Source organism: Brevibacillus borstelensis (genome assembly GCF_003710865.1).
Taxonomy (GTDB): domain Bacteria; phylum Bacillota; class Bacilli; order Brevibacillales; family Brevibacillaceae; genus Brevibacillus; species Brevibacillus borstelensis.
Genome location: NZ_RHHO01000032.1, coordinates 1 through 56,060, shown reverse-complemented (window position 1 = coordinate 56,060; position 56,060 = coordinate 1). Strand labels below are relative to the sequence as shown.

Here is a 56,060-nt window from a genome sequence, read left to right as displayed (position 1 = left end):
AGTTGTCGTCGGGATGATCTTGAAACACGCGAGTCCGAGTGCCTTGCTGAATCCGGCAGCCTTCATGATTATTATCGTCGGTACGGTTGCGGCTCTGATGAACGCGTTTCCCCTTTCGGAAATCAAACGGATTCCTGCACTCTTCAAAATTTTGTTCACCGAACAGAAGCTGCCGTCCAAGCGGGAGCTGATCGACCAGTTTATGAACTGGGCTTCCATCGCTCGCCGCGAAGGCCTGCTGGCGCTGGAAAACACCTCGGACGAGATCGAGGACCCGTTTCTGAAAAACGGCATGAAAATGATCATCGACGGCGGAGAGCCGGAGTTTGTCCGGGACGTCTTGAATGAAGAGATTTACGCCATCGAAGAGCGGCACCAGTCCGGCGCACTGATCTTCAGCCAGGCGGGAAGCTACGCGCCGACGCTCGGGGTATTGGGTGCGGTAGTCGGCTTGATCGCCGCCCTGGGGAACCTGAGCGATATCGATGCTCTCGGCGTGTCGATTGCGGCGGCATTCGTGGCGACGCTGCTGGGGATTTTCACCGGGTACGTTTTGTGGCACCCGTTCGCGACCAAGCTGAAGCGCAAATCCAAGCGCGAGATCGAGATCAAAAAAATTATGGTGGAAGGACTCCTTTCCATTCAAGCGGGTGTTTCCCCTGCGGCTATCGAGCAGAAGCTCCTTGTCTACATTCCTTTGCAGGAACGTGCAGCAGTGAAGGAGGAGAAGAAGGAGGAGGAGGCCGCAGTAAATGGCTAAGCATTCCAAACGTCACGGCAATCATGAAGAGCACACGGATGAATCCTGGCTGATTCCTTACGCGGACCTGCTGACCTTGCTGCTGGCCCTGTTTATCGTATTGTTTGCCTCCAGCAAGATGGACGCGAAAAAATTCGACCAAATGGTTCGTTCCTTTGATGTGGCGCTGAATGGCGGGATCGGCGTGTTTAACCAGCCGAGCCCCGTGCCGCTCGACCCGTCGCTGCCCCAGCAGACCTTGCATATGGGCAAGGAGACGGACGACAAGGAAAAGACCGAGGAAGAAAAGAAGATGGAAGAGGCCATCCGCAAAGAGACGGAGGATCTGAAGAAGCTTCAGCAGCGCATGGAAGACTACATCAAGGCAAACAATCTGGGAGACAAGCTGCAGACTCAGCTGACGGACGAAGGCCTGCTGATTACGATTTTGGACAATGCCCTGTTCGATTCCGGAAAAGCAGACCTCAAGCCGGAGGCCCGCAAATTGGCCGCAGAGATGGCTTCCATGCTGGTGCCGCATCCGAAAAAGGTGACGGTTACCGGCCATACGGACAACGTTCCGATCCATCGTGCCGAATTTCCGTCCAACTGGGATCTCAGCGTGAAGCGCTCCGTCAACTTTTTGAAGGTCCTGCTCGAAAACAGCAATTTGGACCCGTCCAAGTTCAGCGCGACGGGAATGGGCGAGTACCATCCGGTGGCATCCAATGCGACACCGGAGGGAAGAGCGAAAAACAGGCGTGTTGAGGTGGCGATCCTGCGTGATCTGGCATCGCCGCCAAAGAGCAGCCCTCCGCCGGCGACCGAGTAGATGAAAACAAAAGACCAACTGGCTAAAGGACAGCGGTTTTTCGCCGCTGTTCTTTTTTCTTGAAGGGCTTGGCTGACCAGGCAGGAAGCCTTGACAATCAAAGAGGAAAAAGGAATAATACAGATGTATAACAAAGTAAATTAATCGGAATACTTTTAATAAAGAGGGGGAGTTCAGGTGAGATATGTAGAACGGTCGGTTCGGATTCCTTTTGACCAATATGAGCTGGCTGCCACTATTCATGAGCCTGAGCTGGTACGGAAAGTCGACAGCCTTGCTGATACAACATTGTTGATATGTCACGGATTTGTGGGCAACCGGATTGGGGTGGACCGGCTCTTCGTCAAAGCGGCCCGCGATCTGGCAGTGTCTGGTCTGACAGTGGTCCGATTTGACTACGGCGGATGCGGGGAAAGCGAAGGAGATTACGGTGCCGGAGGACTGGAGCTTTTGGTCAGACAGACTCGTGAGGTGCTTGCTTATGTACGCTGCCGTGAGCAGGGCCGTGCTGCCCGCAGAGTTATTCTGCTGGGACACAGTTTGGGCGGAGCCGTTTCTGTCATCACAGCATCATTGGAACAGAGCGTAGATGGATTGATCCTCTGGGCCCCTGTCCCGCGTCCGTTTGAGGATATTGTGCGGATTGTGGGCGAGCAAGGGTACGAGGAGGCTGTGCAATACGGCCGGACAGATCACCGGGGGTACTCCTTGCAGGAGACATTCTTCCAGTCGCTCCATGCCTACGACCCGTTGCAGCAAGCGGGTCAATTTGACGGTGATGTCCTGCTGCTTCACGGAAACAGGGACGAAGTCATCCCGCTGGACTCTCTCTTTCACTATGAACGCGAATTTCGTCTCCGCAAGAGCGGACACTGCGAGACGGAGATTATCGTACGGGGGGATCATACTTTTTCGGCGCAAGACGCCTACCAGCGGCTGGTCGGGAGAACGAGCAGCTGGCTGAGCGTATTTGCCGGAAGCGAAACCGTGGCGATATAAGCAAAGAGCCAGGGGTTTGGCTGAAGAGATTCTGCCTTGGCACAAAAGATTTTGGTACAAAAGAGGTTGACACAAAAGAGAAAGAGACAAAGATCGCAGGGAACGGTCTTTGTCTCTTTGTTTATAATCCTCTTTGTCTTCAGTACCAATCTGGAAAGAGCTTCTCTCTCGAGTGAGGTTACTCTTGTTTTTGTTCGAGCAGACCAAGCGCTCCCTGAGCCATCTCCATGTGTTCTTCTTTGCCCGTGTGCAAGGCGAACATGCCGATCAGTACCGGATAGGCGGCCCATTGCTCGGCGATATGCTCGCGCATGCGGGGCCACACTCGGCCGCCAAAAGCCTGGTACTGGTTCAACAAGACATCAAGTCCGCTTTCTCCAAACAGCGCGTAATAAATGGTGAAATCCGTTCCGGGGTTCGTCACTTCTGCTTCTGTCCAATCCAGAAGTCCCGTCACCTGATTACCCTCGTTTATCAGAATGTGCGGCGGGTGCAGGTCGCCATGAACCAGCGCGGAATGCTGAGGCCAGTAGCTATCGTCAGCTATCCATCTTTGCCACCTGTCCCACAGCGTATCAGACACTCCGATCTTGCGCTTGATGTCATCCATATTTTTAGCGAAGGTCTCTCGTGCTTCGGCTGGACTCTTCACGCGGATACCGGCAGAAGCCGCCAGATCATGGTCAACCCCATGCAGGGTGGCGAGTGCCTGGGCCAGAGAGCTGACAAAAGCGGCGGGCAGCGGGTCGTGCTCCATTTTCCAAGCGTATCCATTGGACACCGGATCTACCGTGGCAGCGGGAGTTCCCTCCAGCAACGGATAGGCGATCAGCTCAGACGTGTATACACGCCAGTTCGGAACGGCAACAGCCAGATGACGTTGGAGTAGCTGCAGAACCTTGTATTCATTATCCGCTCTGTCCATTACGTCGGGCCGTCTTGGCTTGCGTAAAACCCAAGGCTTGCCGTCTTCATCGGTTACGAATGCGACTTGAAAGTCCATGCCGGACTCATTGATCTCTACGCGACTCGGATCAATCCGAAGACCGTTGTTTTTGGCGATACGCAGCATATCAGCGACAACTGTTTCATGATTTGTTGGTTGAATGGGGTTCATAAGGGCGAGTCCTCCTTTTATTTTGCTCTTGTCTGGCAGTAAAACTTGCTCTCTTGGCTGCCCGAGAACTGCGCCAAAACGAAAAAACACAGGCTGCTGCTGCCTGTGTTTGGGATAATCGGAAGGGATGGGACAGCTGCAGGAGGAGTCGCTTGTTTACGGAAAGCGAAAAACACTCCTGACGGCTGACTGATTGGCCGAGATCAAATGAAATGAACAGTAACCACCGACAAGTGCGGTATGTTGACAGGCACGATTCCTCTGACGTCCACACCATCCCTACTGCGATGCGAGGTGCAAAAAAGCGATGAGGACACAAAGCGGCCTTCAAGACCAAAACCTGGAATTGTTCAATTATTCGATCATGCGTGTAGAAACAATGAGTACAAAGAGGAGGCTGCAAGGCCATCTCATTTTGCAACTTAGTTAGATTAGGTTACGAAAAATAGGCAGACCAATCCCGATTACCCTGCACACAGGCAGAGCCTTTGAGCACTATGATTTTTTAGTGGCGCAAAGTTCGCAAGCGGGAAAAATGGTCTAACACACGTAACCCTCCGTTCCTGTAAGATTGTTTAATTCTAACAGATTTTCGTTCCAGTTGCAATACTTGGAAAATGACGTCCATTATGTTCGTGCATAGGGAAAATATCATACAATTTTACTTGTGCATTGAGGAAGGCGGTGAGGTCATGTATGACAGGCTGACAGCTTGATCTCCTCGATGGAAGAGATGGAAAAGATCAAAAAAGGCCAGAAGCCCGTATTGGATCAATATATGCACTGCCGGTCCTGATATGATCGGGAGAAAGAAGCAGTACGCATTCCTTTTACTGACACAGGGTACAGATTTAATCCGTTACATGGAGGCATTTCGCAATCTGAAGCCGCTCGTAAATGTGATGTCTGGAGCTCAAGACCTGGACGTTGTTTTAGATGGTGTTTCAGAGGAAGAAATGACGGGGTTAGCCGCTGAAGTAGCCTTCCTTCTCCAGCCGTTCAGCCAATGGATAGATATGCTTGCGGAAAATGTATCCGTAAGCGGCCAAGATGATGCCGTAGGTCAGCCAGCTTCCGAGGGATAGCGCCGATAGGTACACGCCGTAGCCCTCGATGCCGAACCGGCTGATGAGCAGCGCCCGGATCCCGGCTTTGACAAAGACCGGTAGTCCCATAAGGAAGGTAAGCAACAAAAACCAGCGATATGCCTCCGGGTGTCGAAATAACCGCAGGCTGCTCTGAACGGGATAGCCTATGGAAGCAGCGACATCAACAGAAAAGAGCATAGCGGCGGGTTCTTTTTACTGCAATCGACAGAAAAAAGAACAGGCCGAGTGCTGCATCGGTGTATATATTGTTCCGCAGCAGCCATTCAGGGGAATCGGAAAGTAGGTCGAGGAAACGGGGGATAAGCAGTGTCGCGAGCAAAAAGACACCCGTAAACGTGAAGCGCCGGTCTTTGAACAGCACGTAAAGGCCATAGCAAAAGCCTGGCAGCCCTGACAAGAGAATCGCGCTGTAGTCCCCGAGGACAGGCCTGCCGTAAGACCACACGAGGAGAGGCAGCGCCAGAAAAAAAGCAGCTTCCAAAAAGACTCTTTTCATCTGTAACACTCCACTCCCGAAAAACAGCCTTGAAGCTACAGGATTTACCACATGATTATAGACAAGAAGCGATACCTATGCCAAGTGAAATCTCTCACTTAGCCGGGGTTTCGCTCTTTTTGATTTCCTCCAATAACCCCCGGCATCCAGCTTCCACTAGCTGATATACATACTCAAACCGTCCGGTATAATACGGGTCCTCGACGTCTCTCTCCGGCAAATGTGCGGCAAAGTCCATCAAGCGGTGGACATGCACTCCTGGAGGGGCCATCCGCTTTAGAGCGGCCAGATTTTCTTCATCCATGCAGACGATGTAGTCAAAGGTGGAAAAGTCGTCTTGGGTGATCTGACGAGCTTTCAGGCTTTCGTGGGCGATTCCTTTCCCGGACAGAACCTTGCGCGTACCGCTGTGGGGTGGCTCGCCTGCGTGCCAGCCCCCGATACCCGCCGAGTCGATGGAGATCTGGCCGCTCATCCCTTCCGACGCGACCATATGGCGAAAAACGGCTTCGGCCATCGGAGAGCGGCAGATGTTGCCCAGGCAAACAAATAGGACATGTGTCATGGCTGTTGCTCCTTTCCTTGCAAAACGTTCTCGAAACTTCTGTATGATAGAATACCATAGAGAGGGACAAAAAGAGAGGGACGGGAAGGTTATTGTGAAGTCATATGTGTACCGCATCCGCTTTATCGTGTCCGTCATCGCCGTTACCGTTCTGCCCATCATCGTGACAGGAGTTGTGCTGTTGAAAGCGGCGGAGCAGGCGCTCTTGCAGGAGAAGGAGAAAAAGCTGCTGGCGATCACAGAGCAGCTTGATTTTGCCCTGTCGCAAGATTTTGAAAACGTATTGCGTGAAGAGGGGCTGCAGAACGCCTCGCGCGAGCAGCAGATCGCAGCGCTGAACCGGAAGCTTGAGCAGCTAACCGATCAGATCGCAACCGCTCATCCGGGCATCGGTGTCGGCTATTATGCGAGGCGGCTGGACGCGATCATTACATACGGCCCCAGCCGGGAAATGGGCCAGCATGTGGGCATGCCCATCGCGCCGGATCATCCGGGAAGACAGGTGATGAGCCGGCGGTCAGCCGATGTTGTCATCGGTCCGCAGGTGCGCGGCGAAATTATGAATGCGATGTATCCGATCGAACGGAACGGAGAGGTGATCGGCTACGCATGGGCAAATGAACTGATGCAAAGCATTGATATACAGCTCGCCGGAATGCGCCAAGGCATCTACTCCATCGTAGGGATTGGCTGTGTGATTGCAGCCGTAGCCAGCGGACTGATGATACACAGAGGCGAGATTATTTTGCAGGAAATCAAAGAAGGCTTGCGGCGGCTCAGTCTCGACCTTTCCTTTCGGATGAAACCGGCGAAGGGCGAACCGGGCGAGATATTCGAGGCGATCAACAAAATGGCAGGCGACCTGCAGGCGAGCCGCAGCCATACGGAAACGATCATTCACAGCATGGAGAGCGGTGTCATCGCACTGGACCACCGCGGCCGCGTCACGGCATGGAATGAAGCGGCGACCCGCATTACAGGGGTCAGTCTGGAACAGGCGATGGGCCGGGACTACGAGGATGTGTTTCGCGGAGAAGAGGAGATTTTGAAAGCGCTGTCCGATGCGCTTGGCGAGGGAAAAACGACACGGGATGCGGAATGGAGCCCTCGGGGCGCGGGCAGAGCCAGACTGTTCGTAAAAATCGGCACGTTTATCTGGAAGAGTCCGATGGAGCAGGTGCTTGGCGCGATCATTGTGATGGATGACCGAACCGAATGGAAACGGATGGAGTCGAGTCTGGCTCAGGCCAAAAGGCTGGCGGTGATCGGGGAGCTGGCGGCCAGCATTGCTCATGAAGTCCGCAACCCGCTCACCTCGATCAAGGCTTTTGCGCAAATCATCGAGGAGGAGCTGCCTGCTGGGCATGACAGTCGGGAATACACGGGGATCATCGTCGACGAGGTGGAACGGCTGAATCGGTTTGCCGATGAGCTGCTGCTCTTTTCCCGGCCCAATGAAGAGCATCATGTGCCCTCGCGTGTCGGAGAGGTGCTCGATCAGACGCTGCTGCTCATCGAGCGCCGCGCCGTCAGCCAAGGAGTCTTCTTGCAAAAGGTGTATCGGGATGCGCCTGCAACTGTTCTGGCTTCACCCGAGCTGCTCAAGCAGGTATTTCTCAATATTTTGATCAATGCCCTGCAAGCATTGAGGGACGGGGGACTGCTGCTGGTGGAGACAGAGGCAGTGGATGGACATGTTTGCATTCAGATCACCAACGAAGGACCGCCTATCGCGGAAGAGCATCTGTTGACCGTGTTTGAGCCGTTTTTTACGACCAAAAAGTCGGGAACCGGGCTCGGCCTTGCCATATCGCAACGGATCGTGCAGGCGTACGGCGGGCAAATTTTCGCCCGCAATGTGGACATGGGCGTGCAGTTCACTGTGGTGCTGCCCGCCAATAAGGAGGAGGCATTGCGATGAAAAAACGAGTGCTGCTGGTCGATGACGAAATCAATGTCCGAAAAGCGCTGACCACGGCGCTTCGGAAGGTGGGATATGAGACGAAAGAAGCATCCAGCGGAAGAGAAGCGCTGGAGCTTTTGAAAGACTTCCGCCCTGAAGTCATGCTGCTCGATTTGCGCATGCCGGAGCAGGACGGAATGGAGACATTGCGGCGGCTCAGAGACATGCAGCAGATGGAAGACGCTTGTCCCAGCGTAGTGATGATGACGGCCTACGGCACGGCCAAGGACGTGATGGAAGCGATCAAGCTGGGCGCATTCGACTACGTGCAAAAGCCGTTCGATCTTGGACGGGTCAAACAAGTAGTGGCACAGGCGCTCCGCCAGCGGGAAAGCGACCAGGCCAACCGGCTGAGCGAGGCATCTCTCGACGAGCCGTGGGAGGGCCCCGGTCTGGTCGGTCTCAGCCCGGCCATGCAAGAGGTATACAAACTGGTCGGACGGGTGAGTATGACAAAGTCGACGGTCCTGATCCAGGGCGAGAGCGGCACAGGAAAAGAGCTGATTGCCCGAGCGATTCACAGCAACAGTCCGCGGGCAGGAAAGCCGCTGATCGCCGTCAATTGCGGCGCGATTCCGGAAAATTTGCTGGAGAGCGAGCTGTTTGGGTACGAGCGCGGCGCTTTTACAGGAGCGACGGGGCAGAAGCCGGGCATGGTCGAGCTGGCGGATGGCGGGACGCTGTTTTTGGATGAGGTCGGCGAGCTCAGTCCAAGCCTGCAGGTAAAACTGCTCAGAGTGCTCCAGGAGCGCACCTTCGTCAGGCTGGGCGGCATAGAGCCGGTATCCGTAGATGTGAGAATTATTGCTGCGACCAATCGCGATTTGCAGGAGCGTATCCGCCAGGGGCTGTTTCGTGAGGATTTGTACTACCGGCTGAATGTCGTTCCGATCCACATGCCTCCGCTGCGGGAGCGAAAAGAAGATATACCGCTGCTTGCTGAGCACTTTTTAGCCAAATACGGGCGGGAGATGGGCAAGGGGCCGTGCTATCTGTCAAAGGCTGCGATGGAGTCGCTGCTGTCCTATCATTGGCCGGGCAATGTCCGCCAATTGGAGAATACGATTGAGCGGGCATTGGTCATCGCGGGCGGCTCCGCTATTTTGCCTGAGCACGTCGAGGGTCCTTTGCAGGAAACAGAAACGGCAGAGACGGGCAGGATGGGGAGCATGCTCCGTTGGGAGGATCGGACGATGCGGGAAATTATCCAGGAGGTAGAGCGGGAGGCGATTGTCAGAGCGCTGCAAAAGGAGGGGGGAAACAAGCTGCAAACGGCGAAACGGCTGGGGATTTCCAGACGGGCGCTGTTGTACAAGCTGGAGATGTACGGATTGAACGGGACAGACGGTGTGCAAAATGGAGGCGAAGTGCGCAAAAAGTAGCCAGTTCGTTGTCAGATGCTTTATGAAAGCGCATACATGGCGTGGGGTTGGCTCTCTGAAAAGACTGGCACGCCAGTTGCATTCTCCTGACAAAGAAGTCATCAATCTTTTTTGGAGAGGAGAATGCCTTGTGTTTCAAGCGTTGACCAACGCCTCCGTCCGGATGGTGCAGCGTTATTTGCCTGACGCCTTTTTATTCGCGGTCATTCTTACTTTTCTCGTTTTTGTGGCAGGTATTGTCGTCAACGGGAAATCGCCTCTGGAAATGGTCAGCTTCTGGGGAGACGGCTTCTGGGGACTGCTCAGCTTCACCATGCAGATGGTGCTGATTCTGGTCACCGGACATACACTGGCCGAGACAGACATTTGCAAAAAGGGCCTGCGGGCAGTCGCTTCCATGGCCCAGACTCCGGGACGGGCGATTGTTCTCGTCACGCTGGTTTCCTGTATCGCCAACTGGATCAACTGGGGCTTCGGACTTGTCGTCAGCGCTCTGTTGGCCCGCGAGATCGCCAAGCGTGTGGAGAAAGTCGACTACCGCCTGCTGGTAGCCAGCGCATACGGCGGATTTGTCGTCTGGCATGGCGGCCTTGCCGGCTCGGTTCCGCTCACGGTAGCGACGGAAAAGCACAGCCTTCAGGATGTGATCGGCGTCATTCCTACGTCCGAAACGATGTTTTCCGCGATGAACCTGACCATTGTAATCGCGATCATGGTGATTTTGCCGCTGGTCAACCGACTGATGCTGCCAGCCGAGAAGGACAGAATCGTCTTCAAGGGCGCAGACCTGGGGCGTGAGGAAACGGCTGCCACTGCCGCTCCGGCAGCGGATGAAAACAGCCCGGCAGTAAAGATGGAGAACAGCCGCATCATTTCCTATCTGATTTCGGCCATCGGCTTTGTGTATCTGATCTCTTATTTTGTGGAAAAGGGCTTCAAGCTCAATCTCGACATCGTCAGCCTCGCCTTTTTGTTCCTGGGAATTTTCCTGCACGGGACGCCGCGCAAATTCCTCGATGCGATGGGAGAGGCGATCAAGACCACGACCGGGATTGTCGTGCAGTTTCCGTTTTACGCCGGCATTATCGGGATGATGACCGCTTCGGGACTGGCTGCAAGCATTTCCCAATGGTTCATCAGCATTTCGACTCCGACCACGTTCCCGCTCTTTACCTTCTGGAGCGCCGGTCTACTGAACGTGTTTATTCCTTCGGGCGGCGGCCAGTGGGCTGTACAAGGGCCGATCATGATGCCCGTAGCGACGGAGCTGGGCGTATCGCATGCCAAGGTAGCCATGGCCATCGCCTGGGGCGATGCATGGACCAACCTGATCCAGCCGTTCTGGGCGCTGCCCGTCCTCGCTCTGGCAGGACTCGGGGCAAGGGATATTATGGGTTATTGTCTGATGATGCTCTTCGTCACAGGAGCCATCATCAGCCTCGGATTTTTGCTATTCTAGTATCAACGTTTGAAAGAAAAATGCCGCAGGCGGCTGGAAGCTGAGCGATGCTCGTTTCCGCCGCCTGTTTTTTGAAGACAAGCCGTCTATTTGGTCAAAGTTCAATCGTCTTCGTCGCTATTGTTTTGCAAAATTCACTGTCGTGCTCCACAAACAGAATGGTAGGCGCGTATTCAAGCAGCAGCTCCTCGATTTGCATGCGGGAGATGACGTCGATAAAATTAAGCGGCTCATCCCAAATGTGCAAATGGACGTTCTCGGAAAGGCTTTTGGCGATCAGCACTTTCTTCTTTTGGCCGCCGCTGAAGGCTGCCATATCCTTTTCAAATTGATCCCGGGAAAAATCAAGCTTTCGCAGCAGGGATTTAAACAAGCTTTCGTCTATCCCGTTCATTCGGGCATAGTCCTTTAAATTGCCCTGCAAATGCGAGGTATCCTGGGAAACATAGGAGATTTTCAACTGGCTTCCCTTGTTGAACGTCCCCGTATAGTCGATGTTCTCGCCGCAAAGCAGTTTGAGAATGCTTGTTTTGCCGGAGCCGTTCTTGCCTGACAGGGCAATTCGCTCCCCTTGCTCAATCGTAAAGCTGACATCGCTGCACACCAGCTTTTTGCCATAGTATATCGAAACGTCTTTGAGCTCGGCAAGCTGGTTTTTATGATAGGGCAGCTGCGTTATTTTCAAGCTGTCTGCGGTCTCGATATTTTTCAGGAGCCTGCTCCTTTCCTCGATCGCAGCTTGCTGCCTCTGCTCAATTGCTTTTGAGCGTTTCATCATTTTGGCTGCCTTGTGGCCGATATACCCTTTATCCACCTTTGAACCGGAATTCCTAGTGCCGTTTTTCGTCTTTTCCACTTCATGGGACCAGATGCTCGTTCGTCTGGCGGCGTCGGACAAGCGCTTGATGTCTTTTTTCAGCTTTTCGTTTTCTGCAAGCTCAAAGTGATCCTGTCTCTTTTTATTTTCCCACCAATCGGAGAAGTTGCCTTTTTGAATATCGATGTTAGTCTTGTTGATGGAAAGGATGTGATCCACGCAGTTATCGAGAAATGCCCGGTCGTGGGACACCAGAATAAAACCGCTCTTTGTACCCAAATAGTCGCTGACCAGTTTTCTTGCAGCCATGTCCAGATGGTTGGTTGGTTCATCAATCAGCAAAAAGCTGTTTTCCTTGAGAAACAGAGCAGCCAATAGCACCTTCGTCTGTTCCCCGTTGGACAATGTGGCAAAGGGCCGGTACAATACATCCTCTGAAACCTGCAAAAGTGAAAGCTCGCGCATGAGCTGCCAGTTCTGATAGTCGGGAATCATCTCGTTGATGACATCGAGCGTATGATGTTCCTTGTTGTCGACGTGGAAAGGAAAGTATTCAAAGCTGACAGCGGCGGAAATGGTTCCGCTGTATTCATATTTTCCGAGCAGCAAGTTGAGAAAGGTCGTCTTGCCTCTGCCGTTTCTTCCCGTAAATCCCAATTTCCAATCGGTATCGATCTGGAAGCTTACGTTTTCAAATATGTGATCGAAGCTGCCGTCATGGGCAAACGTCAGGTTTGCCACTTTGATCAATGACATGGACATATCCCCCTGTATGGAAAATAGAAAAGCCGCAAGAAAGTTACCTTCTTGCAGCTCAAAAAACATACAGCAAATCCAACCCGCTTCGGAGTCGGATGAGGATATATGATTTGAGTGAAAAGATATCGTAACTTTCTTGCACATACGAAATAAAACATGCGAAACATGATTCGCTTTATTGTTTTCATTTCATAAGCAAGAAAAATTACATTCTTTTCAACTCCATATCAGTAAATTACATGTATCATATCATGCGTTTCTTTTCATTTCAACAAAAACGAAAGGGGTGATCGAGGCCGCCGTCCGGTACGCACAGCTCCCAACAGGAGTTATCCTCCAAATCAGCAAGTTGAAACGTCTGTTTTGTCTCCGCCAACAAAATATGCTCGGACCGGAAAATTTGTTGGATGAATCTGGATGGTCTGCTAATATACATAGAGAGACGGCAAACATAGGCGTACGGACATGGAATCAAATGATGGGGGTACAAAACCATGAGCCCTAGTGCAAAACCGCGGGTATTTGTCGGCTCCTCGGTCGAGGGGTTACCTCTGGCGCAAGCGATCCAGGCCAATCTCTCATACGTTGCACAGGTTACACTCTGGTCACAGGGCGTATTTGCCCTGAATCAAACGGCGCTTGCCAGTCTGCTGGAACATTTGGAATCAACCGATTTTGCCGTGTTTGTCTTTTCCCCCGACGATCAGGTTCGTCTGCGCGGAGAGGAGTGGACAACGGCTCGCGATAATGTATTGTTTGAGCTCGGGCTGTCCATGGGCAAGCTGGGACCGAACCGGGCCTTTTTTGTAAAGCCTCGCGGGATGACGATGTTCCGCATTCCCACCGATCTGTTCGGCATCCAGGCAGGAGACTACGAGGCCGACCGGGATGACGGGAATCTTTCTGCCGCGCTGGGCGTTTTCACGGGCGAGCTGGCCCGGATTATCAAAAAATGGGGACGCAGGCAAGAGATTCGTGATATTATTGAAAGAAAAGAGAGACTAGAGGCACAATTGCACTTTTTGTATTCACTGATTAAGTACAGCAAGCATACCGTGGAGACGAGAAATCATGTCAACCGGATTCTGGATAAAATGCTCGGCTCCTGTCACATCCCGGAGACGTTCAGTCCTTCGGCAGCCACGCTGTTTTCCCTGGTCGGCCGTGAGCTTGTTCAGATCGGTCACGCCCGGGACGTCGATGAAGACCACCGCTTTCGCCTGGATCACAATGAACTTTTCCCGCAGAACCAGAACTGGATGGTAGCCGCATTTTTGTCCAATGAGTCAGTGATGGGCTGCAAGGGACAGTTTGGTCTGCTTGGCGAATACGAGTACATCATCTCCATCCCCATTGCGAAAACATACGTGATCACGTTCCATCTCGTAACACACACGCAGATAGCCGAGTCCGAGTACGATCACTTTCTCGAACAGTTTACGACAGTGAATAAGCCACTTCTTGATACATTCAATGTATTTCTGGAGAGGGGGGTGGAATTGTATGCTAGCCAACAACCATCCACGCAAAAGAGGTAAAACCATGCGATTGACATTGACAGGACACCCGTTTGGTCCAGACGAGACGGATGTGACATGGAAGCGCAAGAAAACAGTAGAGATCGCCGAAGTCGCTCGCGAGCAGTACGCCCAGGAGGCGGAGACCCTGCTGGACGAAGTGTTTCCGGAGGGACCGAGCGTCTTGAAATCAGCGGAAGGCGTACGGATTGTAGCGACGCGGAGAATCAACTTTGACGAACCGACTTTCGGCTGAGGACGAGGGAGCTCCCCTCGTTTTTTGTTGGCTGAAAGGCATGAATCCATCGCGGGTGCACGGTCATTGCGTGGTCCCGGAAAAAGAGAGACAGAATATACGGAAAGACAGAGAAAAAGCCGACAGCCCCAGAGGAGGCGTCGGCTTTTTCAGCAATGTTGAATGATTGGCACTTATTTTATATGGTAACGCGATTGAACCATATCGTGGTCGCTGTTACACAGCGCTCATTTCCGGTTCTTCCTGTTTTTCGGCCTGCGGGCGGACCAGTTGTTTGATCGTGACCCGGGTGACGCGGTGGTTATCCATTTGAGCGACTGTGAACACGTGATCCTCAAGCTCGACGGACGCTCCGACGGCGATATCCTCTTCCAACTGGCTGTAGAGCCATCCTCCGACAGTATCGACGTCTTCGGAAACGAGCTCAAACGGCAAGTGGTCATTGAGTTCGCTCAGGAGCATTTTGCCTGCGACAGACAGGCCGTTTTCCAGCTTCTCAAGCTCAGGGCGTTCGTCGGTATCGAATTCGTCTTGAATGTCGCCGACGATTTCCTCCAAAATGTCCTCCATCGTCAACAGGCCGGCAGTGCCACCGTATTCATCGATGACGATCGCCATCTGCGAACGTTTTTTCTGCATCAGACGGAGCACATGGCTGATTTCCATCGATTCGGGAACAGTCAGCAAGGGACGAAGCATATCCTCCAGACGAGCGGTTTCATCCTGCAGGGCAGACAAGTAAAAGTCGGTCGCATGCACGAAACCGATCAGATTGTCCTTGTCCTCTGCGGCCACAGGGAAGCGGGTGTGACGCTCCGTGCTGATAATCTCCAGGTTTTCTTCAAACGTATTCGTCGTATATAGACACACCATATCGATCCGGGGGATCATGATCTCCCGTGCGAGGGTTTCCGAAAAATCAAATACGTGCTCCACGAGCGACAATTCTGTCTGATCGATATGGCCGCTTTGGTGGCTCTGGTTGACCAGCAAGCGAATCTCTTCTTCCGTATGGGCCGCTTCATGTTCGGATACCGGTTCCAGGCCTACCCATTTGAGCAGTCTGTTGGCGGTTCCGTTCAGCACCCAAATAGCCGGGTAAAGCAATTTATAGAAAAGCATCAATGGTGCAGCAACCCACAGCGAAGTTGTTTCTGCTTTTTGAATAGCGAGTGATTTCGGAGCGAGCTCACCGAGCACGATGTGCAGGAAGGTGATGATCGCAAACGCCACGCCGAAGGAAATCGTCGACACAAGGTAGGAAGGCAGCTGGTACGAACCGAGCAGCGGCTCCACGATCATGTGAGCGATCGCGGGTTCACCCACCCATCCGAGACCAAGCGATGCGAGCGTAATCCCTACCTGACAGGCAGACAAGTACGCGTCCAGCTTTTGTGTAACCTTCTGGGCAAAAGCGGCTCGCTTGTTCCCCTCGTTTACGAGCTGAGTCAAGCGTGTCTGCCGTACTTTGACGAGTGCGAATTCGGCGGCTACGAAAAAGCCATTCAACACAACCAGAAACAATACAAGCAGCAGGTTAAGCACTATCGGAATACTGTCCAAGCAAGAAGTCATCCTCTCTGGAATTATTTTGAATGTATACTACTATGGTACAGCCTTTTCCCTTTTTGCTCAAAGGCGATTTCCGTCCATTGTGAGCAATTCACCCCCATTCCGACCGAAAAACGGCAGTAGGGTGTCCGGCTCACACGTTTTTGAGCGCTGGGGTGGCCAGAGAGGTCAAAACAGAGTTCTTTAGCCTCATCGAATTTGAAGCAGCTGCTGCGCGTAAACGAAAAAGACCGACAGAACGGCTGCCAATCCGAGATAGGCGGCCAGTACCTTCCACTTGGTAGAAGCGGGCGCCTCGTAATAGGTCGTCAGACGGTGCAGGAGCTCATCGATCTGGGCAATCCGTTCCCGGGCCTGTTTTTCGGCCTCGGTCAGCAGGCGGGAGGGAACAGGCTGCGTCCGTTCGTAGTCGTAGAATTCCATCGGTTCCCGTTCCCATTTGCGGAACAGCTCCCAGGTTTGTTCCGCGAACAATTTGTCCAGGCGTACCCGATCCTTGGCAAACCGTTTTTCGTCCTGCAAAAAGGGAATGGCAAAGCCTTCCGGTGCTTTCTTTTTAGCAGCCTCCAGATGTTTGGCGTTCAGGCTTTCCCGCGTTTCCCATGTCGATTCAAGCTGCGGCCAGCCGGCCATCGTCTCCAGCAGGGTGTGGAGCTTCTCTTTTTCGTATGCCAGCACCTGTTTTTTATACCCTTCCCGGGCGCGGTTCCACCAGGTAACCAGGCCGAGGATAAAGATAAAGACCATGATCGGTCCCGGTCTTGCAAACAGCATGGCTCCCAGTCCGATCAGTCCGATCAGCCAGATTTTTGTCGACAAGACGGAGACGATGCGTCCGCCGTCCAGCGGGGAGACCGGAAGCAGGTTGAACAGGTTCAACAGCGCCCCCAAATAAATCACCAATGCCCAAAACGGATCCTGTGTCCACCAGTACAGCGGCAGAGCGGGAAGAAAGGCTAGCATGCCTGCCAACGGCCCGCCGTAGGCCAGATACGCTTCGGTGCTCGCGTCCCGCGGATGATCCTTCATCGCAATAAAGGCACCGGCAAACGGAATAAAGACGGCCGGTGAGGTAGCAATTCCTTTTTGTCTCGCGGCAATCACATGGCCCATCTCATGGACAAAGATGAGGTAGACCAGCGCAGCGGCAAACTTCCAGCCGTAAAACATCGCATAAGCGCCGAGGCTGAGAGCCATCGACAAAAGCGTGGTTCCAAATTTGGAGAATTTCAACAAACCCAATACCCACTTGAGGTTGGTCAAGAGAAAAGCGCCGATGGCCAGCAGCGCCGACCTGGTTTTATTCATGCCATTTCCTCCTGTACGGTTTTCAAAGCTGCCCTCCGGGAAAAACGTGCATGTGCAAAAAGGAGGATAAGCAAAGTGCCGATCATCCTTTTCATACGTACAGAGCAGCGGAAAGTTTCCTATTCGTCCAGCAGACGAGGGTTGACAAAGGAGAAGCCGTACTCCCCGTATCTTCTGTCGTAGCGCAGCTCGCCGCCGTCAAAATACCAAAAATCGTTCGGGCGAATGACGAACCGCATCCCTTCTACTTCGAAAACAGCGTCGCCTGGCTCGACCTCGTCCTTTTCAATCGCGAAAAACAGGCCTCCTGTTCCCGGGCCTCCGGTGCGTACGTACAGCCGAAGCGTGTCTCCGGGACGAAAGTCGGCGTATTGCTGATAGGCGAGGGCGAATGCCGGTTGAATTTGCAGGTGAATACTCATGACGCGACTCCTCTCAAACATCTGTCTATCCGTCTAGTTTACCATTAGAAAACGCGGTTCCGCCAATTTCCGCCTGGAAAAAGGGAAAAACGCCGCTGGTGGTGGCGGCGTTTTCTTTGGTCCACGTTTGGACAGCTTCAAACGAATTCCTAATCTTTTCCTTTGCTTACATCCAGTGTCGGGTGCATGAATCGGGCCCTATTGGGCGGAACGTCCTCAAGCAGCTCCCTGTTCTCCGTCGTGTTCCACCCGATGTCGTTGGTCGGATGGACCCAGCCGTCCCCAGCCATGACGGATGGGTCCGTGTCTGTGCTCCACTGGTTGAGCGGAGAATCCTCGGAGTTGTAGTAGCTGTCCCCGATGACCACACCGTGCTCGTTTACAAATGGCTTTTGCATGGTGCGGGAAGAGTCCTTGTAGTCGGGGGAGCTGATTTGATGGGGGAGCGTGCCGTCAAGGGACACGTCTTTTACCTCTTTGGAAGTATGATCAGCCATGCAGGTGCCCTCCTTGGTGGAGTTACCGGTTTTCTTTTAGTCTCTCTTGTGGTTCACTATTGATGGAGCCATCAGAACGAACGGCCTCCGACTGGGCTTTGGGACCGCGAATCTCGGCAGTTTTCCCGAAATCCTTAGCTTTGTTTCGTACCATTGTATGCCCTCCTCTATTGTCACATGGGCTTAGTATGGCCCAATCGGGCAGATTCGATCATAGCATTGTGAAAGGAGCACGTATGTATGGCAAAGAAACAGCGCAAGCAAGAACGCCAGGCGCCGAAATTCGCCAAGGCGGAAACCCCTGAAAAAAACGGTGTGAACGTAAAGGAAATGTTGAGTGACGACGCGCTTGGAAAATTGAAGCAGCTGGAGCGCCAGATGAAGGAAGAACTGGAAAAAGCGGAGCAGGCAGCCGCCGAACGGAAGCGGCGTGAGCAAGAGGAGCGGGAGCGAAACAAAAGCTTTGGCGAGCTCCTGGAAGAGTATGAGAAAAAAGGCGGAGGCAAGTACAGCTGATGACCGAGGAAAAAAATCAGCGTGAAGGCCGGCCCGACACGTCAAAAAACGGCATGCTGAAGCGCCGGGAGCTTCACGTCAAGGACGATGCCGTCAAGGAGCGGGGCAGAGCAATCCTCTCCCGTCTGGGGAAGAAGAAAACATAAACAGGGATTTTTACTCCTCTTTTCCCATATAGCTAGTAGAAGGGGAAAGGGGGAATGACCGTGGGGACCATCCTGCTCTTTGTCAGTGTCATCTGTGTGACGGTGGGTACCTGGCGGTTGCTTCGCATCTACAAAGCGGGCAGACCCGGTGGAAAAGTGTTGTGGTGGGCGGTAGCCAGCTTCGGCATTACGCTGTTCTTTGTCCTGAAGCTCGTGGCGGATACCCCGACCTTGTTATGAGAAAGCTTTGATGGCCGATCCAGTCTTTGTGCCGGTTGAACGATGATACAGGTTGGCAGACGTAAAAAAGCAGCTGCTCAATCGTGAGGTGATTGATCAGCTGCTTTTCATGTTTGCAAGTAAAGTTAAAGTTTACTCGTAGCGCAGCGCCTCGATCGGATCAAGCTTGGCCGCTTTGTTTGCGGGGTACAATCCGAAAAAGATCCCGATGGCGCTGGAAAAGCCAAATGCGATGAAGATGCTGTTCCAGGACAACAGCGGCGGGAGCTGGGCGAAGTAAGAAACCAGCGCTGCGGCTCCGAGCCCGAGCAGTACCCCGATCAGGCCGCCGATCAGACAGACGATCAGCGATTCGATCAAAAACTGCATCAGGATATCCCGGCGGCGGGCCCCCAGTGCTTTGCGAATGCCGATTTCCCGCGTTCGTTCTGTAACGGAGACGAGCATGATGTTCATGACGCCGACTCCCCCTACGACCAGGGAAATGCCGGCGATGACGCTGAAAATAATCGTCAGCGTTCCGGTCAGTTGATTGAACTGATTGACCTGCTCCTGCATGCTAAAGGAGCGGTAATGATTCTCCTTTTGATGCTTGCGGGACAAATATTGGGTAGCCTGCTTCATCGCGGCTTCGACCGACTCCTTGTCTTTTGCCTTTCCGATCAGCGTGCTGACAAAAGGCTCCTCTTGAAAACTCAGGTCGTAGCGGATCGGGATATAGGCGCCGTACGTTTGACTCATGTCAAAGCGGAACTTTTCTTCCTTGTAGGTGCCGATTACGACAAGCGAGTTGTCTCCCATCCGTACCCGCTGGCCGAGCGGGTTCATTTGTCCGAACAGCTTCTTTGCCAATTCATCCTCAAGCACGATGACGGCTCGCAGCTCCTTGTCGTCAGCTTCACTGAAGAAGCGTCCCTTGCTTATTTTTACCGTTGGTTGAATCTCCAGGTAGTGAGCGGTTGTCGAATAAACATTCACCCGCTCTTCCTTTTTCGGACCCTTCACGATCGAGTTGGATTGATTGTACGGGACGAGCCGCTCGATGTAGGGACTGATACGGCTCAAGGTTTCGGCGTCTTCCACCGTCAGGTCGTCATTGGAGTGCTCTTCCTTGCTCTCATAATCGGTATAGATATTAAAGCTGTTTTGCCCGAATTTCTCCATTTCGCTGGTGATGGCCCTCTGTCCGCCTTCGCCAAGCGTGTTGACGGCGATGACGGATGTGATCCCGATAATGATGCCGAGCATGGTCAGTCCGGAGCGCATTTTGTTGGCCCAGATGCCATCGATGGCGGTGCGCAGTGCTTCCCAAAAATTCATGTCAGAATCACCTCATCGGACGGGACGGCGGTCAGGCGCTCTTCCACGCGCTCGTCCTTCATAATGACACCGTCCTTGAAGGTGACGATGCGCTCTGCATGCTGGGCGATATCCAGCTCGTGCGTAACGAGAATGATCGTTACACCCTGCTCATGCAGCTCCTGAAACATGGCCATGATCTCCGTACCGGAGCGGCTGTCCAGATTTCCCGTAGGTTCGTCTGCAAGCAAAATGGCTGGCCGGTTTACGAGTGCACGGGCAATTGCCACCCGCTGCTTCTGTCCGCCGGAGAGCTGTGTCGGCCTGTGGTTCATCCGCTCGCCCAACCCGACTCGCTTCAATGCTTCCATCGCCCGCTTTCTTCGTTCGGAGCGGCTGATGCCCGCGTACATCATCGGCAGTTCGACATTATGCAAGGAAGTGGAGCGAGGCAGCAGATTGAACGATTGAAACACAAAGCCGATTTTCTGGTTGCGGACGAGAGCAAGCTGCTGGTCGTTCTGCTTGCTGACCTCGATGCCGTCCAGCACGTAGGTTCCTGAATCCGGCCGGTCGAGACATCCGAGCATGTTCATGAAGGTTGATTTTCCGGAGCCGGACGGTCCCATGATGGCGACAAATTCCCCTTTTTCCACGGAGAGGTTTACCCCTCGCAATATGGGCAGTTCCGAATCGCCCGTCCTATATGTTTTCGTCAGGCCTTCCACGTAAAGCATGGGCCGACCTCCTTTTTTGCAAAGTAGTTACATTCCTGCCATGGGGGACGGGGTGACCGGCGCATTCTCCTGGATCGCATCCAGAGGACTCAGGATGATTTGCTCATTGCCGGTTAGTCCCGACTTGATCTGGGAGGAAAGCTCATTTTCCATGCCGACCTCAACGTTTACCTTCTTGGCCGTGCCATTGTCGGCTACCCAAACAAATGTGCTGCCGTCCGCCTCCTGTTGAATCGCTTCGATCGGCACCTGCATGGCATTGTCGATTTTCTCCGTCAGGATATTGATGTCGACGTGAAACCCGGGCTTGAGAGCCGAGACGTCGCCATCAGGCTGGAGAGTGACTTTGACGCGTGTTTTTTCACCTTGCCCGGAGCTGTTTTGCGTGGTTACGGCAATCGGGGAGATTCGCACCACTTTGGCATTCAGCTTCTGCTTTCCAAGAGAGCTGCCCTCGATGACTGCCGATTGACCGAGCTTTATTTTGCTTACGTCGGACTCGCTGATATCGGCCTGGATGAGCAGGTTGTTCAGGTTCGCGAGTGTAAAGATCTCCGTTCCTTTGTTTACGTACTGGCCGTTGTCTGCAGCCAGGCTGATGACGGTGCCGTTTTCGGGAGCGACCAACACGCTTTGGGTGCGCTCCTTCTCCAGTTGCGCCTTCTCCACCTGAAGCTTGTTGATTTGCGCTTGCAGAGAAGCGAGCTCCTCTTTGCGCGGTCCCTTTTGCTTCAATGCCAGCTGCTGCTTGGAGACGTTCAGTGACGAGAGCGTAGAATCGAGCTGGCTTTTTGCCTTGTCCACCTCTTGCTGCGTAGTGGCCCCGGATGCGAACAGCTGCTGCAGCCGATCGTATTCCTTTTGAGCGGCATCGTGCTCGCGCTGGGCTTGGGCGACCCGTTCTTTTTCCTGTGCCAGCTCTTCCGGTTCATTTCCTGCTTGCGCTTTGGACAGATTCGCTCGTGCCAGTTCAATCTGTGCGTCCAGCTCCAGGAGTCGGCTCTCTACGTCAGAGGTGTCAATCTTCCCGATAACCTGCCCTTTTTTAACGAGATCGCCTTCTTTGACGGAGAATTCACGCAGCGTCCCGTTCACATTTGCGTACACCCTGTATTTATCCTCCACGACTACACTGCCGGAGGTCAGGATGCGGCTTTCCAGCGCAGATGTGGCTACTGTCCCGATCTGGACAGGCATGCCCATCGCCTGACCGGGACTCAAAAGATTTACGCTAACGGTTCCGATCACCAGTACGGCGGCGACGGACCCGATCATCCACCATCGTTTTTTCATGTCTTCTAATCCCCTTGCCAAATAATGTATACCTTCTTTACGAAACTGTTTTACGGGGGGCAAGTAAAAAAGTAACAAGGTAACCTTTTTGTTCATGGAATGTTCACAATTTCACAAAACCATGGGAGCAGGGAGAAGTGAAGGAAAAATGGGGCGCTGTCTTTGTCGAACCCTTGCCCGGCCGAAGCGATAAGATGTAGGGAGCATAGCAGGATTTCCAAGGGAGGGAGCTATGAACCAGACGCTTCGTTTTGACTACTCCCATGCGTGCAAATTTTTCGAGCAGACAGATTTAGACCAGCTAGCTCCTGAAGTATTGCGCTCGCACATACAGCTCCATCAGGGGACGGGAGCAGGGAGCGAGCTTCGCGGCTGGCTGGACTTGCCGATCAAATGCGAGAAAAGTGAACGGGAACGTATCGTCCAGGCAGCGACGAGAATCCAGGAGAATTCGGATGTGCTCTTGGTCATCGGCATTGGCGGGTCGTATCTTGGAGCCAAGGCAGCGCTGGAGATGCTCGGGCATCACTTCACCAATCTTCTGCCTGCGGGCAAACGACGGGTACCGGAGATTTATTTTGTCGGCAACAACATCAGTCCGGTCTACCTCGCTCATCTTCTGGAGCTGCTGGAGGGAAAAGAAGTCTCTTTGAATGTCATTTCCAAATCGGGAACGACAATGGAACCGGCTATCGCTTTTCGCCTGTTTCGGAGCTGGATGGAGAAAAAGTACGGACGACCAAAAGCCCGCAGCCGGATTTACGCTACGACAGACAGAGCGAAGGGAGCGCTCCGCCAGCTTGCCGAGAGCGAGGGGTATGAGACCTTTGTCATTCCCGAGGATGTGGGCGGACGCTTTTCGATTCTTACTCCCGTCGGTCTTTTGCCGATCGCTGTCGGCGGAATCGATATGGATGAGCTGATGCAAGGAGCGGCAGATGCCAGAGAGCGGTTTTTGTCGCCGGTGCTGGCAGACAATCCTTGCTACCAATATGCCGCTGTCCGCAATATTCTGTATCGAAGGGGCAAGCTGATTGAAGTGCTGGTCGGCTACGAACCCCGGTTCCGTTTTTTCGCGGAATGGTGGAAGCAGCTCTTTGCCGAGTCGGAAGGGAAGGACAACAAGGGGATTTTTCCTGTATCCGCAGAGTATTCAACCGATCTCCACTCCATCGGCCAATATCTGCAAAGCGGAACACGGCACTTGTTTGAAACCGTCTTGACCGTGCATAAATCTGACGTTGACGTCACCATCGGAGACGACCCGGCCAATCTGGACGGCTTGCAGTATCTCTCTGGAAAAGGGATGGATTTCGTCCGCCAAAAGGTGCTGCAGGGAGCGATGCTGGCCCACGTAGATGGGGGTGTTCCGAATCTCGTAGTGGAAATTCCCCGGCTGACAGCGTATCATTTTGGTGAGCTGGTGTATTTTTTTGAAAAAGCCTGTGCGATCAGCGGCTACCTCTTGGGGGTCAATCCGTTTGACCAGCCCGGGGTAGAGGCCTACAAAGCCAACATGTTTGCATTGCTCGGGCGGCCCGGCTTTGAAAAAATGAAAGAAGAATTGGAAGCGAGAATTCGTGGAGACGACTAAAACCTACCTGACTGTAGCCGAAACATCCGAGTATCTGGAATTGCCGGAGACGTTCATTCTGGAAAAAATCCGCGAAGGGCGAATCCGTGCCGTTCACAACGGGGAAGAGTATCTGATCAACAAGGAGCAGTTTCAGCATCATCTGGAACAGATCCGAAAGCTCCGGGAGTTTGAGGATGAACAGAAGCATGAGCCGATCCCGGAGAGCTACGACGTGAAGGACGAAGATTAAGTTCAGCCCTTGTCAGATTTGCGGCCAGAGGACTATACTGAAGAAGACAACTGATAGAATGAAAAGTAACTGGGGGAGTCCATCTTGCTGGGCTGAGAGGACGGAAGCGATGACCGTCGACCCTTTGCACCTGATCCAGATCATGCTGGCGCAGGGAAGTGGTTACAGGCGGATATTTTTTCGCCCGTTGATGCGTTGGATGCGTGTTGTGCCCACCTTTTCCTGCCGGAGAGGGTGGGCTTTTCCATTTGATAAGGAGAGGAAGCAGCATGACCGACTGTTTACTTGTTGGCGGAGGCATCATCGGACTCAGTCTCGCCTATGAATTGTCCTGTAGAGGAATGGCCGTGACTGTAGTGGAGCAAGGAGAATGGGGAGGCCAGGCTTCATCGGCAGCAGCGGGAATGCTGGCGCCGCTGAAGGAATTTTCGCAGCCAGGGCCGATGCTGGAGCTGGGCATGAAGTCGCTGGAGCTCTATCCGAAATGGGCAGAGGAGCTGGAAGCGAGGACAGGCATTGACGTGCAGGCGTGCAAATCCGGACTGCTGACAGTAGCTCTTACCGAGCCGGAGTCGGGCGCGTTGCTGGAAAAATACAAGTGGCAAAAGGCATCGGGCTATGCGGTTGAGTGGATGACAGGGGAAGAGATGCGGAGAGTCGAGCCGCTCTTGACCGAGCAGGCGATCGCGGGGATCTACTCGCCTGAAGAAGGGCACATCAACAACCGCATGCTGCTGAATGCTCTGGTAGCCGCTTGCAAAAAAATGGGAGCGACGCTTCTTTCCGGCTCTGTTGTAACCGGAATGGCAAAAGAAGGGGGCAGGATCGTCGGTGTAGAAACGACCACGGGGCCTCTGCGAGCCGGGCATACCGTGATCGCATCTGGCGCATGGGCCGGGATTATGGCCGAATGGCTCGATTTTGCTGTGCCCGTCAGACCGGTACGCGGGCAGGTGGCATCGGTATCGTCCAGCGGAATCCCTTTGCGTACCGTCATCTTCGGCACATCCGGGTACATCACGCCCAAGCTGGATGGGAAGATCGTCCTTGGAGCGACCGAGGATGAAGCGGGCTTTCAGCGGCATGTCACGCTGAGCGGTCTTGCGAAAGTATTGGACGGTGTGATGCCGTATGTGCCCGCTCTGCATTCAGCAGCCTTCCAGCAGGCGTGGGCAGGCTTGCGTCCCGCTACAGCAGACAGCATGCCGCTGCTTGGACCCGTACCGGGATGGCAGGGCGTTTCCATTGCGGGCGGCCACTTTCGGAACGGCATTTTGCTTTCTCCGGTCACAGCAAAGGTGATGGCGGATTATGTGGAGAGCGGACGCGAAGATGCGCTGCAACCCTTTTTGCCATCCCGGTTCCTCGGGTCGACAACAAACAGATAAGGCTCATGGGTACGGCCTGATCGGAAAATGGGCTGGTCCCCTCTGGAAAATAGACACCTCCCCATAGGCTGGCGTATATGGTAATAAAGAAACACCAGAGGGGAGGAGTCAAATAGATGGAGGAGTCTAAGAAGCAATTGTTTCATGTTGACACTGCCGCTGTCAGCATGATCAAGGATATCCGCCATACGGTCCAAAACGTTTGCCAGGAGCATGCCCGGCAAAAGGTTCGGATCGAAGCGCTGGATGGACAGATATACGAAGGAGAGATCGTAGACTGGGACAACGACCACGTCTATCTGGAAGTCGAAGAAGAGGTGGATGACGACGAGGCGGAGGAAGTAGACTGGGATGGCTATGAGCTGGATGTAGAGCAAGTGTCCTACAGTTCCCCGTACGACCCGGCCGATCCCAATATGCGTCCGCCCTTTACAGCGGTCAGCCCATTTACGAGCGGAGGGCCGAACGCCCGTCCGTATCCCGGAGTCAGCCCGTATACAGCAGTCAGTCCATATGCAACGGGACCCAATTCCCGACCGCATCCGGGGGTTAGTCCATATACAGCAGTCAGTCCATATGCAACGGGGCCCAACGCCCGACCGTATCCAGGGGTTAGCCCGTATACGGCGGTAAGCCCGTATGAAACAGGGCCCAACAGTCGTCCTTATCCTGGCGTAAGTCCGTATACAGCAGTCAGTCCATTCGCGACGGGACCGAACGCCCGTCCGTATCCCGGAATGATGCCTTATTCTGAGGTCAGCCCCTACACAGCGGTTTCTCCGGAAAGTGTCACAAGACCATTCCCTTTTGTACAGTCCTTTGTACAGTCTTTCATACAGCCGCCTGTACAGCCTTATTGCATACCGTGCGTTCCCTTGGTGGCGCCATTAGAAAGACCGACACGGGTAAGTCCGGCGGAAACGGAAAAACCGAAAGATCAAAGGGTCAGTCCGGCCGAGGATGTCCGCCCGGGTGTCAGTCCTTTCCCGCCATATCCACCGTACCCTCCGTACCCATTTCCTCCGTATCCGCCATTTCCGCCGTACAGACCGATCGCACCAGCTCCGCCGCCACCGCCGCCACCCGTACCATGTCCGCCCGTCGTAAAAACGTTGGAATCATCCTGCGTGGCACCGATTCCACGTCGCCGCTGCCGGAAAAGAGTCATTCCTTTGACGCTGTTCTCTCTGCTGTCCATCGCGCTGATCTAGGCGAGTGTACAGGTGTGGGCATCCAAGTGCAAAAAGCCTCCAGGCAAAGCCGCCTTGAGGCTTTTTTTGGTCCAACTGAGGCTTCGCCATAAAGCCTGGCAAAGCCAGGTTTTCCAAACGTCCTTCAATGACTACTTCTCCCCCATTTGTCACACACTAACGGCAAAATGTCGGAAAGGCAGGGATTGGATGCAAACCATTCAAAGCAGTTTGCCGGGAACGAGAGGGACGTATGGTTTTTTTCGGGAAGCTCTGGAGCCGGACGGCTTTACCTTGGCAAACTGGGATTACAATGCGGGTTATTTGGATAAAAAGCTGGACGAAGCGGGCATGGTCTTTCTGCGGATTCCCGTTCAGGTGCAGGAGGGCGAGCTGGACAGCGAAGACGCCTGGCTGGAGCTCGGAACGCCGTTTGTCCTGAAGCACGTCTACCGAGAGGGGATTGAATCGGACGTCGGCTACTACTCTGCCGTTGCGTCTGCGGCCATGAATCAATTTCAGGAGCCGGTAGACAAGGATGCCGCAGTCGATGAGCACTGGATGCGAAAAGCGGAAGCCATGGTAAGGGAATTGGAAAGAAGACTTGCGTGAATCGCAGACATGCGGCGGGCCATCGACACGATTGGCCCGTTTTCTTGTTCGATGTGACGATTTCTCCAAGGGCCCGACGTTTTTTGTTGCTTCTGTCCGCATAGCAGGGAGAAGAAAGGTAATGTAAAATGGTGACAGATGAAAGCAAGTTTTCAAAGACAGGGAGTGTGGAGGACCGTGGCATGGTATCATTCGCTGCTTAGATGGTACTGGCGTCTCAGAAAGCCTCTGACACTGGGAGTGCGCATCATCGTGACAGACAGGGACAAGGGTGTACTGCTGGTTCGCCACACCTATGTCCAGGGATGGTACTTGCCAGGGGGAGGTGTCGAGCGAGGGGAATCATTTGCCGATGCGGCGAGACGCGAGCTGTGGGAAGAGTGCCGCGCAGAAGCAGAGTCGCTGTCGCTATGCCATTTGTATTACAGCGAAAGAGAAGGAAAACGGGATTACATTGCCCTTTTTCATGTCGGGGAATACCGTTTGCACGAACGCGACACGAGTGACCCCGAGGTAGAGGAAATGCGCTTTTTTACGTGGGATGGGCTTCCCGAGGAGCTGACGCCGGCGACAAAACGGCGGCTTCAGGAATTTTGCCGACAGCAATACACGACAGACCGATGGTAAAGCTGGAAAGAACATGCATCCCGGCATCAGCTGTGATATAGTGATAGCGAGCGTAGGATAGTAACGACAAATCAAGATGAGGATATCCAAAGGGCCTTTTTGAAGAGGCTTTTTGTTCTATGTAAAGCGAGGGTTTGCACCATGAAAATAGCTACCGTACTGCGGAAAGATGATTATACAAGGGAAGTTTGCCGTCAATTGCGGGAAAAATTGCTGCAGCCGGACTGTCCATTTCGTTTCGTCGAAAGTCCCGAAGAAAAACCGGATATGGTGTTGTCCATCGGGGGTGACGGAACGCTTCTGGAGGCTGTCCACCAATACGGCTTTGAACCGGCCTATGTCGGCATTCATACCGGTCATTTGGGCTTTTACGCGGATTGGCACCCCGATGAGCTGGACGAATTCGTACAGGTGCTGACACAGCGTACGGAGCCGGTTATCGTCGAATATCCGACGGTTCAATGCCGGATTCATACCAAACAGGGCATCACCTATGACAAATGGGCGCTGAACGAATTGGTGATCCGCAATGCCTTGCTCTCTACGTTGGTTGCCTGTGTGTACATAAACGGGGATGAGTTTGAGACCTTTCGCGGAGACGGCCTGATCGTCTCGTCTCCGTCAGGCAGTACCGCCTACAACAAAGCAGTCAACGGGGCGCTGGTGCATCCTTCTATCGAGGCTATTCAGTTATCGGAGATTGCTTCTATCAACAATCAGGCTTATCGGACGGTAAACAGCTCGCTCGTCCTGCCCAATCATCACGAAGTAGAATTGATTGTCATGAACCCGGAGATCATGATTGGGCTGGACAGGGAGCAAGGGGTATGGAAAGACGTCCGCTCGATTACTTGTCGGGTAGGGGGAGAGAAAGTGAAGTTTGCCAGGTATAAGAAGCTCACCTTCTGGAGTCGGGTGAGAAAATCGTTTATCACCGGATAAAAAAAGAACGCTTGTGGGGAGGAGTATGGGGATGAAGAGAGTCGGGGCAGTAACGAACATTTTCCGTCATCCTGTCAAGGCGATGAAAGGCGAGCAGCTTCAGACCAGCCTGGTGGACAGATTCGGCTTGTACGGTGACAGAGGATATGCTTTTCTGGACGAATCCCGCAACGGAAAATACTTGAGTGCGGATATCATCCCCGGATTGCTCGGGTATTCAGCACGTCTGCTGGGCGAGTCTGGTGAAGAAGCCTATCCCGAGGTGCGGATTCAAACGCCGAATGGGGCGGAGTACGGCTGGGAGGAAGCGCTGTTCGCTGATGTCGCGCGTACTGCCAATCGCCAGATCACGCCGTTGATGAGCACGCCGCAAGAAGGCGGGAAGAACTGGGAAGACCATATCCTGCTGGTGACGGACGCTTCCCTGAGGGAAATCGCCAGACTGATCGGCTGGGAAAGTATCGATCCGAGACGGTTCCGGGCCAATCTGGTAGTCGCATTGGACGAAGACCGTCCGTTTGCCGAGGACGAATGGATCGGCAAGCACTTGCAGATCAACGATGTTGTCCTGCAGGTAAACAAGCACTGTGAGCGCTGCCATTATGTCAACATCGATCCGGATACGCTCCAGATGAATCCGGCTGTATTAAAAACTTGCGTAAAACGGCATGACAATCATTTCGGGGTGTATGCGTCTGTCGTTCGACCGGGGCAAGTGACCGAAGGGGATGTTGTATTTTATGTCTAATCCATTGGAACGCGTGTCCCGTTTTGTAAAACAATATGATCCCGCTATCGAACCTCTGATCTTTCAGGAGAAGCTGAACACAACGGAGGAAGCAGCCCAGGCATTGGGTGTGGAGGCAGGCCAGATTGCCAAATCCATCCTGTTCCGCTGCAGTGACCGCTACGGACTGTTTGTGGCGGCAGGCGACGTGAGAATTCACCCCAAGCGGGTAAAAAAGTGTCTGGAAGGCGGTCAGCCGAAGATGGCTTCGCCTGATGAAGTAGCAGAGATAACCGGTTTTCAGGTGGGGGCGGTCTGCCCGTTTGCATTGCAAACAGAGGTGCCGGTGTTCGTCGACTCCTCTCTGGAGCGGTTTCCGGTCGTCTATACGGCTGCCGGGATTGCGGAATCGCTGCTGCCGGTCTCTTTTCAAGCTCTCGTCGAGATGACGGGAGCCCGGGTCATTGACGCTCAGTCTGCCGAGTAACAAGTGTATGTTTTAAGACGTTGAAAAGCAGAGGGACCTTCTCTCGTGTCTGGGTGTGAGACGAGAGCGGTCCCTCTTTTTAGCGCAATGCTTCATAGACCTGCCGCAAATCCGTATATCCGTTTTGGCGGGCTAGCGACAAGTAGATTCCCCAGAGCGAGGCTGCAGCGAACGCATCGCAGTAAGCATGATGCCGCCGGGAGATAACAATATTGTGTCTGGCGCATAAAGCGTCCAGCGATCCGTTGCCAATCACCTCGCCCGACAGCCGGATGAGCAGCATCGTGTCCAGCAAGCGATGGGTAAACTTCCGCCTGCTCGTCTTCCAGAGCGCCGCCCGCAAAAAATTGCGTTCGTGGCGAGAGTGATGGGCGACCAGCGGCCGGTCGCCGACGAATTGGAAGAAGCGAGTCAGCACGGTAGCCAAATCGGGTGCCGAACGCACCATCTCCTCGCGAATGCCGGTAAGCGAGGAGACGTGCGGCGGGATAGGACGGCAAGGGTCGATCAGACTGTAAAAAGAATCGCCCAGTACAAGCCGGTCACCTCGCATGGCAACGGCGCCGATAGACAAGATCGCATCACCGCGGTCAGGATCATAGCCAGTCGTCTCCAGATCCACCACAACGACCTCCAGATTGGCAAGCGGCAGATCAATACATTTGCGAGCGTGCTCTTGTTCTCTTTCCAAAAAACGCAGAAAGGCATGTGCCCCCAGATCTCCGCTGTTTTCCCACCAGGAAGCAACTCCCTTTCCCCAGGTTCGGCCGCTCAGGTGCCACAAGCGGCCGAGGCCATTCCATTTTGCCATGCAGGTGCCCCCCTATTGACGATAGACATCGAGCAGATTCTTCGTCTTCCCGTGCAGCTTCAAGGCCAGCTTCATCGCCCGGCGCAGCATCGCCAAAGTGTCCTGGGACAGCTCCCCCAATTTGACATAGCTGTTGCTGCCGTATTGCCCGTCTCTCCAATACAAGGGGGTGATCAGCCGAAGTCCCATCAACAAGCGGAAGTGCTGTTCGACATCCCGGCAAAACGCTTCTGGCCAAATCCTGCGCGTACGCAGCGCAAGCAGTCTTTCCAGCGTTGAGGTGACGTAAATTCCATGGGCGAGGGAGAAATGGCGGACGCAATTGACGAAAGGCAGATAGACGCCCTCCTTTACATTGACGGCCCCCTGATACCGCCCGCTCTGATCAGGCGCCAGCCGTCCAAGCCAGGTGAGCGGGATGCGATGGTACAGCGTATTGCTCACCAGCCTTTCGATCAGAAGAGGATTGTTGGTAAGCAGGGTCCGGTAATAACCGGCAACGGTGGCGAAGGCGGAAGGCTCCCCCCAAATGACGCGCGCATCGCTGAAAAGAAGGAGATAGCGGGAATGTTCCCAGGTAGGGTGAGAGGCCCAGTGCTCCAGGCGCTCCATCCATTGCTCCGTACTTCCGCGCCAGCGGGCGGAGACACATGTGACATTCCCGTGGCAGGGGGGATAGCCTACCTGCTCCAGCCCCTGTACAATGACGGCTCCCAGAAGATGAAAATAGCCTTCGATATTTTCCCGTTCTTTTGTCGATAAGCCATGCGGCAATTGATAAACGAGTCCATTGTCCTGATCGCTTGCGACTGCCTGTTCACACCGGCCGCCGCTGCCGAATTGCAGATAGGCAAAGGGGACGGGCGGGGTACCTACGCCCATTTTTGCCAGCTGTCGGACGGCGAGGAGAACACCCTGCCGGATCAGACGCTCGTGGATGAGATTGACGAGTACGGCAAACGGAGCCAGCTCGGCAGCTCTCCGGATGCCCTCCAGGCGCGACGTTTCCAGCAGCTCCCCGCACAGGAGGGCAAGCTCGCGAAAAGTAGAGGCTTCGCTGATCCGGTGGACATCATCGGGTGAGAGAATGAGAGCCGTTTCGTTTGAAGGAGGAGATATGTTCTGCGGGAAGCAGCTCGGGATATCCGTATCCCCCGTGTTCGCTAAGGTCAAGACCGATCACCTCTTCTTCCTCGGTTACTCGCAGGCCGATAGTCGCTTTTAAGGCTGCCAGAATGACATACGAAACGATAAAGACGTACAAGAGGGACCCGACCAGACCAAGCGCCTGAACGCCGAGCTGGTGCCAGCCGCCGCCGTAAAACAGGCCGGGAGCGCCTACGCCTGCCTGTTCGACTAATTCGGGAGTGGCAAAGAATCCAGTGGACAATGTCCCCCAGATACCCGCCACGCCATGGACGGAAAAGGCGTAAACCGGATCGTCAATTCCTTTTCTGTCAAACCAGATTGCAGTAAAGTATGTCAGAATACCTGACACAGAACCGATGACTACGGCGGCCCAAGGCTCCACAAATGCGCAGGAAGCAGTAATCGCTACGAGTGCGGCGATGACGCCGTTCAGCATGGTCGGAATATCCGCCTTGCCCGTGACGGACCAGGCGATCGCCATGGCGGCAACAGCCCCGGCGGCAGCCCCGAGATTGGTCGTCAATGCGACATACGCAAAAAAGCCCGAGGTGCTGCCCAGTGTCGAGCCGGCGTTGAATCCAAACCAGCCGATCCAGAGGAGAATCACGCCAAGTACGGTGTACACCTGGTTGTGTCCGGGGATCGGGTTGGAGCTGCCGTCTCGGTTGTATTTGCCGATCCGCGGTTTCAGCAGGATGGTGGCCGCCAGAGCCGCAACGGCACCCTGGAGATGAACAACGGTAGACCCGGCAAAGTCCTGCATGCCGAGTTCTGCCAGCCAGCCGCCGCCCCATACCCAGTGGCCGATGACCGGATAAATGACAATGGTAAACAAAAAACTGAAAATGACGTAAATGGAGAGCTTTGCCCGCTCGGCAAAGCCGCCCCAGGCGATGGCCAGCGACACGGCTGCGAAAGCGAGCTGGAACAGAAAAAAGAGGGAGATGGGAATGTCGGCGGCAAAGGCATTGCTGAAGGAATCAGCAGCGTTTTCGCCGGAGGGATCGAAGAAAAATCCGCCAAGCCCGATAAATTCATTGCCGTTTCCGAAGGTAAGTCCAAAACCGAGGGCCCAAAACGCAAGCGTGCAAAGTCCGAAGGTGAGCACGGTTTTTCCTGCTACGTGGCCGGCATTTTTCATCCGGGTCGAGCCTGCCTCCAAAAGGGCGAAGCCGGCTTGCATCAAGATTACCAGTATGGCTGCGACCATGACCCATGTAGCATCAATCGCAGAGGCAAGAGAAGCGAATGTCGGTTCCATCCTTTCCACTCCTTTTATGTCAGTTTATCTGACATTTTATATTTGTGTCAGATTATATGACATAAGAAAAAAGAATGCAATCCGTCTTTTCTGAAAACTGCAAAAAGAAAACACCAGCCCCCGGCTCATGCCGAGAATGACTGGTGTTTGTCCTGTCTGGCCTTCCGCTCGAGTGCCAATCCGAGCGCACACATAATGGCCAGGAACAATCCGCTTGCGAAAAATAGCTCTTTGACGGGCCATGTTCCGAGCCACAGGGCCCCCATGCTGCTGGAGAGCATGGAAAATCCGGTGAACATCAGCATATTCAGCGCATAGATTTTGCCGGTGTTGGAATCGGCCGCCTTTGTTTGGATGGCGGTAACGGTGGGGATTCCGATCAAAGGTCCGCCAACGCCCGCGATGGCGGCTGCCAAAAAAGCGAGCCAATGGAGGGCGAGCCCCTGCGTCAGCAGAAGAAATCCGACCGCCTGAACAAGCCAACCGGCGATGATGACCAGCAGGTGGCGCTGATACTGGAGGCGGGCCATAAAGAGACTGCCGAGCAGATTTCCTATCCCGTAGAAGCCGATCAGGACTGCGAGCATACTGCTGTCGCCTTGCCCCATCTCGTTTGCGAGAAAAGGAAATCCTACGTTCCAGCACACCTGCCAGACGAGGAAGCCCATATTGCTGAATAGCAGGATAACGAACAACAAGCGATTGGTTTGAAGCTCTTTTAAGCCATATCCGATGTCGCGAATGTACTGCCCCGCAGATAAACGGCTCGTCACCGTTTCCTGACCGCTTCGCGGGATTTTCCCCAGGGCATAGAGGAAGCATGCGGACAGCAGATAAGCAAACGCATTGATAAAAAACAGGGTGGACAAGGGCACCCACGCTGCAATTACACCGATCGTCATTGGCGCGGCGATACGCACGGTCCGGAAGGTGGTATCCAGGATGGCGTTGGAACGGCTTAACTGTTCAATAGGGACGATTGCCTTCAATGCGACCGTACGAGCTGGGTGGAACAGGCTGGAGAAAACACCGATCAAAAATTGGGCGGCCAGGAAAAAAGCGAACTGCTTGACGCCGAGTGCTGTCATGATTCCAACGAGGACAGCGACACTGATGCGGGCCAGGTCAGCTCCGACCATGAGCGAACGAGGATTGTATCTGTCCGCCAGTACGCCTCCGATTAAATAGAACAACAAGCCCGCTGTCATTTCAGGGATGGCCAGCAGACTCAGCGCTGTCCCTGATTGGGTGGCTTGCAGGAGATACCACAGCAAGGCAAAGCTGTAGCACTGGTCGCCGATATTGGCAGTCAGCTGAGCCAGCCACAGCAGCAGAAACGAACGGTTTTTCCACAATGCTGACGATTCCACACCCATCTCTCCGTCCTGCGAATATTCAGACAAAATATTTTTACCAGATCAGAATAGCAGGCAGCCTAGATAAAGTAAAGGAATATCCGCAGACGCTGCTCATCGCTTTTTATTCACGGTTCGCTTGCTGGGCATAGGTGGGTGAAGCCGCGTCTATACGGCGGTAATTTATGAAAAAGCAAAGGAGCCTGTTTGATAGCAGGCTTCTTTGCTTATGATCGGTTTATTCAGGTTCCGTCAGGCTCCTTCAGCCAGCAGTCCCTGCTACATGGGACGATTATCGTTTGTACGATCCGCTTGATTATGCGCTTTGGAATGGCCCTGATTGTCTTCTGTATGCGTGTCGTCAGCTACTGTGCTGCTCGTCAAGCCCGTGACTGCCAAGCCTTTTTGGTTCAGGTTTTTCGCGCTTTTCCACTTTGCCATGTGGCACTCATTCCTTTCCGGGGTTCATCTCACTGTTACGTTTCCATCCCGATCACCTCGTTACTCAGCCACTTTTTGCCGCAATATTGCTCCCGCTTTACACAAGTAAGGTATACTAAGTCTATAAAATAACTTGTGGAACAACCGGGAAAGGAGGCCTCCGGGATGGATCACGAACGGGCTATTATCGTCGAGGGAAAAACAGACCGGGAAAGGCTCCGAAAAGTATTGGCGGAGCCGGTCCTGATCGTCTGTACGTACGGGTCATACAGCGCCGAAAAAGCTGCCCATCTGGAAGAGCAATTGGAAGAGGAAGAAGAGATCTACATCTTTACGGACGAGGATGACAGCGGCAAGAAATTGCGCTCCCAGTTGCAGGAGGATTTTCCGAATGCCACTCACCTGCATACCCAGGCACTTTACGCCCAGGTGGCGCACACTCCGCTGGACGTGCTGGCAAACATCCTCGAGCGGGCGGGCTTTTCGGTGGTTGGGGGAAATGAGGAAAGTGATTATGGGCGGGGATAACTTCAGTCGGGAACGGCAATAACAACAAGAGATGCTCTTGTTGGAGGTGTCGTAGTTTGCACAGCCTGGCGTCCTTTATAAACCGAATGAATGTGTTCGTCTGGTTGATCGGCATCTTTGCCGCTCACGCACTGCTGTATCTGTTTCTGGGAACGGCGACCTGGCTCGCTACCTCGCTGTTAGCCACGGCGTTTTACGGGATTGTCCTGCTTGTAGCCAAACTGGTCGCCAGCCGTTATGACGACAGGGAAGAAAGCAAATGAAGGAGTCGGTCGGCTTAGGGCCGGCTTTTTTCATGCCGTTTCGAGGCCGTTTTGATGCCGTTTTTCAGGCCGCTTGATGCGGTTTCGATCCGTTGCAAGGCTGTGTGGCGGCGCTGCATGGCGGTCGGACAGACAGGTCGGACCCTGTTACACGGCCACCTGTCTGTCCGATCAATGTCCCATGAATTGCATGGCAAGGATGACGGCTCCCAGTATCCATACGTAGACGGCGAAGCCCTTCATCGAACCGTTGCTGATAATTTTCAGCATCCAGCGAATGGCTACATAGCCGGCAATTGCAGCAAATCCCGTTCCTACAATCATCGGTATGAGATCGATTGTTTCCAGTGGAGTTTTTATCAGCTTCACCGTTTGCAAACCCGATGCCCCCAAAATAGCCGGGAGCGACAGGAGAAACGAAAAACGGGCCGCATCCGCACGGGCAATCCCGCGCATCAGTGATCCTGCGATAGTCAGTCCGGAACGGGAGATGGCAGGCAAAATGGCGGCACCCTGCAGCGTTCCGATTATCAGGGCGTCGGCGTAGGTGATTTGTTCAAAGGTGCGGGTTCCTCTGCGCATGGATTCTACCGCCCACAGGATCGCTCCAGTAGCGAGGAACTCCCAGCCGATCGTCAAACCAGTCCGTGATATTTCTTCAAAGAAGTCCTCAAAAAGAAGACCGATGGCGGCCGTAGGAATCGTTCCGACGAACAGCAATCGTGCCAGCTTGCCGGTCGGATTCAATAAAACGTGTCGAACCTCGGACCAAAAGACGATCACCACCGCGATGAGGGTGCCAAAGTGAAGCATGGTATCAAACAGCAGCCCGGCTTCCTGCATATCAAACAGCATCCGGAACAAAACCAGGTGGCCTGTACTGGAAATCGGCAAAAATTCGGTTAAGCCCTGTACGATTCCGAGAAAAATATGCTCAAGCAAAACCAACATCGTCTGTTCGCTCCCATCCTTTACATGTACATTGTTGTTAGGGGGAAAAGGACAAAATACTGCCCCCTTGTACACCATATGTATGTGGGAAAAAGGGAGACTTGCCTCTTTTCACTGGATCGTGCTTGTCTGTTGTAAAAAGTTGTGGAATTTACCAAAGGAAAATAGGTATAGTTAGGGTGCACATGCACGGAAGCGAGGATAAACGAAAATGAACCAACGAAACCCAAGGAATCAAAGGAATCGTCCAGACCAGCGGAGTCAACGAAATAAACGGCCGCTGCGCGATTTGAGCGGCAGGCTGATCAGCTCAGCGGCAAAAAAGAAGGCCTACACGCCTCCCGCCGGATTGCAGGCAGGGATGCTCTTGACCATGACCGTGGAAAGGGAGATCGAGCCGGGTTACTTTCTGCGAGCCGGAGAAGATGAAGTGTTCCTCCACCGCAGAGAAGCGGAAGGAAGGCTCTCCATAGGCGACACAGCAGAGGTTTTTCTGTATCATGACCACGAGAATCGGCTGGCGGCCACCATGGACATGCCCTATGTAGGCTTGAATGAATACGGCTGGCTGGAAGTAGTGGATATTATGCCGCGGATGGGCGTATTTTTGGACAACGGCATCGAAAAGCACTTGCTCCTGTTCACAGATGATCTGCCCAAGCTGAAGGCGGAGTGGCCGCGGATCGGCGACAGGCTGCTGGTTACATTGAAGCGGGACAAGCTGGGGCGCCTTTTGGCCAAGCCGGTCACAGAGGAAGAAATCACCAAAATCTCGGTACCAGCGACGAGCGAGATGCACAATCAGTGGGTCGAGGGAACAGTCTACAAAGTAATTGCGGCCGGGGCGTTTTTATTCACCGAGGAAGAGCACGTCATGTTCATTCACAGGGACGAAATGACAGAACCCCTCCGCTTGGGCCAGTCCATCCGCTGCCGAGTCAGCTACGTTCGCGAAGACGGACGGATCAACGGATCGATGCGCGTTCGCAAAGAAGTGCAGTACGGAGAAGATGCCGACAAGCTGCTTCAGTATTTGAGCAATCGGGATGGCGCTATGCCGTACACAGATGATACGCCTGCCGATGTCATCAAGGAGAAGTTTGGCATGAGCAAATCCGCCTTCAAACGAGCGCTGGGAAAATTGATGAAAGAGCGGAGAGTAGAGCAGGCAAATGGATGGACGAGACTGGTGGACATCCCCACACCGCCTCATTCTTGAAAAACATATCTCACACGATACGGGCCCCCTTTCTAAAAAAGGAGCCCGTTTTTCTTTTGGAATCGCGGCGTTGCCTATTGCTGTATTTGCCAAGTCTCGATAGCTGAATCTGGACATAATAATGGTCCCGATTTCAAAAGCTAGGCATGGAGGAGTGGTGGTCGTACGCATGATTATCTTTCAGCTGGCGATTATTTTGCTCGCATCGAAAATAGCCGGTGATCTCGCTGCCAGAATCGGACAGCCATCGGTTCTCGGAAAGCTTCTGATCGGGATTATCCTCGGCCCTGCGGTTTTGGGCATCATCACAAGCACGGAAATTATCGATGAGCTCAGCGAAATCGGCGTTATTTTGCTTATGTTCCTCGCTGGGCTAGAGACGGATATCGAAGAGTTCAAGCGGACTGGCAAGGCATCCGCCTATGTAGGCGTTATCGGCATCATCGTCCCCCTCTCGCTGGGGTATGCAACCGGACTGTTTCTGGATATGTCGACCTTTGAAGCGATCTTTCTCGGACTGCTGCTCTCAGCGACAAGTGTGAGCATTTCCGTGCAAGCCCTTAAAGAGATGGACAAATTAAAGTCCAGGGAAGGCATGACCATTCTGGGTGCCGCTGTAATCGATGACGTTCTGGTGATTATCATCCTGGCGTTTCTCATGAGTGCGGCCGGAGGCGAAGTGAACCTGGGCATGCTGATTGCCAAAAAGGCAGGTTTTTTTGTGGTCGCCATTTTGTTGGGGTGGATCGCCGTTCCTTGGCTGCTAAGACGATTTGCCCCTCTCCGCGTGACAGAATCGGTGATTTCTGCAGGCTTGATCATCTGTTTTCTCTATGCCGCAATGGCCGAATACGCAGGTGTTGCAGATATTATTGGAGCTTATATCGCGGGAGTGGCGATCAGCCTGACCGATTTCAAGCATGAAGTGTTCGAAAAGGTGGAAACGATTGGTTACTCGGTATTCGTGCCTGTTTTCTTTACCTCTATCGGGATCGCGGTCGACTTCGAAGGACTTGGCAGCTACATAGGGGTCATTGCAGCGCTCAGCCTTTTGGCGATATTGACAAAGCTGCTTGGCTCGGCTGTCGGCGCCTTTTTTGCCGGATTTGACTGGAGAAGCTCATTTGGCATAGGCTCGGCGATGGTCTCCAGAGGCGAGGTGGCATTGATCATTGCCGCAATCGGACTGGAAAGCGGGCTATTGGCGGAGCAGTTGTTTCCGGTCATCGTGATCGTTGTGTTAGTAACAACGGTGGTAACCCCGCCGATGATGAAGGCGTTTTTCAAGGCATGAGAAAGTGAAGGCCGTAGAGAATGAAGCCCTGAGAGAATGCCGGGGTGATAAAAAACGGCTGCTGATGATCAAGCTTTGCCAGACCTGATCATTTATGCTCAACTTGATACGAAAAACGGGCCCCCTTTCTAAAAGAGGAGCCCGCTTTTCGTAAACATGCAGTTGGTTTATTCGCTTTTTAGGCAGATGCAGTAACCTGCTTTTCTTTACGCCCTTTGTAAATGGAATAAGCGAAGACTGCTGCCAGAAGAGCGAGACCGGCAATGTCCGTGGTCAATCCAGGAATAACAGCCAGAATGCCGCCGGCTGCTGCCAGGATGCGCTCCAACGGATTCAATTTGGACATCCAGAAACCGATAATTCCGGCACCGACACCAATCATGCCGAGTACAGAAGTAATCATTACCCAGAGCGATTCCATAAAGGTGGTATCAATCAACAGCAATTGCGGTGAGACGACGAAAATGTACGGAGCCATAAAGGCGGCGATCGCCAGCTTGGTCGATTGTACCCCGGTCTGCATCGGCTTTGATTTGGCTAAGCCGGCGGCGGCGAAGGCCGCTAAGGCGACAGGCGGCGTAATGTCCGCAACGATACCGAAGTAGAACGTAAACATGTGAGCGGCGAGATCGGGAACACCCATCTGGATCAAGGCAGGTGCTGCGATCGTCGACGTAATGATGTAGTTGGCTGTCGTTGGCGTACCCATACCAAGAATCAGCGAAGCGATCATCGTGAAGAACAGGGTCAGGAAGAGAATGCCGCCTGCCATATCAATCAGACCGTTTGCCAGTTTGAGACCGATACCGGTAAGGGTGACTGTACCTACGATGATTCCCGCACAAGCGGTAGCGGCAACTACCCCCAACGCCGTCCGGGCGCCGGAAGCGAAGGCTTCCAGAATATCGGAAATAGACATGCGTGTCTCTTTGCGGAAGGCGCCTACGACAACCGTAGAAGCAATCCCGATAATGGCGGACATCTCAGGTGAAACACCGCTCATCAAGGTAAAGATGATCACAAAAATCGGCAAAAGCAGGTAAATCCGTTTCAATACTTCTTTTTTATCGGGCAATTCCTCTTTTTTCAGCCCGCGCAAGCCGAGGCGTTTTGCTTCCAGGTGGGTCATGATCCAAACTCCGGTGAAGTAGAGAATGGCTGGAAGTGCAGCTGCTTTGGCAATTTCGAAGTAAGGCTTGTTCAAAAACTCGGACATCAGAAAGGCTGCCGCCCCCATGATTGGCGGCATGATCTGTCCGCCAGTAGATGAAGCGGCTTCGACGGCACCGGCGAATTCACTGCGGTAGCCGAGGCGTTTCATCATGGGAATCGTAAAGGACCCCGAAGTTACTACGTTTGCGACCGAGCTGCCGCTGATCGTTCCTTGCAGAGCGCTGGAGAAGACCGCCACTTTTGCCGGTCCGCCAATGCGGCGCCCAGCGACGACGAGGGCGAGATCGTTGAAGTATTGCCCTACGCCAGTCTTTTCAAGAAAAGCCCCAAACAGGATGAACAGAAAAATGAACGTAGATGATACGCCAAGCGGTGTGCCCAGAATCCCTTCCAGCGTAAAGAACGAGTGGCCGATGATCCGGTCGACATCGTTTCCGCGGTGTTCAAGGAAACCGGGCATATACGGACCGAAGTATGTGTACAGCAAAAACAGAGAGGCGATGATGGCGATCGGAAGTCCGACAACGCGGCGAGCAGCTTCCAGTACGAGTACGATGGCGATACCGCCGATTACCAGATCGAGCGTGGTAAAGTTCCCCGTACGTACGACCAGTCCCTCGTAATCGTATACCCAATAGAGAGGGAGGACAAAGGCGATGACTGCCAGCAGTATTCCGAAAATGCCAATCTTATGGTTATTTCTTTTCGTGCTGAGCGGATACAACAAGAAGATCAAACCCAGACCGAAGGCCAAGTGAATCGGACGGTGGATTTGCGGGGGCAGGGCATAAAAGATCGTACTGACTAGCTGATAAACCGTAAACAAAACCAACAGACAAAAGGTAATCCATTTCATCGGGCCGATGTAATTCCGTACGGCCGATTCCTTGTCGTACTGAGCAATTAGCTGGTCCATCTCTTGCTGACTCATATTTTGTGTGCTCAATCTAGTACCCTCCAATCTCATTCAAAATGGAACGCTTCTCCACCTGAATGGTAACGGCCGCTCCCGGCCTGTCGACGCTTGCGAGCGGTATTTCCCTTCCAGCGAAAAGCAGTGTATGATTAGCCCTCACCTGACCGATGAACAGGTGCAAGGCAGGGAAGGCGCGATTCATATTGACAACGCGAAACTGGCCGTCTTGGCTGATCAGCTTTTCTCCGGGAGCAAGTTCGCTTTCCATGCCAATGCCGTAATCCTGAAAAGACATTTCGGATAAAAGGATGTGCCCGTCTCGGATGAGGTAGGTCTCTACCACGGGCGTGCGGTGAATGGAATGAGTCCAACGTATGGAAAATGTGCCATTTTCTTCGATGCGGCCGCTCCAGATCGGCCGGTTTGTCTCCGTGTCGCGGATGACCAGAGACGGGAAGAAGGGGATGACAACCAGTGAAAGCACAGCGATGAGACACAGTAAGGAGAAAAGGCGGAACGACGTCCGCCCTTTCCCGGTTCCTACTTGTTTTTGCAGAAACATAGGGTAATTACTTTACGCCTTTTTCTTCAAAGAACTTCTTCGCGCCAGGGTGTACAGGCAAGCTCACGCCGGCAAGTCCTTCTTCAATGGTGATTTCTTTTGCCTTGGCATGGCCGAGCTTGTCAGTGTTTTCGAAGATCGCTTTGGTCGCTTTGTACACCAGATCTTCGCTCAGGTCAGCGCGAATGACGAGCATGGCTTTGACAGAAACAGTGTTGATCTCTTCCGGAACCGTTTGATACGTGTTGGCCGGAATTGTTGTTTTTACATAGAACGGATATTTTGCGATCAGCGCATCGATCTTGTCTGCGTCAATCGGGATGATTTTTACGCCCTTGGTCGCAGCCAATTCGGTAATCGCAGCGGTTGGAGTTCCAGCAGTTTGGAATGCCGCATCCAGTTTGCCGTCCTGGATTGCTTTCGCAGAATCAGCGAAGGAGAGGCGCTGCAGTTGCAGATCGTCAAACTTCAGGTCATATGCTTCCAAAATTTGCTGTGCGTTCATCTCGGTACCGCTTCCAGGTGCGCCTACAGATACGCGTTTGCCTTTCAGGTCAGCTACACTTGCGATGTTGCTGTCGCTGGAAACAACAATTTGGATCGTCTCGTTATAGAGAGCGCCCATCGCCTGGAATGCATCGATTTTGCCATCTTGCTGGAACATATTTTCGCCTTTGCTGGCGTAATCGGCGATGTCACTTTGCGTGAAAGCGATATCAGCTTTCTTGTCGCGAATGAGGCGGATGTTTTCAGCCGAAGCTCCAGTTGCTTGCGCCGTAGCGGTTACGCCGGCATTTTTGCCGATCAGGTCAGCCATACCGCCGCCCAGAGGATAGTAAGTTCCGCCGGTACCGCCGGTTGCGATGATCAACTGGGAAGGATCGTTGCTTCCGCCACCGCTTCCGCCGGTGCTTCCACCATTGCCGCCTTGGGCGTTGTTTCCGCCACCGCCGCCACAGGCTGTGACCAAAGACATGGTCAGAAGCAGTGTCAGAGAAAGAAGGAGACTGCGTTTTTTCATGAAAATTCCCCCTTATTTAAAATATCTGTTCATTTCCTATAGTACCTCTTTTTCGCAAGAATACAATATTTATGCGAAGACAAAGGTACTACCATCAAGCAGTGTAAGCGCATACCTATAAAAAACTACAAAAAACTATACGAAAATATAGTAAAATAAATGTCGAAACCATTCGACAAAAGAAAGCGAACGATTATGAGAGAAAGCGTATACATTTTGCTGCTGATGCTGATAGCCGTCCCTATTGCCGGAGAACTGAAGTTTCACCCGTTTCAGGATGACTTTCGGATCAGCTTTGGAACGACGGCCTTTTTCTTTTTTTTGCTATGGTTGAGGAAAATCCCTTCCTATATAAGTGGGCCGCTTACGGGATGCATGGTCATCCTGTTTCGGCTGGGACTCGATTGGATCGCCGATGAGCCTTTTGACTTGCTCGCATCGTTCCAGATGCATCTTCCTGCTTTTTTCTTTTACGTCACTTTTTCGGTTATTTTTGCGCTGTTTCGCGTCAATCAGCTTCATCATGTTCCGTTAGCAGTCGGTTTGCTCGCTACTGTTGCCGAAATCGCCGCCAATTTGGTCGAGCTGGCTTTCCGCTCTCCGCAGTGGGATGCCGTTTTTCAGTGGGAAGTGATCAGCTCTGTCGCCGTAATCGCTCTGATCCGCAGCTTTTTCGTGCTGAGCTTCTTCAATATGATTCAGCTTCGGCAGGCCAAGTGGATGGAGGAGCAGCAGCGCACTCGAAATGAGCACATGCTCATGCTCGTTTCCAGCCTGTACGAGGAGTCCATTCATCTCAAAAAGACGCTCCAGGATGTGGAGGAGATCACCAGAGACTGCTATGAGCTCTATCGGGGACTAAAGGAAACGGACGGACAGGGAAAGGGCTACGCCAAGCAGGCGCTCCGGATTGCCGGACAGGTGCACGAAGTGAAAAAGGACAACCAGCGGATCTATGCAGGCCTCTCCAAGCTCATCTCGGACGAAAACGACCGGGATTACATGCCTCTGGGCGAACTGCTGAAAGTGATTGTGCGGGCAAACGAAAAGTACGCCAGGCTGCTCGGAAAGGATATCAGGCTGACCTATCGGGTGGATGTTCCTTTCCTCGCCTGCCATATATTTACGACATTGTCCCTTTTAAACAATCTGGCAGCAAACGCAGTGGAAGCGATCCGCGAGCGCGGTGCGATCGCCATCACTGTGACGCTGGAAGAAGGCCAGTTTCTTCTTTTTACAGTAAAGGATGATGGTCCCGGCATTACTCCGAAGAATCGGGAGCTTCTCTTCGTGCCCGGTTTTACGACCAAATACGACGTGTCAGGAAATCCTTCTACGGGAATCGGCCTTTGCTATGTCAAGGAAGTCGCGGATAACTTGCGGGGACAGGTGGAGCTGTTGGAAGGAACGGACGGGTACACAACGGTTTTTACGATCCGTTTGCCGGTTGCAAATCTGGTCCAGAAAGGTTGATAGCATGCGTTACTTCATCACGGATGACGATCAGGCGGTGCGTTCGATGCTCGCTCACATTATCGAAGATGCCGATCTGGGAATAATAGCGGGAGAAGCAGAAGACGGCTCGCAAATTGACGGAGATTTTTTGCGATTGAAACAGGTCGACATTCTCTTGATCGATCTTCTGATGCCGAACCGCGACGGGATTGAAACGATCCGGCAGCTGATCGGCTTCGAGGGGAGGATCGTCATGATCTCCCAGATCGAGTCGAAGGAAATGATCGCGGAGGCGTATTCGCTTGGAATCGAATACTACATTACAAAGCCGATCAACCGTCTGGAGGTTTTGAGCGTCTTGCAAAAAGTGCAGGAGAGGATCTTGCTGCAGCGTTCCATTGAAGGGATTCAACGCTCGCTCAGCGTGCTCCAGGGCGGTGCGGCAAGAGAGCCGCGAGAACAGCCGTTTACCGAGAAGACAATCCAGACACCTGGCAAGTTTTTGCTGACCGAGCTGGGCATGATCGGAGAGAGCGGAAGCAAGGACCTGCTGGAAATGCTCGATTATCTCCATCGTCAAGAAGGTATGCAAACAGGCGTTTACAAATTCCCTGCATTAAAAGAAATCTTTTTGGCTGTCGCGCAAAAAAAGCTGGGCGATCAGGCGAGCGGCTATGAACTGCAAAAGGAAGTAAAAGCGGCGGAGCAACGGGTACGCCGGGCGATTTACCAGGCGCTTTCCCATCTGGCCTCACTTGGACTGACTGACTACGCGAATCCGAAATTCGAGACCTACGCCTCCACTTTTTTTGATTTTACCGAAGTGCGCAAGCGGATGAGGGAGCTGGAAAACCAGATCGAGCCCGGCCCGTCGTCGACGAAAATCAACACAAAAAAGTTTATGCTGGTGCTTTATCTGGAAGCAAAGCGCTTGATGGGATAACAATAAAGAACGAGGCGGCGTAAGCGTCCAATCTTTTTGATCATGCCGGTATTTATGGTAAGATAGCACTATTAATAGAAAGAGAGCCTGCGCATGCCGATCAGGCAGCAAAGGCATGTGACACGGCGGAATCGCGCTGTCGGTTAGGAGGGAATTGCGTGAGGGAGCTACGACATCCGTGGCAATTGCTGTATCGGATGTATCGCCATGTGCAGCCGGTTTTGGAGCGGGAGTTTGACGCTTGGTATGGACGGGCCCAAAGAATTGAGGACCCGGAATTGCGCAAACAGGCGATGGCTAGCATGGAAAGCAAGAAGTTTCACTGTCAGGGAGGATGTGTTTACGCGGCACAGGTAGTACCTCACATCGAAGTGATTGTACCGCTAATCGTGGCCTACCAGACGATCAGCGACTATCTGGACAACCTGTGCGACCGGAGTACGTCGCTGGATCCCGTTGACTTCCGGCAGCTTCACGTATCCATGCAGGATGCGCTGACGCCGGGAGCGCCGCTGCAGGACTATTATCGATACCGGGACGAAAAGGACGATAGCGGTTTTCTCGCGGAGCTGGTTTTGGCTTGTCAGCGGTATACGGCACAACTGTCCGGCTATGAGAAAATCAAGCCGCATGTTCTGAGATTGTCTCGTCTATACAGCGATTTGCAAGTGTACAAGCATATTGCTCACGATCAGCGGGAAGCGCGGCTGCTCGCCTGGTGGGATGAGCACAAGGAAGAGAATTCCGAGCTGTACTGGCAGGAATTCGCTGCGGTAACGGGATCGACGATCAACATCTTTGCGCTGTTCTGCTTGGCGACGGACGAGGATGTCCCGGATGAGCAAATTCTTGCGATAAACGGGGCGTACTTTCCCTGGATCAGCGGCTTACATATTTTGCTTGATTACTTGATTGATATGGAAGAGGATCGGCTCGGCGGAGATTTGAATTTTGTCAGCTACTACACTTCCGAGCGGGAAGCTACCGAGCGGCTGCGGCATTTTATCAAGCAAGCAAAGGCAAGCGTAGACCGCTTGCCCAATCCGGATTTTCACCGTATGATCGTAGACGGACTGGTCGCCTTTTACCTGGTTGATCGCAAGGTAAACCGGAACCAGCCGCGCATATACACCATTGCCAGAGAACTGTTGAAACAGGCCAGGGGGTTGCCTTCAGTATTGTTCTACGTGAATAGTCTGCTCGTCAGGCGGTAGGGTCTCGGTTTTAACGCAAGTGCTTCCGCTTGTACGAAAAGCCATACCCCATCAGGGCGCAGGCACCGAGGATTCCTCCGATGACACCCAGCGGGCTGCGTTCACCGATAGCGACACCAACCCCGATGAAGCAGGCTGCTACGCCCAGAGCCAGCGTTAAGGTAACCCATTGATATCGATTCATCGGTCGTAACCTCCTATCTGTCAATGTTCCCATTATACCTTATTTTCCTTGAAAATGATTGAATTCCGTTAGCATGGAAGAAAGCAGCAAATCTTTACGTGAAGTGGTGGAGACTCGGATGGACAGCTTCTTACAAATAAAAAAAGGAAAGCAATTGTTCGAAGGCAGTGTCATCTATGAAGAAGGTGATTTGATCGAAGCCGTCTTCCCTGAGATTACAGAGGTAGTGGTGGGCGATCAGCTGCCATGTTTAATGACCGATAATTACGAGACAATCAGTAATTTTGAGGCGGTCGTTGTGGCGAAAGAGAAAAATCGCCTGTTTCTTTTCCATTCCCCGACTGTGATCGAATTTCGCGAACAAAGGCGTCGGTATCCCAGGTTCGACGTCGATATGAGTGGATGGATCAGGTATAAAGCGGACCCCGGACAGCATAGATTTTCTCTCCATACACAGAGGGTGGCCTTGATCAACCTGAGTCTGGGGGGACTGGCCCTGCGTGTGGACCGGCCAATCCCGCGCGAACAAACGATCACCTTTTCCACAGAACTGTACGGCCGCCATCGGGAAGACGGCGTGGTCCTGGCCGAGCTGCAGGTGATACACGAGAGAATGGAAGGGGGCTTTTACTTTTACGGCTGTAAAATCGTCCGTATTCAAGCGCGTTACTTCCATGCTCTGCGCAAGTATATCCTGCAGAGACAACTGGAAGAGCGACGCCATTTCTTTCCAGAATAAAATAAGCAGACGTCTGAATTGGTTCCTGGTGGACCAATTTTTTTGATTGTAACTCTTTCTCAACCCCAGCCTTGCAGGCTTTCGCTTTGTACCGATTTTCTTTTCCAAATGACTTTCTGCAGGAGGATGCCAGCTGCGCCGATGCCTCCGATGAGTATACCCGTCCACTGAAAGCTCAGGCTTACCCCCCATGTTTGAATGACGGCCCCGCCGAGCAGCGGCGCGATGATAAAAATAGAGCTGCTAAGTGAATCGAGAATGCCGGTGACACGGCCGATCGTTTCCTTTGGCGTCTCTTTCTGCCGAAGGTAATTGGAGCCGACGGAGGCAAGACCTGTTCCAATCCCTCCGAGGAAAGCCGCGAGCAAGAGCCACGAGACCCCGCTTCTCGGCTGGTACAAGCCGGCCCACGTTACCATGACGCCGATCAAAAGCACGCCTCCGCCGAGGACCCAGCCGTACGAAACAATCTCTTTTAAGCGGGAAAGCCACATCACGGCAAGCAAAGCTCCTACTCCAATCGCACTGATCATATAGCCCAAAAGCTCGGGCTGACCCGGTGCCTTTTCACGCAGGATGACGACAAACTGCGCGTCAACGAGCTGGATGGCCGTGAGCGAAACGAGAAAAAAGAGCGTACTAAAAAATAGCGTACGGTTGTGCAAAAGAATGCGCCAGCCCTCCAGCCAGGTCGCGATCCAGCTTGTATGTTCCGGGGTCTCTGCGGTGTTGGTTTCCCCCTGCGCAGACTCGCGTATGCTCCCGATCCCAAGCAAGCAGGCAGCAGAGCCCAAAAAGCTGAGCGCGTTGATCAGAAGGCAGACAGCAGGCGAGACAAAGGCGGCAGCGATCCCGCCCAAAAGCGGACCGATCAGCTTTCCCGACTGAAACACGCTCCCGTTCAGCGAAGCCGCCTGGAGCAGCTGGTCTTCAGAAACGACATGACGGGTAAGCGCCTGATGGGCTGGAGCATAAAAGATTTCAGCCGTCGAGCGGATCAGCACGATGCCGAGCAGCCACCAGGGGTTGGGCGCGAGGATCAACAGAAGAGTCAAACCAAATCGAATCAAGTCCGTGATGATCATCACCTTCAGCTTGCCGAAACGATCTGCGGCAATCCCGGCGAACTGGCTCAAAAAAACGCTGGGCAGCGCGTACGCCAGAGGCAGCAAGGCGAGTGTCATCGGTTCGGCTTTCCAGACGTAGCCGAGCAGCATGGACAGGGCGATGAAATCGAACCAATCGCCCAGCGTAGAAAGCCCGTAAGCGGCAAACATTTTGGCAAATACGCGGTTTTTCAAAAGCATCATGAACAATTCCCCCTTTTCCTTGACGTTAGTATAAGGGGGAATTGTCAGAGCAATATCAGAGATGGCGGGCAAAGACATCGACTAATTGACGCCGCAGAAGTGGAAATTGGTACTCTTCGCTTACCCGGGCCCACTCTTTTTTGTACTTCTGCTGCCAGACGCTGTCGACTGGGAAGGCTTGAAAGAAGCGGTCAATTTTGCGGACAGCAAAAAGGTAGTGGGGAATAAAGCGGGTCCGCTGCAAAATCTCGATGCCTTTATCCAAAGACAGCCGCCCCTGTTCAGGAAGACCCTGCAGATATTGCCACATGCCTTCTAAAATGACCAGCATTCCCTGCTCGCGCTGCATCGGTTTTGCAGCGAGCAAAGCGTTTGCTTGCGTAAAGGCTTCCTCTGCCCCGGCTACATCCTGCCGATCCAGCAGATAGCAGATGTGCTGAAACAGAAAGGTCAACGTATAGCTAGGCGACTGAATTCTGGCGACAATCTTCTCAACCTTTTGAATCTGGTCGGCAGCTTGCTGCCATTGCTTGGCCTCAACGAGGAGCGAAATCATGTTGATCTGAAGCTCTTCTTCCCACAAGCCTGGCAACTGCTGCTTGCCGTCAACGATCCGCTTGTAGAGGTCCAATACTTTTGCGGAGTCTTCCTCTGCAATGAAGTAGAGATGGGCCAAATAGAACAGCTTCTCGTTGAAGGGGAGGTCCGATGTGGTCAAAAACCACCGGAAATCCCCTGAGACAAAACGCAAATAAACAGCGTAGAACGGGTCCAGCTCAAACCCGAGCACGTCCTTGTTTGCCGACAGCGTTTGCATCGCAGCCCCCATCCCGAGACCGTGATACATCTCCAGCATGTGCCTGACATGTCCCGCGAATTCAGGATTGTTCTCGAGCAGATTTTGCCCTTTCGGCTCTTTCCAGGTGAGCCGGTAGCCCATCCCCCGCACCGTCTCGATGGTCAACAGATGCCGCCACCCATGCAGTTTTTTGCGCAGACGATAAACGTGATCATCCACTGTCCGGTCCGTCGGCATCTCGTCTTGTCCCCATACCAGATCGAGCAGATCGCTGCGGCGGAAGACCTGATTGCGCCGGGTAAAGAGAAAGCGCAAAAGCGCGTACTCCTTTGGCAAAAGGGCAATTCTCTCGCTATTTAGGCACACTTCATAAGCTTCATCGTAAAAATGGAGCGTCTCCACTTCAGAATCCCTCGTCAATTCCGTATTTTTTCATTTTGTTGTACAGCGTTCCCCGGGAAAATCCCAAAAGAACCGCGGCCGCTTTTTTGTTCCCGTAGGTTCGTTCCAATGCAGCCAGAATCCGCTCCTTTTCACTCCCGCCATGCTCGAAGCCGGGGCGCGATGCAGCATACGACGCAGAAGCGATGGGATGATTGTCTGCGGAAGAGAACCTCGGCTGCGGAATGACAGGCTGTTCGAGCTGCTGCATCCTGATCGAGGAGGGGAGCTGATCGTATAGGATCAAACCGTTTTCTTGCAGGATGGACAGCCGCTCGATCACATTGCGCAGCTGCCGGATATTTCCCGGCCAGTTGTAGTCGTACAAGGCTTGCATCACTTCGGGGGAGACCCGTGGCACCGGATGTTCGTGAGCAATTGCATACTCGTGCAGAAAGATCTGCACCAGCTCGGGAATGTCCTCGCGCCGCTCGCGCAGGGATGGGATTTCCAGTGTAAAGACGTTTAACCGGTAGTAAAGGTCTTCGCGGAAAAGCCCGTCTGCGACCATTTTTTCCAGCTTCCGGTTGGTAGCGGCGACGATACGGGTATTGACCGTGATCGGTTCCGTACCGCCGACGCGATAAAATTGACGCTCCTGCAGGGCGCGCAGCAGCTTCACCTGAAGCTCGAGCGGCAACTCTCCAATTTCGTCGAGGAACAGCGTCCCTCCATGGGCCAGCTCCAGCTTCCCGGGCTTTCCTTTCTTTTCCGCGCCTGTAAAAGCGCCGCCCTGATAGCCGAACAGCTCGCTTTCGAACAGCGCTGCAGGGATCGCGCCGCAGTTGATCGCAATAAACGGTTTGTCTCTTCTGCGGCTGGCCTGGTGAATCGCCTGGGCGAACAGTTCTTTCCCTACACCGCTTTCGCCGTTTATCAGGACCGTTGCATCCGTCTGCGCCACTTTGCGGGCAGCCTGTATCGCAGTCTGGATAGAGGCGGAGTGACCTTTGATCGGAAAAAACGGATCGTCGGCAGGATGAAAACGGCTCATCTCCTGCTGCAGGTTGTGCAGGTGGGCAGTCGTATGGGCCAGCTCCTCATTTAAGCGGACCAGTTCGGTAATGTCCTGCTCGATCGAAATGGCGCCGATGATTTCGTTTTCCCGGCGGATGGGAGCGGCATTGATCAGCACATGGCGGTCTGGCCTCGGAACGTGGTAGAGGCGATAGACGGTCTCCCCTTGCTGCAGGGCATCCAGCAGACGGATCGATTCGCTGGCAAAATGCACGTCCAGACGGGTGCCGACCACCTGGCTCCGGTCGATATCATAAATTTTTTCGGCGGCGGGGTTCCAATACTGGACGATGTTATCGGTATCCACGATCGTGATCGCTTCACTCATCGTATCGAGCAAGGTTTTGAGCAGGATCGCCTGATTGCCGGCGATGGAGACGAAGGCTCCAAGCAAGCGCCTGGCTTCCACAAATCCGCTCACATGGCCCTCGCTGTTGAGGATGACAATGTCGGGCGCAAAGGCGCTGTCGTCGGCTTCAGCCAACAGTCTTTTTCCGGCATCAGCCATAGACATCGCTTCCGGCAAGAGGAGCACGGCCGACTCCTGATCGTTTATCCGCAGCAACCCTACACCCGGCGTGATTCCCTCGCGTATACTGACCAGAGCAGGGTCGATGGGCTTTGCCAGGCTGGAAATAGGGGCATCCAATGAAAACAGCGGTTTCAAATCCTCACTTCCAATCCACACTAAGAGATAGGAAAACGGTTTCAATTTTCTCATGTACGTCTATGTCGGATCTTGTCTAAGCAAAAGTGTACAACAATAAACACATTCTGTACATATGTGTAAAAATGGTGAACAACCAGGAAAGAAATTGTTGTTTTTTTCGAATTTGTGGTGTTGGCACGGTTTATGCTAATAAAATCTCGCAGATGTATTGTTGAGGAGGAGACAGATTTACGATGGAACAACTTATGAAGGACTTTTTCCTGTTCCTTTCCAAGAACAAAGCGTTGAATGCTGCTGCGAAAAAATGGGGGTTGCGGTTCGGAGCCAACCGTTTTGTTTCGGGTGAAACGATTGACGAGGCGATCAAGAAGGTCCGCGAATTGAATCAGAAAGGGCTTGTCTGCACGCTGGACCATTTGGGCGAGTTCGTATTCAGCACGGAAGAGGCAAATGAGTCGGCTGACTACTGCATCAAAACATTGGAAGCGATTCACAAGTCCGGTGTCGATTGCAACCTTTCTCTGAAAATGACGAGTCTCGGTCTGGATATCAGCCGCGAGCTGTGCATGACCAACATGCGCCGCATTCTCGATTATGCCAAGAACCACGGAAATATTTTTGTCCGGATCGATATGGAGGACTATGCCCATAAAAATATTACCCTGGAAATCCTGCACGAGCTTTTGCAGGATTACGACAACGTCGGAACTGTCATTCAGGCGTACCTGTACGATTCCGCTGCTGACATCGAGGGTGTAAAAGAGAAAAAGGTCAACCTGCGTCTCGTAAAAGGGGCGTACAAGGAATCGCCTGAGGTGGCGTTCCCGAACAAAGCCGATGTGGATGAGAACTACAAAAAAATCATCAAGCAGCACCTGCTGAATGGCTGCTATGCTGCTGTAGCCACTCACGATGACGCGATCATCGACTACGTGAAAAAGCTGGAAAAGGAATACAACATTCCGCGCACGCAATTTGAATTCCAGATGCTGTACGGCATCCGTGTGCAATCGCAGATCGATCTGGCGCGCGAAGGCTACAAGATGCGTGTATACGTGCCATACGGCAGCGACTGGTACGGCTATTTCATGCGCCGTCTGGCAGAACGCCCGGCTAACGTTGCTTTTGTCTTGAAAGGGATGTTCACGAAGTAATCGGACAGCTATCGTTGCTTTGCAAAAACGCACCCGTCTCCAAAAAAGGGGACAAAGGGTGCGTTTTTTGCCGTTTATGGCTGTTGCTGATAGGCTTCCATCGGCTGATGATACGGAACCTGCTGGTACACCAGCCCGAGTGTCGAGACAGCCTGCGGAGGTGCCATCGTGACGGCGTACCAGCCTTTTTTGACCATGTACTGCCACACTTCAAACGATTGATGGGAACACATCCGGAATGCATCCTCGAGGAAAATGCGCAGCTGCGGAGTCGTCGTCTCAAAGGCTGACCAGGCGTATTCCCGTCCTGCCCGCTTCAACGTCAGCAGATACGAGGTGGCAATCGCGCGGTCATCCAGTTGAGCAAGCTTTACTTGGGGCTGTATCGGCTGATATTGATGGCCGGGAGCAGGTGTGAAGGCTTGTCCTGTAATCGCCGGGACATTCAATTGATCGCGGGAGCCCATCTGCTGTGTGACAAATTCTACCTTCATGTTGTAGTCTTGTACATGAACCGAGTAATGGCGCTGAATCATCGAGCGCAGCTCCGGGTCCTGAGCCTGGTTGATGAACAAGGCCATGCTTTGGATCGAGTTGGTGCAGCTCATCAGCAGTTCGTTTAATTCGGCTGCTTCATGAGAGGCAAGGCGCATGCAAAATCTCTCCTTCTGGCAGTAGTCCGGCAAATGCCTGTCATAGTATGCCCAGTTGCTCCTGTTTCATTTTTCCAATGGATTGAAAAGAGAGGTGTAATCTACCCGTGAGCAGCCAAATCATTCAACTAAAGGCCCCCTATTCGTTTGAGCGGCTTTTAAGGCGGCTTGAGACCCATCCCGACCCGCAAATAAAGGTAGTCTTCGAGCAAAAATCGCTTCAGCGGGTATTTCGTGTAAACAACCGTCCCATTTTGGCCAGCATCCGTTTCACAGGCGAGCTGGACCATCCGAGCCTTTCCTGGGAGACAAGCGCGGCATTGAGTGCCGCCGAGGCAGCGGGGCTGGAGAAACACATCCGGCATATGTTCAGTGCAGATGTGGATCTGGCTCCACTCTACGCGCTTATGCAGGCAGATGCCAAACTGGCTCCGCTCGCAGAACGGTTTCGCGGACTGCGTTTTGTACTGGATGACGACCTGTTTCAATCGATGGTCAAGACGATTATCGGGCAGCAGATCAACCTCGCTTTTGCAGCGACATTGACCGAGAGGCTCTTGGAGCTTGCGGGTGAAAGCGTCCAGGATGCAGAGGGCACTCTCCACTATGCCTTTCCCGCCGCTGACCGGATTGCAGTCATGGAGCCGGAGGCACTGCGTCCCCTGCAGTTTAGCCAGAGAAAAGCGGAATACATCATCGATCTGGCACGAGCGGTCGTGAATGGCCGTGTAGACCTGGAGGGACTGTGGAAAATGGACGAGCAGGAAATTATGGCCACGCTTACCCCGCTTAGGGGGATTGGCAAGTGGACTGTCGAGTGCATGATGATGTTCGGCATGGGGCGGCCCGATCTGCTTCCTGTAGCAGATATCGGACTGAAAAACGGGATGCAGCTTGTTTACCAGTTGGAGGCAAGACCGGATGAAGCTGAAATGAGAAGGATCGGGGAGAGCTGGGCACCCTGGCGCAGCTATGTCTCCTTGTACGTATGGGAAACAGTCGGGGCTCTGAAGCGGAAAGAAGCCTGGTAATCACCAAATCGGTCAGTGAAGCAAAGCTTGCAAGCCGCTTGATCGGATGCAGGCTTTTTTGTTGATATGACAGCGTTTGTCCGTGTGTTGGAAAAAAATATATTTGAAAAAGATCTTAATACGTACTATAATCTGTGTTCAGTTACATTATAAAAAACTTTCGCAAAATTTAAAAACAAGAAAGGCAATTGGAGAGGAAAATATGAAAGAATTATCCAAAAAGGAAACCATATCGATAGGACTCATGCTATTTGCCTTGTTCTTCGGAGCGGGGAATATGATTTTTCCACCGGCATTGGGGCAATCCGCCGGGACAAATGTCTGGATTGCCATGCTCGGTTTTATCATAACCGGAGTGGGGCTGCCGCTGATGGGCGTGGTGGCTGTCAGCCTCGGCGGAGGGAGTCTGTCCGCACTGGCTGGCCGCGTTCATCCGGTATTTGGCGTACTGTTTACGGTTGTCGTCTACTTGGCGATCGGCCCGTTTCTGGCGCTTCCCCGCACAGGGACGGTTACGTTTGAAATGGGGGTATTGCCGTTTTTGCCCGAGTCGGTGAAAGGCAGTTGGGTACCGCTGTTTATCTGCACCGTGGTCTTCTTTGCCCTGACCTACTGGCTTTCCCTGCATCCGTCGAAATTGGTGGATCGCATCGGGAAAATTCTGACACCGGCGCTTCTGCTGATTATTGCGGTCATGTTTTTCCAGGGAGTGACACATCCGATCGGCGATGTGGGAGCACCTGCCGAAGCATATCAATCGACACCGTTTTTCAAAGGCTTTTTGGAAGGGTATTTGACCCTTGATGCGCTGGCTGCAATGGTCTTCGGAATCGTCGTCACGACTGCGATCAAGGAACTTGGCATCACTGACCGCGCGAAATTGTCTCTGTCTACGATCAAAGCCGGCATTATTGCGGCAACCGGCCTGGCCCTGGTTTATCTGGCGCTCGGCTACCTTGGCGCTACCAGCAAGACATTGGGTGCCTCGGACAACGGAGGGCAAATCCTGACTGCTGTCGTCCAATACTTGTTTGGCTCGATGGGATCTTTGCTGCTTGGCCTGGCTGTTACACTCGCCTGCATCACGACATCGGTCGGTCTGGTGACTGCCTGCAGCCGATTTTTCTCGGATCGCTTTCCGGTTGTATCTTACAAAACGATGGTCGCGGTCTTGTGCGTGTTCAGCACAGCCGTAGCCAATGTAGGGTTGACCCAGCTTATTGCCTTGTCCGTACCAGTGCTTGTTGCCATCTATCCGCTGGCAATCGTGCTGATGCTGCTGTCCTTTTTGCACCGGGTATTCAGAGGATATTCTTCGGTTTACATCGGGGCAATCGTCACTACTGCAGCTGTCAGCCTGACGGATGGACTGAAGCAGCTCGGCGTTCCGATGGACGCGATAACTGCGCTGTATAAACACCTGCCGCTTTACGCGGAGGGGATCGGTTGGCTTCTGCCCGCAATCGTCGGAGGAATGCTTGGCTACCTTTGGGGAAGCCTTCGCCAGGGAAGTGCGAAACAGAGAACCATCTACTAGGAAAAAACAAACGGCACACCCTAATCGGGTGTGCCTCAGGCTGTCGAGAAACCCCACAATATGTTGGAGTTTCTTCTTTCATAACAATAAAATTGAGCACGAAGTGCTGGAAGTCTTAGATAGCACCACA

General features: G+C 53.2%; 58 protein-coding genes and 1 riboswitch (1 of these 59 running past the window's edge). Of the genes, 31 read left to right on the top strand and 27 right to left on the bottom strand.

Annotation, left to right across the window (positions count from 1 at the left end; translation table 11 throughout):
* From motA to EDM54_RS15895, 3 genes are all read left to right on the top strand, one after another.
* On the top strand, positions 1-760 hold the 3' portion of the coding sequence (motA, locus tag EDM54_RS15905) for a flagellar motor stator protein MotA (protein ID WP_003390981.1). Its footprint begins 44 nt before the window's first position; 760 of the gene's 804 nt are visible here — the last part of the coding sequence; its start codon lies off the left edge, out of view; its stop codon occupies positions 758-760.
* Complete coding sequence (motB, locus tag EDM54_RS15900) at positions 753-1,571, top strand: flagellar motor protein MotB (protein ID WP_122958446.1); 819 nt, start codon at positions 753-755, stop codon at positions 1,569-1,571. Before motA ends, motB begins: the two co-directional genes overlap by 8 nt.
* A gap of 177 nt (positions 1,572-1,748) precedes the next feature.
* Positions 1,749-2,570, top strand: coding sequence for an alpha/beta hydrolase (locus EDM54_RS15895; protein ID WP_003390987.1), 822 nt, complete (start codon positions 1,749-1,751; stop codon positions 2,568-2,570).
* A 178-nt stretch (positions 2,571-2,748) separates the two neighbouring features.
* On the opposite strand, the gene EDM54_RS15890 is transcribed toward EDM54_RS15895, so the two are convergent.
* The 4 genes from EDM54_RS15890 to EDM54_RS15875 form a co-directional block, all read right to left on the bottom strand.
* Entirely contained in the window at positions 2,749-3,687 is a 939-nt protein-coding gene (locus EDM54_RS15890; RefSeq protein ID WP_003390990.1) for a macrolide 2'-phosphotransferase, read from the bottom strand.
* 965 nt (positions 3,688-4,652) lie between these two features.
* Positions 4,653-4,880: a hypothetical protein gene (locus EDM54_RS15885; RefSeq protein WP_141334231.1), complete on the bottom strand. Its 228-nt coding sequence runs from the start codon at positions 4,878-4,880 to the stop codon at positions 4,653-4,655.
* 76 nt (positions 4,881-4,956) lie between these two features.
* A complete protein-coding gene (locus EDM54_RS15880; RefSeq protein ID WP_122958445.1) occupies positions 4,957-5,292 on the bottom strand; it encodes a VC0807 family protein in 336 nt (111 codons plus the stop codon).
* 94 nt (positions 5,293-5,386) lie between these two features.
* The gene (locus EDM54_RS15875) at positions 5,387-5,857 is read right to left on the bottom strand and encodes a low molecular weight protein-tyrosine-phosphatase (RefSeq protein WP_039069999.1); all 471 of its coding nucleotides are present in this window, start codon (positions 5,855-5,857) and stop codon (positions 5,387-5,389) included.
* A gap of 94 nt (positions 5,858-5,951) precedes the next feature.
* Between EDM54_RS15875 and atoS the strand changes: the two genes are divergently transcribed.
* From atoS to EDM54_RS15860, 3 genes are all read left to right on the top strand, one after another.
* Positions 5,952-7,778 (top strand): two-component system sensor histidine kinase AtoS, encoded by a 1,827-nt coding sequence (gene atoS, locus EDM54_RS15870; protein ID WP_122958444.1) that lies wholly within the window; start codon positions 5,952-5,954, stop codon positions 7,776-7,778.
* Positions 7,775-9,202, top strand: a complete 1,428-nt coding sequence (locus EDM54_RS15865) for a sigma-54-dependent transcriptional regulator (RefSeq protein ID WP_039069997.1) — start codon at positions 7,775-7,777, stop codon at positions 9,200-9,202. Before atoS ends, EDM54_RS15865 begins: the two co-directional genes overlap by 4 nt.
* 130 nt (positions 9,203-9,332) lie before the next feature.
* Entirely contained in the window at positions 9,333-10,661 is a 1,329-nt protein-coding gene (locus EDM54_RS15860; RefSeq protein ID WP_003390998.1) for a short-chain fatty acid transporter, read from the top strand.
* Between the two features lie 94 nt (positions 10,662-10,755).
* On the opposite strand, the gene EDM54_RS15855 is transcribed toward EDM54_RS15860, so the two are convergent.
* Positions 10,756-12,234 (bottom strand): Lsa family ABC-F type ribosomal protection protein, encoded by a 1,479-nt coding sequence (locus tag EDM54_RS15855; protein WP_003391000.1) that lies wholly within the window; start codon positions 12,232-12,234, stop codon positions 10,756-10,758.
* A gap of 497 nt (positions 12,235-12,731) precedes the next feature.
* Between EDM54_RS15855 and EDM54_RS15850 the strand changes: the two genes are divergently transcribed.
* The gene (locus EDM54_RS15850) at positions 12,732-13,775 is read left to right on the top strand and encodes a TIR domain-containing protein (RefSeq protein WP_122958443.1); all 1,044 of its coding nucleotides are present in this window, start codon (positions 12,732-12,734) and stop codon (positions 13,773-13,775) included.
* A gap of 4 nt (positions 13,776-13,779) precedes the next feature.
* Positions 13,780-14,010 (top strand): hypothetical protein, encoded by a 231-nt coding sequence (locus EDM54_RS15845; RefSeq protein WP_003391004.1) that lies wholly within the window; start codon positions 13,780-13,782, stop codon positions 14,008-14,010.
* A 216-nt stretch (positions 14,011-14,226) separates the two neighbouring features.
* Here EDM54_RS15845 and EDM54_RS15840 read toward each other — a convergent pair whose 3' ends face one another.
* The 5 genes from EDM54_RS15840 to sspK form a co-directional block, all read right to left on the bottom strand.
* Entirely contained in the window at positions 14,227-15,573 is a 1,347-nt protein-coding gene (locus tag EDM54_RS15840) for a hemolysin family protein (protein WP_003391007.1), read from the bottom strand.
* 198 nt (positions 15,574-15,771) lie between these two features.
* Positions 15,772-16,890: a site-2 protease family protein gene (locus EDM54_RS15835; protein ID WP_031932121.1), complete on the bottom strand. Its 1,119-nt coding sequence runs from the start codon at positions 16,888-16,890 to the stop codon at positions 15,772-15,774.
* A gap of 119 nt (positions 16,891-17,009) precedes the next feature.
* Positions 17,010-17,312 carry an iron-sulfur cluster biosynthesis family protein gene (locus tag EDM54_RS15830; protein ID WP_003391010.1) on the bottom strand — a complete coding sequence of 101 codons (303 nt, stop codon included), beginning with the start codon at positions 17,310-17,312 and terminating at the stop codon, positions 17,010-17,012.
* A 149-nt stretch (positions 17,313-17,461) separates the two neighbouring features.
* On the bottom strand, positions 17,462-17,809 hold the full coding sequence (locus EDM54_RS15825) for a DUF3905 domain-containing protein (protein WP_003391012.1): 348 nt from the start codon (positions 17,807-17,809) through the stop codon (positions 17,462-17,464).
* A gap of 22 nt (positions 17,810-17,831) precedes the next feature.
* Positions 17,832-17,963, bottom strand: a complete 132-nt coding sequence (sspK, locus tag EDM54_RS15820; RefSeq protein WP_003391014.1) for a small acid-soluble spore protein K — start codon at positions 17,961-17,963, stop codon at positions 17,832-17,834.
* 86 nt (positions 17,964-18,049) lie between these two features.
* On the opposite strand from sspK, the gene EDM54_RS15815 reads away from it, so the two are divergent.
* From EDM54_RS15815 to EDM54_RS15810, 3 genes are read left to right on the top strand one after another with little or no spacing between them, the layout of a single operon-like run.
* Entirely contained in the window at positions 18,050-18,325 is a 276-nt protein-coding gene (locus EDM54_RS15815) for a YqkE family protein (protein WP_003391016.1), read from the top strand.
* Entirely contained in the window at positions 18,325-18,471 is a 147-nt protein-coding gene (locus EDM54_RS26530; protein ID WP_003391018.1) for a hypothetical protein, read from the top strand. The genes EDM54_RS15815 and EDM54_RS26530 overlap by 1 nt, the downstream gene beginning before the upstream one ends.
* A gap of 54 nt (positions 18,472-18,525) precedes the next feature.
* Positions 18,526-18,711: a hypothetical protein gene (locus EDM54_RS15810; RefSeq protein WP_194246984.1), complete on the top strand. Its 186-nt coding sequence runs from the start codon at positions 18,526-18,528 to the stop codon at positions 18,709-18,711.
* A gap of 132 nt (positions 18,712-18,843) precedes the next feature.
* Here the strand turns inward: EDM54_RS15810 and EDM54_RS15805 are convergent, their stop codons facing one another.
* From EDM54_RS15805 to EDM54_RS15795, 3 genes are read right to left on the bottom strand one after another with little or no spacing between them, the layout of a single operon-like run.
* Positions 18,844-20,031, bottom strand: a complete 1,188-nt coding sequence (locus tag EDM54_RS15805; protein WP_003391025.1) for an ABC transporter permease — start codon at positions 20,029-20,031, stop codon at positions 18,844-18,846.
* On the bottom strand, positions 20,028-20,747 hold the full coding sequence (locus EDM54_RS15800) for an ABC transporter ATP-binding protein (protein WP_024985396.1): 720 nt from the start codon (positions 20,745-20,747) through the stop codon (positions 20,028-20,030). Before EDM54_RS15800 ends, EDM54_RS15805 begins: the two co-directional genes overlap by 4 nt.
* 27 nt (positions 20,748-20,774) lie before the next feature.
* Complete coding sequence (locus EDM54_RS15795) at positions 20,775-22,040, bottom strand: efflux RND transporter periplasmic adaptor subunit (RefSeq protein ID WP_031932122.1); 1,266 nt, start codon at positions 22,038-22,040, stop codon at positions 20,775-20,777.
* Positions 22,041-22,272: 232 nt separating this feature from the next.
* Here EDM54_RS15795 and EDM54_RS15790 point away from each other — a divergent pair, with 232 nt between their 5' ends.
* The 9 genes from EDM54_RS15790 to EDM54_RS15750 all read left to right on the top strand — a co-directional run bounded on the left by EDM54_RS15790 (position 22,273) and on the right by EDM54_RS15750 (position 29,839).
* Complete coding sequence (locus EDM54_RS15790; protein ID WP_003391031.1) at positions 22,273-23,634, top strand: glucose-6-phosphate isomerase; 1,362 nt, start codon at positions 22,273-22,275, stop codon at positions 23,632-23,634.
* Positions 23,621-23,866 (top strand): excisionase family DNA-binding protein, encoded by a 246-nt coding sequence (locus EDM54_RS15785; RefSeq protein ID WP_003391033.1) that lies wholly within the window; start codon positions 23,621-23,623, stop codon positions 23,864-23,866. Before EDM54_RS15790 ends, EDM54_RS15785 begins: the two co-directional genes overlap by 14 nt.
* 61 nt (positions 23,867-23,927) lie before the next feature.
* Positions 23,928-24,040: riboswitch (TPP riboswitch) on the top strand.
* A gap of 95 nt (positions 24,041-24,135) precedes the next feature.
* Positions 24,136-25,254: a glycine oxidase ThiO gene (gene thiO, locus EDM54_RS15780; RefSeq protein WP_031932123.1), complete on the top strand. Its 1,119-nt coding sequence runs from the start codon at positions 24,136-24,138 to the stop codon at positions 25,252-25,254.
* 116 nt (positions 25,255-25,370) lie between these two features.
* Positions 25,371-26,465 carry a hypothetical protein gene (locus EDM54_RS26525; RefSeq protein WP_170208385.1) on the top strand — a complete coding sequence of 365 codons (1,095 nt, stop codon included), beginning with the start codon at positions 25,371-25,373 and terminating at the stop codon, positions 26,463-26,465.
* A 189-nt stretch (positions 26,466-26,654) separates the two neighbouring features.
* Positions 26,655-27,056: a YugN family protein gene (locus tag EDM54_RS15770; protein WP_122958442.1), complete on the top strand. Its 402-nt coding sequence runs from the start codon at positions 26,655-26,657 to the stop codon at positions 27,054-27,056.
* Positions 27,057-27,233: 177 nt separating this feature from the next.
* Positions 27,234-27,683 carry an NUDIX domain-containing protein gene (locus EDM54_RS15765; RefSeq protein WP_003391040.1) on the top strand — a complete coding sequence of 150 codons (450 nt, stop codon included), beginning with the start codon at positions 27,234-27,236 and terminating at the stop codon, positions 27,681-27,683.
* A gap of 141 nt (positions 27,684-27,824) precedes the next feature.
* Positions 27,825-28,625 (top strand): NAD kinase, encoded by an 801-nt coding sequence (locus EDM54_RS15760; RefSeq protein ID WP_122958441.1) that lies wholly within the window; start codon positions 27,825-27,827, stop codon positions 28,623-28,625.
* Positions 28,626-28,656: 31 nt separating this feature from the next.
* Entirely contained in the window at positions 28,657-29,373 is a 717-nt protein-coding gene (locus EDM54_RS15755; protein ID WP_003391044.1) for an MOSC domain-containing protein, read from the top strand.
* Positions 29,366-29,839, top strand: a complete 474-nt coding sequence (locus EDM54_RS15750; RefSeq protein WP_003391046.1) for a YbaK/EbsC family protein — start codon at positions 29,366-29,368, stop codon at positions 29,837-29,839. The genes EDM54_RS15755 and EDM54_RS15750 overlap by 8 nt, the downstream gene beginning before the upstream one ends.
* A gap of 79 nt (positions 29,840-29,918) precedes the next feature.
* Here EDM54_RS15750 and EDM54_RS15745 read toward each other — a convergent pair whose 3' ends face one another.
* The 5 genes from EDM54_RS15745 to EDM54_RS26520 all read right to left on the bottom strand — a co-directional run bounded on the left by EDM54_RS15745 (position 29,919) and on the right by EDM54_RS26520 (position 34,856).
* Positions 29,919-30,650 carry an exonuclease domain-containing protein gene (locus EDM54_RS15745; protein ID WP_024985405.1) on the bottom strand — a complete coding sequence of 244 codons (732 nt, stop codon included), beginning with the start codon at positions 30,648-30,650 and terminating at the stop codon, positions 29,919-29,921.
* Between the two features lie 12 nt (positions 30,651-30,662).
* Positions 30,663-31,823, bottom strand: a complete 1,161-nt coding sequence (locus EDM54_RS15740; RefSeq protein WP_172920610.1) for a DUF294 nucleotidyltransferase-like domain-containing protein — start codon at positions 31,821-31,823, stop codon at positions 30,663-30,665.
* Entirely contained in the window at positions 31,723-33,060 is a 1,338-nt protein-coding gene (locus EDM54_RS15735; protein WP_031932125.1) for an ammonium transporter, read from the bottom strand. The genes EDM54_RS15740 and EDM54_RS15735 overlap by 101 nt, the downstream gene beginning before the upstream one ends.
* Before the next feature lie 125 nt (positions 33,061-33,185).
* Positions 33,186-34,436 (bottom strand): MFS transporter, encoded by a 1,251-nt coding sequence (locus EDM54_RS15730; protein WP_003391056.1) that lies wholly within the window; start codon positions 34,434-34,436, stop codon positions 33,186-33,188.
* Positions 34,437-34,694: 258 nt separating this feature from the next.
* Complete coding sequence (locus EDM54_RS26520) at positions 34,695-34,856, bottom strand: hypothetical protein (protein ID WP_003391057.1); 162 nt, start codon at positions 34,854-34,856, stop codon at positions 34,695-34,697.
* 165 nt (positions 34,857-35,021) lie between these two features.
* Between EDM54_RS26520 and EDM54_RS15725 the strand changes: the two genes are divergently transcribed.
* A complete protein-coding gene (locus tag EDM54_RS15725; RefSeq protein ID WP_024985408.1) occupies positions 35,022-35,384 on the top strand; it encodes a toprim domain-containing protein in 363 nt (120 codons plus the stop codon).
* Between the two features lie 56 nt (positions 35,385-35,440).
* Entirely contained in the window at positions 35,441-35,647 is a 207-nt protein-coding gene (locus tag EDM54_RS15720) for a hypothetical protein (protein WP_003391063.1), read from the top strand.
* Between the two features lie 171 nt (positions 35,648-35,818).
* On the opposite strand, the gene EDM54_RS15715 is transcribed toward EDM54_RS15720, so the two are convergent.
* Positions 35,819-36,598 carry an undecaprenyl-diphosphate phosphatase gene (locus EDM54_RS15715; RefSeq protein ID WP_003391064.1) on the bottom strand — a complete coding sequence of 260 codons (780 nt, stop codon included), beginning with the start codon at positions 36,596-36,598 and terminating at the stop codon, positions 35,819-35,821.
* 361 nt (positions 36,599-36,959) lie between these two features.
* Between EDM54_RS15715 and EDM54_RS15710 the strand changes: the two genes are divergently transcribed.
* Both EDM54_RS15710 and EDM54_RS15705 read left to right on the top strand, forming a co-directional pair.
* Positions 36,960-37,817 carry a CvfB family protein gene (locus EDM54_RS15710; protein WP_228006766.1) on the top strand — a complete coding sequence of 286 codons (858 nt, stop codon included), beginning with the start codon at positions 36,960-36,962 and terminating at the stop codon, positions 37,815-37,817.
* 169 nt (positions 37,818-37,986) lie between these two features.
* Positions 37,987-39,111, top strand: a complete 1,125-nt coding sequence (locus tag EDM54_RS15705) for a cation:proton antiporter (protein ID WP_003391068.1) — start codon at positions 37,987-37,989, stop codon at positions 39,109-39,111.
* A 178-nt stretch (positions 39,112-39,289) separates the two neighbouring features.
* Here the strand turns inward: EDM54_RS15705 and EDM54_RS15700 are convergent, their stop codons facing one another.
* The 3 genes from EDM54_RS15700 to EDM54_RS15690 are packed head-to-tail and all read right to left on the bottom strand — an operon-like array spanning position 39,290 to position 42,783.
* Entirely contained in the window at positions 39,290-41,251 is a 1,962-nt protein-coding gene (locus EDM54_RS15700) for a TRAP transporter permease (protein WP_031932127.1), read from the bottom strand.
* Positions 41,232-41,762, bottom strand: coding sequence for a DUF1850 domain-containing protein (locus tag EDM54_RS15695; RefSeq protein ID WP_003391073.1), 531 nt, complete (start codon positions 41,760-41,762; stop codon positions 41,232-41,234). Before EDM54_RS15695 ends, EDM54_RS15700 begins: the two co-directional genes overlap by 20 nt.
* Before the next feature lie 7 nt (positions 41,763-41,769).
* Positions 41,770-42,783: a TAXI family TRAP transporter solute-binding subunit gene (locus EDM54_RS15690; protein WP_122958440.1), complete on the bottom strand. Its 1,014-nt coding sequence runs from the start codon at positions 42,781-42,783 to the stop codon at positions 41,770-41,772.
* A gap of 195 nt (positions 42,784-42,978) precedes the next feature.
* Here EDM54_RS15690 and EDM54_RS15685 point away from each other — a divergent pair, with 195 nt between their 5' ends.
* The 3 genes from EDM54_RS15685 (at position 42,979) to EDM54_RS15675 (ending at position 46,395) form a co-directional block, all read left to right on the top strand.
* A complete protein-coding gene (locus EDM54_RS15685) occupies positions 42,979-44,256 on the top strand; it encodes a sensor histidine kinase (protein ID WP_003391076.1) in 1,278 nt (425 codons plus the stop codon).
* Positions 44,257-44,260: 4 nt separating this feature from the next.
* Entirely contained in the window at positions 44,261-45,181 is a 921-nt protein-coding gene (locus EDM54_RS15680) for a response regulator (RefSeq protein WP_003391078.1), read from the top strand.
* 158 nt (positions 45,182-45,339) lie between these two features.
* Positions 45,340-46,395 (top strand): tetraprenyl-beta-curcumene synthase family protein, encoded by a 1,056-nt coding sequence (locus EDM54_RS15675; RefSeq protein WP_003391081.1) that lies wholly within the window; start codon positions 45,340-45,342, stop codon positions 46,393-46,395.
* Between the two features lie 10 nt (positions 46,396-46,405).
* Here the strand turns inward: EDM54_RS15675 and EDM54_RS26515 are convergent, their stop codons facing one another.
* Positions 46,406-46,579, bottom strand: a complete 174-nt coding sequence (locus tag EDM54_RS26515; RefSeq protein WP_003391083.1) for a YlaF family protein — start codon at positions 46,577-46,579, stop codon at positions 46,406-46,408.
* Positions 46,580-46,697: 118 nt separating this feature from the next.
* Here EDM54_RS26515 and EDM54_RS15670 point away from each other — a divergent pair, with 118 nt between their 5' ends.
* Entirely contained in the window at positions 46,698-47,318 is a 621-nt protein-coding gene (locus EDM54_RS15670; protein WP_122958439.1) for a PilZ domain-containing protein, read from the top strand.
* A 59-nt stretch (positions 47,319-47,377) separates the two neighbouring features.
* Here the strand turns inward: EDM54_RS15670 and EDM54_RS15665 are convergent, their stop codons facing one another.
* From EDM54_RS15665 to EDM54_RS15655, 3 genes are read right to left on the bottom strand one after another with little or no spacing between them, the layout of a single operon-like run.
* Positions 47,378-48,628 carry an MFS transporter gene (locus EDM54_RS15665; RefSeq protein ID WP_122958438.1) on the bottom strand — a complete coding sequence of 417 codons (1,251 nt, stop codon included), beginning with the start codon at positions 48,626-48,628 and terminating at the stop codon, positions 47,378-47,380.
* Positions 48,629-48,683: 55 nt separating this feature from the next.
* Positions 48,684-49,829: a winged helix-turn-helix domain-containing protein gene (locus EDM54_RS15660; protein WP_024985412.1), complete on the bottom strand. Its 1,146-nt coding sequence runs from the start codon at positions 49,827-49,829 to the stop codon at positions 48,684-48,686.
* 1 nt (position 49,830) lies between these two features.
* Complete coding sequence (locus EDM54_RS15655; RefSeq protein ID WP_039071422.1) at positions 49,831-51,552, bottom strand: sigma-54 interaction domain-containing protein; 1,722 nt, start codon at positions 51,550-51,552, stop codon at positions 49,831-49,833.
* 236 nt (positions 51,553-51,788) lie between these two features.
* Here EDM54_RS15655 and EDM54_RS15650 point away from each other — a divergent pair, with 236 nt between their 5' ends.
* Positions 51,789-52,709: a proline dehydrogenase family protein gene (locus tag EDM54_RS15650; protein WP_003391092.1), complete on the top strand. Its 921-nt coding sequence runs from the start codon at positions 51,789-51,791 to the stop codon at positions 52,707-52,709.
* Between the two features lie 74 nt (positions 52,710-52,783).
* Here the strand turns inward: EDM54_RS15650 and EDM54_RS15645 are convergent, their stop codons facing one another.
* Positions 52,784-53,362 (bottom strand): spore coat protein, encoded by a 579-nt coding sequence (locus tag EDM54_RS15645; RefSeq protein WP_024985414.1) that lies wholly within the window; start codon positions 53,360-53,362, stop codon positions 52,784-52,786.
* Between the two features lie 107 nt (positions 53,363-53,469).
* Between EDM54_RS15645 and EDM54_RS15640 the strand changes: the two genes are divergently transcribed.
* Both EDM54_RS15640 and brnQ read left to right on the top strand, forming a co-directional pair.
* Complete coding sequence (locus EDM54_RS15640) at positions 53,470-54,393, top strand: DNA-3-methyladenine glycosylase 2 (RefSeq protein ID WP_031932130.1); 924 nt, start codon at positions 53,470-53,472, stop codon at positions 54,391-54,393.
* A 202-nt stretch (positions 54,394-54,595) separates the two neighbouring features.
* Complete coding sequence (brnQ, locus tag EDM54_RS15635) at positions 54,596-55,930, top strand: branched-chain amino acid transport system II carrier protein (RefSeq protein ID WP_122958437.1); 1,335 nt, start codon at positions 54,596-54,598, stop codon at positions 55,928-55,930.
* Positions 55,931-56,060: the final 130 nt, after the last annotated feature.

What these genes read in the sequence shown, in the direction of transcription:
- EDM54_RS15890 (WP_003390990.1), bottom strand. Translation starts at nt 3,687, where the DNA reads ATGAACCCCATTCAACCAACAAATCATGAAACAGTTGTCGCTGATATG.
- EDM54_RS15845 (WP_003391004.1), top strand. Translation starts at nt 13,780, where the DNA reads ATGCGATTGACATTGACAGGACACCCGTTTGGTCCAGACGAGACGGAT.
- EDM54_RS15745 (WP_024985405.1), bottom strand. Translation starts at nt 30,650, where the DNA reads ATGGCAAAATGGAATGGCCTCGGCCGCTTGTGGCACCTGAGCGGCCGA.
- sspK (WP_003391014.1), bottom strand. Translation starts at nt 17,963, where the DNA reads ATGGTACGAAACAAAGCTAAGGATTTCGGGAAAACTGCCGAGATTCGC.
- EDM54_RS15670 (WP_122958439.1), top strand. Translation starts at nt 46,698, where the DNA reads ATGGACAGCTTCTTACAAATAAAAAAAGGAAAGCAATTGTTCGAAGGC.
- motB (WP_122958446.1), top strand. Translation starts at nt 753, where the DNA reads ATGGCTAAGCATTCCAAACGTCACGGCAATCATGAAGAGCACACGGAT.
- EDM54_RS15705 (WP_003391068.1), top strand. Translation starts at nt 37,987, where the DNA reads ATGATTATCTTTCAGCTGGCGATTATTTTGCTCGCATCGAAAATAGCC.
- EDM54_RS15695 (WP_003391073.1), bottom strand. Translation starts at nt 41,762, where the DNA reads ATGTTTCTGCAAAAACAAGTAGGAACCGGGAAAGGGCGGACGTCGTTC.
- EDM54_RS15730 (WP_003391056.1), bottom strand. Translation starts at nt 34,436, where the DNA reads ATGGGTGTGGAATCGTCAGCATTGTGGAAAAACCGTTCGTTTCTGCTG.
- EDM54_RS15760 (WP_122958441.1), top strand. Translation starts at nt 27,825, where the DNA reads ATGAAAATAGCTACCGTACTGCGGAAAGATGATTATACAAGGGAAGTT.
- EDM54_RS15830 (WP_003391010.1), bottom strand. Translation starts at nt 17,312, where the DNA reads ATGAGTATTCACCTGCAAATTCAACCGGCATTCGCCCTCGCCTATCAG.
- EDM54_RS15800 (WP_024985396.1), bottom strand. Translation starts at nt 20,747, where the DNA reads ATGCTTTACGTGGAAGGCCTGACGAAAACATATAGGACGGGCGATTCG.
- EDM54_RS15790 (WP_003391031.1), top strand. Translation starts at nt 22,273, where the DNA reads ATGAACCAGACGCTTCGTTTTGACTACTCCCATGCGTGCAAATTTTTC.
- EDM54_RS15825 (WP_003391012.1), bottom strand. Translation starts at nt 17,809, where the DNA reads ATGGCTGATCATACTTCCAAAGAGGTAAAAGACGTGTCCCTTGACGGC.
- EDM54_RS15710 (WP_228006766.1), top strand. Translation starts at nt 36,960, where the DNA reads ATGCTCTTGACCATGACCGTGGAAAGGGAGATCGAGCCGGGTTACTTT.
- EDM54_RS26525 (WP_170208385.1), top strand. Translation starts at nt 25,371, where the DNA reads ATGGAGGAGTCTAAGAAGCAATTGTTTCATGTTGACACTGCCGCTGTC.
- EDM54_RS15755 (WP_003391044.1), top strand. Translation starts at nt 28,657, where the DNA reads ATGAAGAGAGTCGGGGCAGTAACGAACATTTTCCGTCATCCTGTCAAG.
- EDM54_RS15715 (WP_003391064.1), bottom strand. Translation starts at nt 36,598, where the DNA reads ATGTTGGTTTTGCTTGAGCATATTTTTCTCGGAATCGTACAGGGCTTA.
- EDM54_RS15690 (WP_122958440.1), bottom strand. Translation starts at nt 42,783, where the DNA reads ATGAAAAAACGCAGTCTCCTTCTTTCTCTGACACTGCTTCTGACCATG.
- EDM54_RS26520 (WP_003391057.1), bottom strand. Translation starts at nt 34,856, where the DNA reads ATGGCAAAGTGGAAAAGCGCGAAAAACCTGAACCAAAAAGGCTTGGCA.
- thiO (WP_031932123.1), top strand. Translation starts at nt 24,136, where the DNA reads ATGACCGACTGTTTACTTGTTGGCGGAGGCATCATCGGACTCAGTCTC.
- EDM54_RS15835 (WP_031932121.1), bottom strand. Translation starts at nt 16,890, where the DNA reads ATGAATAAAACCAGGTCGGCGCTGCTGGCCATCGGCGCTTTTCTCTTG.
- brnQ (WP_122958437.1), top strand. Translation starts at nt 54,596, where the DNA reads ATGAAAGAATTATCCAAAAAGGAAACCATATCGATAGGACTCATGCTA.
- EDM54_RS15685 (WP_003391076.1), top strand. Translation starts at nt 42,979, where the DNA reads ATGAGAGAAAGCGTATACATTTTGCTGCTGATGCTGATAGCCGTCCCT.
- EDM54_RS15750 (WP_003391046.1), top strand. Translation starts at nt 29,366, where the DNA reads ATGTCTAATCCATTGGAACGCGTGTCCCGTTTTGTAAAACAATATGAT.
- EDM54_RS15650 (WP_003391092.1), top strand. Translation starts at nt 51,789, where the DNA reads ATGGAACAACTTATGAAGGACTTTTTCCTGTTCCTTTCCAAGAACAAA.
- EDM54_RS26515 (WP_003391083.1), bottom strand. Translation starts at nt 46,579, where the DNA reads ATGAATCGATATCAATGGGTTACCTTAACGCTGGCTCTGGGCGTAGCA.
- EDM54_RS15875 (WP_039069999.1), bottom strand. Translation starts at nt 5,857, where the DNA reads ATGACACATGTCCTATTTGTTTGCCTGGGCAACATCTGCCGCTCTCCG.
- EDM54_RS15700 (WP_031932127.1), bottom strand. Translation starts at nt 41,251, where the DNA reads ATGAGATTGGAGGGTACTAGATTGAGCACACAAAATATGAGTCAGCAA.
- EDM54_RS15880 (WP_122958445.1), bottom strand. Translation starts at nt 5,292, where the DNA reads ATGAAAAGAGTCTTTTTGGAAGCTGCTTTTTTTCTGGCGCTGCCTCTC.
- EDM54_RS15645 (WP_024985414.1), bottom strand. Translation starts at nt 53,362, where the DNA reads ATGCGCCTTGCCTCTCATGAAGCAGCCGAATTAAACGAACTGCTGATG.
- EDM54_RS15850 (WP_122958443.1), top strand. Translation starts at nt 12,732, where the DNA reads ATGAGCCCTAGTGCAAAACCGCGGGTATTTGTCGGCTCCTCGGTCGAG.
- EDM54_RS15725 (WP_024985408.1), top strand. Translation starts at nt 35,022, where the DNA reads ATGGATCACGAACGGGCTATTATCGTCGAGGGAAAAACAGACCGGGAA.
- EDM54_RS15770 (WP_122958442.1), top strand. Translation starts at nt 26,655, where the DNA reads ATGCAAACCATTCAAAGCAGTTTGCCGGGAACGAGAGGGACGTATGGT.
- EDM54_RS15735 (WP_031932125.1), bottom strand. Translation starts at nt 33,060, where the DNA reads ATGGAACCGACATTCGCTTCTCTTGCCTCTGCGATTGATGCTACATGG.
- EDM54_RS15810 (WP_194246984.1), top strand. Translation starts at nt 18,526, where the DNA reads ATGACCGTGGGGACCATCCTGCTCTTTGTCAGTGTCATCTGTGTGACG.
- EDM54_RS15805 (WP_003391025.1), bottom strand. Translation starts at nt 20,031, where the DNA reads ATGAATTTTTGGGAAGCACTGCGCACCGCCATCGATGGCATCTGGGCC.
- EDM54_RS15855 (WP_003391000.1), bottom strand. Translation starts at nt 12,234, where the DNA reads ATGTCATTGATCAAAGTGGCAAACCTGACGTTTGCCCATGACGGCAGC.
- EDM54_RS15795 (WP_031932122.1), bottom strand. Translation starts at nt 22,040, where the DNA reads ATGAAAAAACGATGGTGGATGATCGGGTCCGTCGCCGCCGTACTGGTG.
- EDM54_RS15680 (WP_003391078.1), top strand. Translation starts at nt 44,261, where the DNA reads ATGCGTTACTTCATCACGGATGACGATCAGGCGGTGCGTTCGATGCTC.
- EDM54_RS15665 (WP_122958438.1), bottom strand. Translation starts at nt 48,628, where the DNA reads ATGATGCTTTTGAAAAACCGCGTATTTGCCAAAATGTTTGCCGCTTAC.
- EDM54_RS15815 (WP_003391016.1), top strand. Translation starts at nt 18,050, where the DNA reads ATGGCAAAGAAACAGCGCAAGCAAGAACGCCAGGCGCCGAAATTCGCC.
- EDM54_RS26530 (WP_003391018.1), top strand. Translation starts at nt 18,325, where the DNA reads ATGACCGAGGAAAAAAATCAGCGTGAAGGCCGGCCCGACACGTCAAAA.
- EDM54_RS15865 (WP_039069997.1), top strand. Translation starts at nt 7,775, where the DNA reads ATGAAAAAACGAGTGCTGCTGGTCGATGACGAAATCAATGTCCGAAAA.